We start from the raw sequence: 55957 nt of genomic DNA, 5'->3' as shown, positions 1-55957 counted from the left end.
TCTGCACCAAACCGATTTTCTCCCTTAGTTCCATTTATACTAAAAAATATAATCCAAGCTATGACGCTTAATATTGAAAATTGAAGAAATACTTGCTCTGCCATGGCAATGAAAAAAAAGACAACATAGACTAAAATTAACCACCAGCCAGATAAGTTCATGTCATGCAACCGACGCACCTGAAGAGATAAGCTAGGTATTATTGTTGCCAGAGTCCAAATACAAAAAGTGACCATGTAAATCGTTATGTTACGTAACGAATAAGAAACATACAGACTAATACCGACAAGGAGCCAGAAAAATATGCTGGCAAATAAAGTTGTTCCCCAAAATTCTTTACGTCGGGATCTTCCTTTAAAATTGGCATAATTTTTAGTCATTGAACGAACGAAGTAAGCCCATAGTGATGTGTTTTTAGGCTGATTACTTACAATATTTACGATTTCGTTATTCATAATTTCTCCTTGATAATACTTTTATTTAAAACGGTGTTTTCCAGTGTATCACTACATTAAATAACGTACAATATATGCGATTATTTTGTCGGATATTTGACAAAATAATGGTTTGTCTCTAATATGTAACGATGTATAAGGAGGGGTTATGTTTGCATTATTAAAACGTTTAACTAATTTAGGTGTTGTTTCCAGTACAATGAGAAAACCTCGAGCTTATCCGAATGTTTCACAAGGTTTTGCTCGTGATCGAAGAAATCTTTGTAAAAGTTGCAATGAAGTTGTCGGTGGTTTTAATCGGAATTTGAGAAAATATGGCAAAGAATACGCAAATTAAGGCTAGAAATGCAAGTAGTGAGAATACGTTAGAGAACCGCTTGTATTGAAAAATATAAGCGGTTTTTTCATACCCAAAAGGATCTCCCATGCCAACCCTAAAACTCACCCAATTCGGTGGTATTACCCCAAAACAACGCCCAAATAATCTACATCAAGCCATGGCACAAGTGGCAGAAGATGTAGATCTAAGCCGTGGCACATTACGACCATGGCGAACTGATAAAAAAGTCAGCGACAAAACAGGGCAATCTATCTTCGTGGATAAATGCTGTTACCTCACAAGCTCAAATTGCCAAGCAAGTTTTTCACGCATTGATACCGATTGTTGCTATATTGTCGCCAGTGGCATAAAAGATTATCCTGTAATTCAACACAAAGACAAGGCCTGTGAGGAACGTTGGAATCGATTAGGGTTTCCAGTGGAGATTCCTGCACCTCATGCCCAATTCTTAGGTACATTAAGCCATGATTTTAACCAAGAATTACGCCAATACATTTACACCCTTGTGGATGAATTTGGCTTTGAATCCGCCCCGAGTTTACCAAGTGAACCCATTTATGTTCACAACGACCAGAATGTCGTGATTAGCGGTATTGGTGCAGATTTTCCCACTTATTCCATTGCAAAAGTACGCTTATATTGTGCGGTAACGCCGTTAGATTATGGTGATGCCAAAGCGGATTATGACGCCCATTTCTTGTTTGTGGATGAACTGGATTTCGGCACCACAAGCTACGTTCATCAAGCCCATACCGTTTACGGTGAAGAATGTTTAACCGAAGAATATGAACCGCCCCATAATTGCATGACCGATCTACAATATTGTGGAAACGGTCAATTAGGCGGTTTAGTGGGAACAGAATTATGGTTAAGTGAACCTTTAAAGCCTCATGCGTTCCCAGAAAGTTACCGCTACGGACATTTCAATGGCAAACCGATTCGCTTTTTATGTGGAGAACGCACAGGCTATATTTTAACGGATGAATATCCAGCCGTCATTGAAATGGAAAGTCCTTGCCAGTCACAAGGTTGTCGTCAGGTTTCTATTCTGGAAGAACCATTACCGATTATCTCATATCAGTCCGCTTGTCTGTATAATGGGGCGTGCTTTTATGCGAGCAAAGACGGTTTAGTTATGTTGGTAGGTAGTCAAGCGAAAGTGATTACTACTGCATTATTTACCCAAGACCAATGGCAAGCCCTTGCTCCATGGCAAATGATTGGCACGATACACGACGGCTATTATTTTGGTTTTACCGATAAAATGGGTATTCGTTTTAAAGTGCCAGATTCTATCCATGACGAAGTACAAATTGAACAACTGACCACTTTGTCGATAAAACCCACCGCACTTTTCCGTAGTGACCAAGACAATTTATTCTTTGCCACAAACGACGGTATTTACCAATGGAACGCAGGGGATAATTGGAAAACCTTTACATGGCGTGGTCGATTAAATGCCTTACCAGGTTATACCGCCATGACGGCATATAAATTGGTGCAAGAATATCACCCAACCCACGTGAAACACCTTGCCTACAAACGTCACCGAGATGAAATGGTACAAGAACAAGTCATTTTAGCTGACAAAACCGTTTCAGACAGCCGACCACACCGCTTAAAAGCCGGTTACGCTACCTTGTTTTTTGATGTCGAAATTAGCGGACAAGGGGAAGTGTGGGAATATCATATTGCGACAAGTGTGGCAGAATTGGGAGCAGAATAATGAAATACCAAACCGAACACATCACAGACATAGCCAGTTCACAGCAATTATTAAGCGAACTGTTTACCTATATCGGAGAACATTTTGATCAAACCGCCCAACTGCGGTTAAATTGGCAACACTTTTTCCAAGTCTGGGCAGGACAAACGCCTTACACCCAAATTAAAGTATTCACGGCTCGAGAAGACAATCAGATTAAAGGTTGTGTCATGGCGTTGTTATTGGATAATCCGCTGTTTGTCACCAAGCCTTTTATTCACCGCTTTATTGATTTAACCAATGAAGACAAAGCCTTTGATGACTATGTGGAGACGATTTTAGCGAGTTTGTAATTTGTTTGTTGTTATTATCCCTATTTAGGATTACAATTAATCTAAATATAGGAGTTATGTTATGACAAATGAGATTATGGAAATATTGCAATTCGTAAAGCAACATCCAACAAAAACCGCAGAAGAATTGGCTCAGTTTCTTGGAATTGCACGCCAAAATGCGTCACGAAAATTAAGGGGCTTGGTAGATAATAATTTATTATCTATGAGTGGCAGAGGACGTGCGACTCGATATGATTTAGTTGAGTCAGTTCATTCATTCTGTTTTGATACAGTCAAACCGCTTGATGAATATTTGGTTTTCAGTCAAACGTTGCAACCGTTAATTAAAGGGCTAAATAACAATGTGGTAGAGTCGTTGCAATATGGATTTACTGAAATGTTCAATAACGCCATAGATCATTCAGAAGGCACGGAAATTAGCGTAGAAATTCGCACAACGCCAATTTCAACGTTTGTTTCAATAACGGATAATGGCTTAGGGATTTTTGAAAAAATCCAAAAAGCCTTTGATTTAGTGGATATTAGGCAGTCTATTTTTGAATTATCGAAAGGTAAACTCACCACAGATAGCAAAAATCATACAGGTGAAGGCATTTTCTTTTCATCAAAGATTTTTGATTTCTTTTGTATCAGTTCTAAAGGTTGGGCTTTTGTTCATAATGGTAATCAAATTGATGTGATGTATGAACACGATATTGAAAACATTGATGGCACTAAAGTGATGTTTGAAATTAGCCATTTGACCGAGAAAACTTGTAAAGAAATTTTTGATGAATTTGCGATGCCTGATGAGTTTTCATTTGCAAAAACCATTGTGCCGATTAATTTAGCCAAACATGAGGGTGAGTTTTTAATTTCACGTTCACAGGCTAAGCGGTTAGTTGCACGTTTTGAACATTTCCAAATTGTTATATTGGATTTTGCTGGCGTTTCAAGTATTGGGCAGGCTTTTGCAGATCAGCTTTTTAGAGTATATCAAAATGAATATCCGAATATTGAATTGATTTCTATTAATGCCAATCTTGATGTTCAGGATATGATTAATCGAGCGATATTGGGGAGATAGCGGTGATGAAAAAACTCATCTTACTTTTAAGCCTATTGATTACATTCTCTAGCCAAGCCAATCTAGGCGATATTACCAAGAAACAGCTCAAAGATTATGTGGTGAAAGGAAATAATATGACGGCTTGTTTTTTCCCTGATGTGTGGTATGTCAATTCAGCGAAAGAACGGAAAGCCGTATTACAACGTTGGCGGAATGATCCAAATCAAGAATATTTATTTACCTTATATTATGCAATGCAATATCCATTACTTGCTGACAGTTTTGGTTTGGAAAATGCGACAACCATCTATTATGGTGATGATGTCGTGACTTATCTCTTAGATCAGGAAAACATCAGTCAAAAAGAACGAGACAAAATCACGGTTAAAACGAAAGCGGATTGCAAGAAACTTAAACCGGAGTTTGAACGATTGTTTAAGGAATATCCGAAACAACCTTACGCACAAAAAGATTAATCATTAACAAAACAGACACCCATAACCATTATGTTGTGGGTGTTTTTTATTGGAGAAAATATGAGTACAAACCAATGGAATTTAAGCCAACAAGGTATCAATGCCTTAAAAGGTTATGAAGGATTGCGAACAAAAGCCTATTTAGATGATGCAGGTAAATGGACTATTGGTTACGGGCATACTGGTAAAGTCGGTAATATCCCCGTGGGTAAAGGAATGACCATTACGGATCAACAAGCAGAAGATTTATTTAAATCTCGTTTGCCAGAATTTGAAAATGCAGTGAGAAACAGTATCAATGTGCCACTAACCCAAAATCAGTATGACGCATTAGTTAGTCTTGCCTACAATATTGGACCGACCGCATTTCAAAATTCAACCCTTGTAAAAAAACTCAATGCAGGTGATATGAGTGGTGCAGCAGACCAGTTTATGGCGTGGCGAAAAGCAGGGGGAAAAGACAACCAAGGCTTAATCAATCGGCGAAACCGAGAACGTGAAATGTTTTTAGGCGTAAGCGAAGGGCAAGCACCGAATATTCCGCTACCAATGGACTATAATGACCCTTATGATTCCCCCATAAAGCGTTCTCAACCTTTAGCAGACAACATCTATTCCGCCTTTAGTCCACCGAATAACCAAACACCAAACAACCCCTTTAGTAATTATTTCAATCAACTCAACGGTACACTCGAACCGTTAGGACAAGAACCTGAACAACCTACGCCAAGCAATCGTCAAAAATACCAAGAGCAATTAGCCGCAGCGTTTGGCGTGACACCGGAAACGAAACAGGGACTCCCTGATTATATCGGGGATTTAGTGAAAAGTATTTATGACCAAGCCTAAACCAACCATAGGAGAATATAATGTCAATCGCCGATATTGGAAAAACAATGGCAATGTATGCCCAACCCACCGATTATGACCAAGCCGCGTGGAAAAAAGCCTTTGATATTGCCAACAGCTTTACCACTGCACAAAACAACCGCACCGTCGCCGATGAAAATATGCGGAAATTAGCGGAGAATTACGCCACGCAAACAGGGCGAGTTAATGCGTTAAATGCCCAAAATCAGGATTTAATCAATCAATATGGATGGCAAACCAAAACCCGCGATGCCACACAGCAAGCGGCTATTGATAATAGCTTGTCAACATTCGGATTAAACACCAAACAAAACCAAGTGGCATTAAACGGCATTAATGACCAAGAACAATTAGCCAAAGTGCAACAACAGGCTATTTTAGCAGGTAAAAATCCTGATTATCCGTATTTGCTTAATCCTAATACTGCCAAACAGTTTAGCCCAGCAATGGTAGCTGCATTGTATGGTCAGCAACAACAGGCACAAGCAACACATCAAAACACACTAAATACCGCATTACAGGAATTGTACAAAAATTCATTCGTTGAAAGTTATGACGATAATGGGAATAAAATAACGAAATTTGACCCGACAAGATTTGAGCAAGGCACAAAAGCACTTTATTCATTATATCCAAATGATGTTCAATATATCGGTGATTATTTCTCTCGTTTTAATGGTTATTTTATGCCTCAATCTACAATAAAACCTGCTGACTATCCGCATATTATAGGTTTTAGCCAACTGAATTCGGCATATCCGGCTATTACAGGTTATACACCACCACAGCCAGCGGTTCCTTATGCTGTACCACAAGGGCAAGTAAATCAAGCGATACCAACACCACAAGTACAACCTCAACAAGTGCCACAACCGCAACAAGTTACGCCGCAGATGATACCTACGTCATATGGAGGAAGAATACCAGTAAATAGTGATGAAATATTGAAACAAAGAGTAGATGCGTTTCTTGAAGATGTAAAAAACTCTCGTCCTCGTGGACTACGCCCTTATTAAACGCATAATTCAACAAAAACAAACCCAGAAAGGTGCAAACTTTCTGGGTTTTTTATTCCCATTAAGTCAGATTTAACGGAAACAAATTATGATTAATTATACCCCAAAACATCAAATAAAAATAGGAGGAAATATGAGTAAACAAGGTGCAGACAAAGCAGGTCAAGACATTTCATTTGGCATTAAATTTCTCTTCTGCTGTATTGGAATTGCCACAATATTAGGCGTTTTATTATGGTTATTGCCTGACTTATTAGCATTGTTTTTAAAATAATTGAGGACGTTTTATGAGCCAACTTACCACTGAAGAATTAATCCGCCTTTTCCAAGATCCAAATAATCCGCCAGTACCTAACACACAACAGGCTTTTATTGATTTATATGGCAACCCCAATGTTCTCACGGCACAGCCAGATACTGCTTATGGCTTGGCCTCCCTTTACGCACCACCAGTAGAGCAAGTCGCACCGGTGCCAACTCTGCCACCTAGTGCAGGCTTTTGGGGAAATGTAGGCGATGCAGCGTTAGTCATCCCAAAATCAGCCACAAGATTAGTCAGTTCCGTTGGCGGATTAATCGATCCGCAAGGATCGGTTCGACAATGGGGAGATGAGGCGACAGATTGGCTTGCCAGTTTTGAAAGCGAAGAAAATCGGGCTAACCGAGAAGAAAACGCAAGACGTATAGCATTAGCCAAAGCCAAGGGCGAAAGTGGTTGGGGAGCCAGTTGGGAAAACTTTGTGGATAATCCATTAACTACGATTGGCGATATTGCCGAAAGTGTCTTGCCAAGTGTCGCTGTTGGCGTCGGAGCGGCTGCTCTTGCCCCTGAAACAGCGGGTATGAGTTTAGTCGCTGCTGCCCCAATGATTTTAGGTGGTATCCAAGGGGCCGGGGAAACACGCAAAGACATCAACGACCACATTATGGCCATGTCACAAGCAGAACTGAATAAAAGCCCTGTTTATCTGCAATACATAGCCGAGGGTTTAACCCCTGAACAAGCCCGCATTGCCACAGCAACCAGTTGGACAGAACATGGCGGTGAAGTCCTAGCCAATGGTTTAAGCAGTGCAGCATTAGAACGCCTAGGCGGTTTTATGAAACTAGGTAAAACAGGTGGTGTATTAAATTCTGCAGGCGGACGATTTGCTCGTGAATTAGGCACAGAAACAGCGGATGAAACCTTTCAACAACTCACGACCAACAAAGCGATTCATGATGTGGATAATTCACACCGTTTAACCAGCGATTTAGGCAGTGCGGCCTTTGGTGGTTTATTAGGTGGTGGCTTAGGTGGTGGCGTGGCCTATGCCCAAGAAAGATTGGCACATAATTTTGGTGGCGAGCAAACCGGTTCTGAACAAGCCCAAATGCAATCAGACCAAGTTGTCAATGACATTGTTCATCAAACCCCAACAGATACAACTAACACCGCAGAAACGCAACCAAAAAACACCGCAGTTAATGTAAATAACACAGCATTAGATAACGTGTTAAGCCAAATTGCGGACAAAGACGAACGACAAGCCATTAAACAAGATTTAATCTACGACATTCAAGACGGTGTCATTGAACAAATTGCCACAGAAGATAATGAATACGGCAAATTGGCCCAAGCATATTTGGCAGAAGTGGGGCAACAGATTGCACAACCAACGGTAGAGCAAGCACAAAATCCGTCCGTTGAACAGCAAAATGAACAAATGAACTCGTTCAGTGAACAAAATAATGCGTTCAGTGAACAAATGAACTCGTTCAGTGAACAAAATAATGCGTTCAGTGAACAAATGAACGATACCCAAGACGTGCGTGAAAGCCGTTCTGCAATGAAATCCGTAGAAGCCAATATTGCTCGTGGCAAAGAACGTATGACCCAAGCAATTTTGAATAAAGCGGATGTGAAGCGTGCGATGTATCACCCTGAATGGGGTTGGATTGATTTTGTATGGGGAGATGACGGCACTACTAAACCTTTAGATAAAAATGGCGAGCCTAAAGGACGTGGAATCGCTCATATTTTTGAAGCGAGAGAACGCAAAAATGGAATGTCTGAAGCTGAAACATCAGCAATGCTCGTTGATGAAATTGTAGAAACTATTGCGAAAGGTACTCCAGTAAACCCAAATCCACAGAATAAATTACAGTTGGATTATCGTTCACCAAGAACTGGAAAAGTTTATCGTGCAACTTTGGTTAAAAATAAAGGAAATAACGGCTGGGTATTAACTGCATTTGATAATAGCAATAAATATTTGAGTGAAGGTGCGAACAAGCTGGGTAATGACTCACTTGAACCTACTATTAACAGCCCTACACTCTCCCGTGCTGATAAAGGAGCTTCACTCGTGGCTTCTGATTCGGGACAGTTCGCTAATGAGCGTGGTTTGAATGAACAAGGTTCAGACACCGCTTTTGACTGGCGACCAACAAACAATAGCCAACTGAACGATACGCACCGCCACTTACGAGAAGGCGGGGCAGTGGGTGCAGATAACGATGTCAATGTAACCAATTCTCAGCCAACTGTCAACACCCAAGCCACCAAAGACCAACAAACCCTATCACAAATCTTAGGGAACGATACGGCAAGTCATATCGAAGTGGTGGACAGAAACACCGTTCAACCACCCAAAGGGGAAACCGCAGAAAGTTTATTGGCGGGGAATGTTGAGGGGTGGTATGACCCAACCACGCAAAAAATCTACATTTACAGCGACAATATCACCGCTAACAACGTAATGAGCCGTGAAGAACGGTTGGCGTGGGTAGCGTGGCACGAATTAGCTCACCGTGGCGTGAATGTTAAATTAGGCAACCGTTTCAATGACATTGTCACCCGAATGGGTAAACATCCAGTGGTAGAAAGAATTGCCAACACCATTCAAAAAGAACGAGCAGAATATGGTGACATTCCATTTACCGTCGCTGTGGAAGAGGCCGTAGCAGAAATCAACGCCGCTGTTGAAACCGGTAATTGGTCGGAATTAGAAAGCCGTTATAACGTGCGTATTGGTCAATCATGGAAAAATAGTTTGGGGCAATACCTCCGTCCATTTGCCAATGTATTGCAAAAAGTGGTTAACGCTATTATTGGACGTAACCCAAATTCTACAGCCATGACTACGCAAGAACTGTTTGATGTGTTGGCGGAGATTCGCCAAGGGGGAACGGAAAGTAATACGCAAGCGGAAAATGGTAATGGGGAAGTGCGTTATTCTTTCGCAGGTGAAAGAGCCAGAAATGCCAACCATTCATTATTGCAACAAGCAAAAGACGAATTAGCTCAAGGCGTGGATCCTGAAACCATTCGTCAAAAAACAGGTTGGTTCCAAGGCAAAGATGGGAAATGGCGGTTTGAAATTAATGATGATTCAGCGTTGATTACACCTTATGAAGCTTATGATGATTATCGTTTTGAGCAGTTAGTGAATGGTCAAAATGGCGAAACGCTTGAAGTTCCTTTGTCCGAAGTTTGGAAAGATGAAGCGTTATTTAATGCGTATCCACAATTAGCCAATCTTAAAGTGGAAATTAAACCGTTAGACAATAAACGTGCTGGCGGTTGGTTTTCACCTAACGAGAACAAAATTGTTTTATCTAATGACGCTACCGCAGGTCAAATGAAAAGCTACTTAGTCCACGAAGTTCAACACGTTATTCAAAATGAAGAGAATTTTGCCAATGGTTCTAACCTTAACGAAGAACTTAAAATGTTGCCAGATAACACCTACACAGGCAATGAATCTATTGATAAAAGAATCAGCGAAATCAAAGAACAATTACGCCAACCAATGTTAGCAAAAGAGGCGGATAAACTTTGGGATGAAATTTCTCAACTTCGAGAAATGCAAGCAGAACGAAATTATCGTAATTCAGCTGGAGAAGTGGAAGCTCGTAACGCACAAACTCGTTTAAATATGAGCAAGGAAGAACGCCAAAATCAATCACCTGAAAGCACTGAAGATGTAAAACGGAGCAATCAAAATGTCAGATATTTAAGTGATTTTAGTTATAGTCTAAACGAAGATCCAAATTCGGACTTTGCAAAAGCGGTGGATGCCTTTGTTAATGGTGATGAAGTTAAAACATCTATTTCATTGGGAACAACGCCTGATGTGTTAAAAATGATTGGGTTGCCTGATGTTGAAGTGAAAATCAAACGTAAGGTGTTGAGTAAAGTAATGCGTGGAAAACACGCTATTGAGCCTGAAGTATTGAAACAATTACCACAACAAATCAATGATCCTGTTGCAGTGTTGCAATCATCGGCACATTCATCTAATCCTAATGGTTTTGTTGTTTTGACTGAATTAACTGAGTTTAATTCGGATAAAAACAGAGATGAACCAATTATAGTTGCATTGCATTTAAATCAGAGTGGTGAAGTTCAATTGTTAGATGTGGCAAGTGCTTATGGAAAAGAACACGATAAGCTACAGGAAATGATTGACAATGATCCGATCTATTATTGGAATAAAACAAAAGGCTCACATTTAGCGAACGTACACTGGCTCCAATTGCCACTTAAGCTACGTTCAAATGCGAACCTTTCTGCCAATGATATTAAAACCGAAACCGACTTAAGTCAATACCAATCTGAAAATAAATCTGATAATGGCACTCGTTTTTCTCGCAAAGCCCCCCAAAAAGAAAATTACCAACGTGATTTAATGGTGACGCATAATTTAAGCGAAGAAAATATACTTCATGCAGATAAAATGGGTGGTTTGCCTTATGCTTCTTTGGCGGTAACTAAACAAAATAACCCTTTAGGTGGTTTTGGTGAAGTGACTTTAATTGGTGATCGTAATCATATCGATCCAAAAGGCGAAAACAAAGCGAAAGTTTTTGGTTCAGATATTTATAGTCCACGTTATCCAAGAGTTGAAGCTAGAATAAACAAAGAAGATAAAAGTGCATTATTAAAACGATTTGAACCCTCAATGACATTAGATGATGGCACGCTTGCTTATGGCTTGAATTACAATGTATCCACATTGAATCATAGAACATTATTAAATAATTTGGCGGTGAGAAACCAATTCTTACTTGAAAAGGGTATAAAGATTGAGCCTAGTTATTATAATGATGGACAAATCAAAATATTGGATATACGTAATAAAATTAACCAAGCATTGGAGGGTAAAGAGGATGACCTATCCCAATATATTGATGAGATATTTGACGAGTACGATATAGATGAAAAGATTATTAATCAAAACCCTAATACAGGTAAAACAAGCTATACAGCACACACTCTTGAAAATGTCGTTAAGAAATTGAAAAAGAATGTGCGAGGTGGAGAGAAAAATAACTATGGTTTACCTAACGTACGTGCTAAATTCACACCACAATTTAAATCTATTAGTGATATTCAAAAAAATAAAAATCGTATTGTAACGAAATCTGAATTTGACAAAGCGTTAGCCGATGTAGAGAAACGGCTTGATGAAATTGCCACGGAAATGGATATTGACTCTTATGGTATGCCAGATTTACTGGAAATGGTTGTTGATAATGGTGTTGCCAACGCATTTGATCACAAAAGAATTGAAGATACCATTCAAAACCGCCGTTTAATAACGGAAGCAATTGATTTGCTAAAAGCCATGCCAACGGAATATTTTGAGGCGAAAGCGAAAGATGTAACACAGTTTAGTGATTTTGTAGGAGCGGTTATTCCAAAAGATTTAGGCAAAAAAGCACGATCTATTTTGGAAAAGGCAGGACTGCGTCTTTATGAATATGGTAATAATCGATATGAAGTGATTAAACAAGCGACCAATGAGCTAGATGAAAAAAGCGGTGGGAATGTGTTGTTTTCACGCCGTCCAAAAGCCGAAAGCCTAGACAAATTGCGTCAAAGCAAATCGATTCGGATTTCGGGGAAAGAGATTGAGCCGAGTACAGATTTGCGTGAATACAAACGCAATGCGTTGAATTATGGTAAATCTTTGCGTGGAACTTACGTGAATAAAGATACAGGACAAGAAATTTCGTTAGGGTTGAAAGCCGTGAAAGAAGTTTTAGATCACGACTATAAAAATCCTGATCATCTTCAAAGCGTATCTGCTATTCCGCAAATTATTGAAAATGCTGTTTATATAGATACGTTACCGAACGAAGATACAAATAAACGCCCTGATATTGAAAGCTATGATTACTATGTTGCAGGCTTAAATATTGGCGGTGATGATTATACGGTGAGAGCTGCTATTGCAAATAGTGAGAATGGTGAACGCTATTACGACCACAAATTAAGTGAGATCGAAAAAGGCGAACTACTTTCTACTCTAGGGATAACAACTCCAAATTCCGAAAGCAATTCGCCTTTATCTGAAATTGATGATAAACGCTTATTGCAAATTTTGCAAGTGGATAATCAGCAAAAATCAGATAAATCAGATAATGGTACTCGTTTCTCCCGAGCTCAAACCGTAGAAGATCTTGCCCGAACAGGGAAAGCCCAAGCGGATCCCACTGCCTTTGACGATTTAAAAGCCAAAGATTATGACGGTTTCAAAAAACGTTTTAATCAAGCTGTGGGCAAGGTGGATGAATGGGTAGCGGACGGTTTACGCCCTGTGAATGATTGGATTGACGGCTTGCAAAAAGAGGGATTAAGTGAGTTTGAAACGGAACAATTGAAAGGAAAAATGTACCGTGCCAAAGGGGTACGAGATGCGCACAATTCAGATATTGAACAAAAATTCCTGAAACCGTTGTTGCAAAAAGTTTCCAAGATTGCCAAGAAACATAAACTGGATGAACTCAGTGCCAAACGTCTTGTCGGCTATTGGGCATCCACTCGTTATGCTATTGAGAAAAATAAGGAGATTTTAGAGCGTGAACGTAAGGAGATGATTGTTGCTAAAGGCGAAATGGAATTAGCACGGCGAGAGGCATTAAAAGGTGACCAAGAGGCAACTGACGCCTATGAGCAAGCCAAGAAAGCCTACGCCAAAGCAGAACGCCAATATCGTTATCGTAAGCATGATGTGGAAAGCACGGACTCTAACGAAGAATTTCGAGTAGGCACCGCTGGCGGTTGGTCAAATCCAGAGGCGGAAACTATTATGCGGAATATTGAGCAACATATTCCGAAAGCCGAATTGGAAGACGCCGTACGCCATCTGTATCAATTAAACCGTTACCGTTTAAATCTCGACCATGAGGCAGGACGATACACCGAAGAACAATATAAAGAGTTCAAAAAGAATGTGCATTATGTGCCATTAACAGGGGATCCAAATGCAGAAGAGGATTTTGACGGTATCAGTGGAGCTGGGCAAAATGCCTTAAACACCACTAAAGACCGAGCCTTAAAAGGACGAAAAACCTCAGAGGCAGAAGATGGTATTGATGCCTCATGGCGAGCCATTAATAAATCCACGACTTATGCCGGTTGGGCGGATTTCAAAGAACAAATTGATGACATCTACCAACACAAAGTTGATGAACTGGTTGAGCAAGGACATTCAGAAAAATCCGCTCGTGAGCAAGTGGCAAAAACCTTAGGTATTACTAAATCTAAAATGGGCGGGACTACACGTTCCAATGATGATGTGTTAATTCGCAAAGTCGGTGGCGTCTATTATGAATATGGCTTACCGAAAAAAGTGATGACCGCACTGAAAAATGACAACGTGGAATATGCCAACGGCTTTTTAAAAGCCTTATCCAAACCGACCAGTTGGTATGCTCGAGGGGTGACACAATGGACGGTGACCTTTGCTCCAATGAACATGTTGCGAGATACTTGGGAAAAATCCGAATTTATCCGAGTGCAAAAATTGTTTGATAAAGACGGCAAACAGTTAAGCAGTAAAACCATGGATAAAATAGGACGTGCAGTGGTGAAAAATGCGTTGTTAAATAAAGATGTTTGGAATGCCACAAAACGCTTTGGTTTTAATCAAGACTTACGCACGGATAACCAACACGATGTGGAATCCATGCTAAAAGATTTGTTGACCAATGGGGGTGTTTCCACTTACAGCACCTACCTTGCTAAAACCGAAACCGACTTAGTCAAACAGTTGCAAGCTCAAAATAAACCCATTGCCAGCAAACTGAAAAAAGCCGGTGAAATTTTGGAAAGCTACAACAAAGTCTTTGATACGGTGTCCGCCTTATCGGCTTACAAAGCCATGATTGACAATGGCGTAGACAAAGCACAAGCGGCAAGCATTACCCTTGAACTCACCAACTTCCGTAAAACAGGGGTTGGCATGCGTGGCATTAAGGCCTTATATATGTTTGCTCAACCGACCGCAATGGGGGCCAGAAACCTAATAAAATATCTCTCCACGAAAAAAGGACAACGACGTTTCTTAGGTTATATGGTGGTGATGACCGCCTTGTATTCTGCTTTACGAGCCATGGACGATGACAATGAGGGCGGAAACATAATGGACCAGTTAGGTGACATTACTCGCTATATTCCGTTACCATTAGGCATGGATAAATACTTCAAAATCCCAGTGGGATTTGGTATGCCACAAATGGCGTGGAACTTTGCCACTAATATTGTGAAAGCAGCGAATAAGGATATTTCGGTATCTGAGGCGTTGGTGAATATGTCAACCCAAGTGTTCAAAACCATAGCCCCAATTTCGCCGTCGGAAATTTCCGCAGCGAATTATCCGACACAAAAATTGGCATTAACCTTTACACCGTCTATTTTGCAACCCATTGTACAAAATGCCTTAAATCGTTCTGCCTTTGGGAACACGATTACACCAAGTTTTGTATCAGGTGACAAACTCAAAGCCGAGCAAGCTAAATCGACCACAGCCCAGTTCTGGAAAGATTTAGCCATTGGTATCAGCGATACCTTAGGCATTGACATGCACCCAGAGCAAGTGAAAAACTTAGTGGACGGTTATAGCGGTATCTTTGGTTCATTGAAAGAGTTAAGCACCATTTTCATTGAAAACCCTAATCGTGAGCTATTAGGTCGCAGAACACGCACACCATTCTTAAACCAGTTTATCGGGACAACCAATGAGTTTGCGATTCAAAGCCGTTACTATGAGGCAAGCGAACAAGCCCAAAGTGTGGCGAACGAATACAAATCACGTAAAGAACGAGGCAAATTGGACGGTTGGCTCACGCCAGAAAAAGAACAAATTGTCCTCCACGAAATGAACGCAAGACGTATGGGACAGTTGCGAGCGGTAAAAAGCAAAATGACCAAAGCCTTGCATAAAGGCCAGATGACGGAGGAGGCATATCAAGCCAGACTCAAAACCTACAACACCCAAATGGATAATGTACAACGTGCATTTTTAAAACGTTGGCGTAAAATGCAAGGCTTGAGTACCGTGGAGTAAAATCCACACAAAACCCACCGCACTTTGAATTGGCTCACAAAGTGCGGTGATTTTTTTTGAACTTCAAGGAGGCTTATGGCAAATCAATACACCAAAATCATTGAAGAATTACGGGATAAATCGGATAAAGAAAGTAATAAAAAAGCCCTTTATAACTTTTATCAAGGATTAACATATCCCGCACTACAAGCTCAATTTACCCAAGAATTGATTGAACAATTCGAGGATTTAATTGAGCTTTTTCATTACCGACATTTACACGATTATATTTAAGGAGAGAGTATGGCAGAAACCAGTATGATGGATTCACTGAGTGAAGCCTTTTTTGGTAAGGATGTGGATTGTGACCAAATAAAAAAGGATATTAACAGCGTTCCTGAAAGCTCAAAATTAACTGACGCAAGTGCCAAGGCTCGTGCTTTAGCTATGGCAGATTATGCTTGTAAATATTTTGCAGCTGCTCAACAAAACGCCCGAGCTAATATGATTATCGCATTAATTCAACAAGCTGCCTCCTTTTATTTTGCAGATAAACAGCACGACGTAGCAAAACAAGCACAAAACCGTTTTGATGAAATCTGGAACAACCAAAAAGACAAAAGCGACAAGCTGTTTAATCATTGGTATGACAACAGCCGACCGATTGAAATTGACATGCTCAATGAATCAAGAGCAAGGGAGCAAGCAGGTTATCAAGTAGATTATGAAACCGCCAAGAACCGAGCTGTCGCCATGGCTCGTAGTGAGTTTTCCAGAGCAAGGGATAAAACACGACGAGAAAGTAATATACATTGTGTCGGTGCAACACGCACAGCGTTACGTCAATTACAGCTGGCTGAAGCAAGAGCTGCGGTATTGGCAACCAACCAAGCTATTCGTATGGAAGAAGAACGCAAACATCAACGTGAAAGCCAATATCGAGAAGAAACGTACAAATGGAACGCCTTATTCCAAGGACGAGTAGCCGAAAGCCTTAATGCAATTCGCACCGCACAACAAGCTGCGGCTGCCGCAAGTCAGATTAATCCTTATGAGGGGTGGTCTAATTCAGTGGCTAATTTAAGCCATATTGGTGCAACTATGGGAACAGCAAACATGGTCAGTTTCCAAGGAGCCAACACCTTAACACCGTCTTTATTTGGCAGTGGATTTTACAATAACTAGGAGCAAAAATGAAACCAATTAAAATTGACAGAAAAGTCGCTAAAACCACTTTTCACATTGATAATTGCAGTCAAGCTGACAATGCAACTATTGAGATTACCCGAGTGGGTGGAGGCGATACCATTGTTTATCCGTCATTAGAACTCACGGACTCAACAGTGACGTTTATGTGGGACGATGTCTTATATAAAGCTCGTTCAGGGCGTTATCAAGGGATTATTCGTATAGACGGCTGTAAACCATTTTGCGTACCGATTCATATTGGTTGCAGTTGCAATATGGGCAGTAGCGAAAACGGCTATTTTCATTCACAAGAATGTTTGGGGTGCTAACATGGGTTACAAATGGTTAAACGGCTATTCAACAAGCCTTAATGCAAAATTAAGTTCAACAGATCGCATTCTTCCCATTGATGATGCGAAAATACTTTCACAAACCTTGGATGCAGATCACAGCTACCTTGTCATCAATGACGGCACAGGAGCAGAAATTGTCAAAGTTATTAGTTTTGGTCATCAAGTCAAAATCGAACGAGGACAAGACGGCACAGAGGCCAAAACCTTTCCTTCCGGTAGCTGCGTAAAATGGGAAGTCACTAAACAAGGCATGACGGAAACCGTATGTAATAGCGACTTTAAATGTTGTGATTTGGATGATTGTGGGTGTGGTAATTGATCGTAAAAGACCGCAGAAATGCGGTCTTATTCCTACTCACAAAAAAACGACTTTCCACTCGCCTGACTTTCTACAAAATCGCCCCAATGTTGCATATATTCCACACGCTGTTCTAAATAGCGTGCCTTGTTATATGCTCCCCTGACGGTAGAATATTCAAAATGAGCTAAACAAATCTCAATGATTTCAGGATTAAATTCCTGCTCATTCATATAAGTACTAAACATAGCTCGCAAACCGTGAGCAGTAAGTTTATTCTGGAATCCAATACGTTGTAATGCCTTGTTAGGCGTGTCTCTCGCCATAGGTTCATTTGGCCGTCGATCGCTTGGGAAAATATAGTTTGAGTGACCGCTTAACTTCTGAATAAATCGCAATAAATGGATAGACTGACGAGATAACGGTAAAGTAAAATCCTGAACCTTGCCTGCTCGACCTTTCATTTTGGCTTTTGGAATCTGCCAAAGTTGATTATCCCAATCAATTTCTGACCATTCTGCTTGGGTCACCGTTCCCACTCGAGCAGAAGTCAACAACGTAAATTCAATGGCACATTTCGTTTTTAGTTCAAGATTACTAGATTGAATCTGTTGTAATACAGAAGATAACGCACTAGGTGGAAGTGTGGGGTTATTTTGTGTTACCTGTTTAACAAACACACGCCCAATATCCGCCGTAGGATTGTATTGCAAAATGCAATGATTAACAGCGTGAACCATAATACTATTGAGATAACCAATTAAACGGTGCAAGGTATCTAGTTTGCCGTCTTTTTCTAATTGCTTAAATTTCTCAATCGCCAATGGGGCGGTAATTTCAGTAATGGGTAAATCACCAAATAGCGGGAACAAATGATTTTTAATTCGTCTTACGGTGTCATCATGGGTAATTTTCTTTAATGTCCCCAGTTTGACCGCATTTTCACGCAATCGAAACCAATCTTCCGCCACTTTGCGAAAGGAATTATTTAACGCAATAATTTTATCTTCCGTTATCTTGGCATTGTGTGCCAGCGGATCGATATTTTTCACCAACAAAGCACGATATTCTTCACGCATACGCCTTGCATCAGCCAAAGACAATTCAGGGTATCTACCTAAAGAAATAATCGTTCTTCGTTTGCTAAATGGCTTGTAATACTGAAATCGCCAAAGTTTACTCCCATTGGAACGCACAAACAAAAACAACCCATTCCCATCAGAAAGGGAATAATCCTTGTCTTTCGACTTAGATTTTTCCACTTCCGTATTGGTTAATGGTTTCACTGTAACCGCCATAACAGCTCCTTTTGGTATTACATAATCATCTCACGAGATAATACCATCTTCACCTTTTGGTATTACGCCCATAAAATTTCGGAAAATAGCTTACCAAATATAATACCAAAAATATTGGTCAGTATTGAGCTATTTTGAACTGTTTTGAACGATAAAATAGCTAAATCACTAATAAATCTGGTAATTTGTTTTCTGTTTTGAACTATATTGAACGGTATCGGAAAAGGTGATGGTGCGACTAGCTGGACTCGAACCAGTGACCCCCACCATGTCAAGGTGGTGCTCTAACCAACTGAGCTATAGTCGCATATTTGAAATATGAAAAATGAGATTGTTCTCAAAAGTGCGGTAATAATATAGAAAGATTTTGTGAAAAACAAGTTCTTTTTTCACCGCACTTTTCAATTGCTTAATCTTTCAACGCTTGGATCTTTTGAATGACGTTACTGGTGGAGCAACCGTTTTCAAAATTCAAGACTTGAACGTCGCCGCCATTGGCCCAGACTTCTTTGGCGCCCGCAATATCTTCAGGATTGTAATCTCCACCTTTAACTAATAAATCAGGTAAGATTTCAGCAATTAAACGTTGTGGCGTGTCTTCATCAAAGGCAACGAGCCAGTCCACTGAAGATAAGCCTGCGAGTACAGCCATGCGACTGGCTAAATCGTTGATTGGGCGTGTTTCGCCTTTTAAGCGTTTAACGGAATGATCGGTGTTCACGGCAACGATTAAGCGATCGCCGAGTTTTCGGGCGTTTTCTAAGTAGGAAACATGACCAGGGTGCAAAATGTCGAAACAACCGTTGGTCATCACAATTTTTTCGCCCCGATCTTTGGCTAATTGCACTGCTGTTTTGAGTTCGCTTTCGTTCATAATGCCAAAGCCAGTCGAGGTTCTGCCATGAATCGCATTTTCTAATTCCACCGTTGATACCGTAGAAGTACCGAGTTTTCCCACCACGATACCGGCAGAAATATTGGCTAAATAACAAGATTCTTCAAAAGAACGACCATCTGCGAGAGCGGTAGCAAGCACGCTGATGACGGTATCACCAGCACCGGTGACATCAAACACTTCTTTGGCCACGGTTGGCAAGTGATAGGCCTGTTGGTTTGGGCGTAATAAGGTCATGCCTTTTTCTGAACGAGTGACTAAAAGTGCGGTTAAATTAATATCAGAAATCAGCTTTAAGCCTTTTTCAATAATATCTTCTTCGCTGTGGCATTTTCCCACCACCGCCTCAAATTCGGACATATTCGGCGTTAATAAGGTGGCGCCACGGTAGCGTTCAAAGTCAGTCCCTTTTGGATCGATCAAAACTGGCACATTGGCTTGGCGTGCGATTTGAATCATCTTTTGAACTTCCGCTAGGGTGCCTTTGCCGTAGTCGGAGAGAATTAACGCACCGACATTTTTCACCGCACTTTCTAATTTTTGTAATAAGTCATTGGTCGGGGCTTGATGAAAATCTTCTTCAAAATCAAGACGTAATAGTTGTTGATGACGAGAAAGAATACGTAATTTAGTAATGGTCGGATGGGTGTCTAATTTAACAAAATTACACTCAATTTTTTGTTGTTCTAATAAGTGTGTTAAGGCAACCCCTGTTTCATCATGACCAATTAAGCCGAGCAATTCAACTGGTACGTTCAATGAGGCAATATTCATGGCAACGTTAGCGGCACCGCCTGCACGTTCTTCATTTTCTTGTACGCGAACCACTGGAACCGGAGCCTCGGGAGAAATACGGTTAGTCGCACCAAACCAGTAGCGGTCTAACATCACATCACCAAGAACTAACACTTTTGCATGGGGAAATTGTGCAGAGAATTGATTCATAAAATATGTCCTAATAGTATAGAATAAAAATATTTTTGCTGATTTTACCACAGCATAAAACAGTTTGGCTTAAAATTTCGATGAAATTCGGTTAAACTATGCGGAGTTTATTTATTGAGGGGCATTATGTCGGAAAATCATCATCCTTATCCAAGGTTTCAAAAAGCGTTTCTGCATCCTAAATACTGGGGATTTTGGTTAGGCTTGGGATTATATTGGTTACTATTATGTTTGCCTTATCCTTGTTTGGTGAAAATCGGTAGCGGATTAAGTGGGATCTTTAAGCGGTTAAAAGTCGGCAAGCGTCGTGCCAAAATTGCACAGCGTAACCTTGAATTGGCTTTTCCTGACTGGTCGGCACAACAACGAGAGGAAGTCTTACAAGCCCATTTAAATAATGTGGGCATGGCCATTATTGAAACTGGAATGGCGTGGTTTTGGTCGGATCAACGGATTAAAAAATGGTCGAAAATTGATGGCGTGGAATATCTAAAAGAAAATGCCAAAGACGGGATTATTTTAGTGGGCGTGCATTTCTTAACCTTAGAATTAGGGGCGAGAATTGTCGGGCTGTATCACCCAGGGATTGGGGTGTATCGCCCTAATGATAAGCCGATTATGGACTGGTTACAGGCTTGGGGAAGAATGCGTTCCAATAAGCATTTATTGGATCGGAAAAATTTGCGAGCCATGGTAAAAGCACTCCGCCAAGGGGATACGATTTGGTATGCCCCCGATCATGATTATGGGCGAAAAAGTGCGGTGTTTATTCCGTTTTTTGCGGTGCAAGATGCGGCCACAACCACAGGATCTTATTATTTACTGAAAGCCTCCCCCACCAGTAAGGTCATTCCTTTTGCACCGTTACGCAATAAGGATAATTCAGGTTATACCGTCACCATTTCTCCGCCGGTGGATTTCACGGATGTGAGTTCAGAAAAAGAGATTGCGATTCGGATGAATCAGGTGGTGGAAAGTGAAATTATGAAAGGGGTGGATCAGTATATGTGGTTACACCGCCGTTTTAAAACCGAACAAGACGGCGATGACGGCAAAAAATATCGTTAAGGATAGATGAATTTTACCGCAATTTATGGTAAAACTCGTTAAATTATTTTATATCGACAAATAGGAAAGAAAATTTATGTCAAATTTACAAACAATCATTGAAAATGCCTTTGAAAAACGTGCAGAGATTACCCCAAAAACCGTTGACGCTGAAACACGTTCAGCTATTGAACAGGTTATTGAGGGATTAGACAAAGGCACTTATCGTGTGGCAGAAAAAATTAATGGCGAATGGGTCACCCATCAATGGTTGAAAAAAGCTGTGTTACTTTCATTTCGTATCAACGATAACCAAGTGATTGACGGTGCAGAAACCAAATATTATGACAAAGTGGCGTTGAAATTTGCTGATTACACTGAACAACGTTTTGCTGAAGAAGGTTTTCGTGTCGTGCCGTCAGCCACCGTGCGTAAAGGGGCCTATATTGCAAAAAATTGCGTGTTAATGCCGTCTTATGTGAATATCGGGGCTTATGTGGGCGAGGGTACCATGGTGGATACCTGGGCGACCGTGGGATCTTGTGCTCAAATTGGTAAAAACGTGCATTTATCAGGTGGCGTAGGCATTGGTGGGGTATTAGAACCGTTGCAAGCCAATCCAACCATTATTGGTGATAACTGTTTTATCGGTGCTCGTTCTGAGGTGGTCGAGGGCGTCATTGTGGAAGATGGTTGCGTGATTTCCATGGGCGTATTTATTGGTCAATCGACACGTATTTATGATCGTGAAACCGGTGAAATTCATTATGGTCGAGTGCCTGCCGGTTCTGTGGTAGTGTCTGGTAGTTTGCCGTCTAAATGCGGAAAATATAGCCTTTATTGTGCCGTGATTGTGAAAAAAGTAGATGCTAAAACCCTTGGTAAAGTCGGTATCAATGAATTATTGCGTACCATTGATGAATAAGGCGATTGATAAAAATTAAGCAATTAACAGGGCAAAGGGAACTTTGCTCTGTTTTTTTAGTCGAACGTGAAACCATTTGATTTAATCAAATGACTTGAATTGTAAAGAGAGTGTAAAATTTTTTGCATTTTACAATAAAATTGTTCACAATATGCAACCATCGGCAAGACCGATATTATTAAACAAACATTTATTTAGGGAAAAAAACAATGAAAAAATCAGTATTAGCAACATTCGTATTAAGTTCAGTATTCGCATTAGCCGCTTGTGATCAAGCATCAAAAGATCAAATGTCATCTAAAGTCGAAGAGGCAAAAGCAAGCGTAGTTGAAGCCAAAGATGCGACTGTTGAAGCAGCAAAAGAGATGAAAGATGTTGCCGTAGAAAAAGCCACCGAAGCTAAAGACGCTGTTGTTGAGAAAGCAACTGAAGCCAAAGATGCCATGGTAGAAAAAGCCGGCGAAGCTAAAGACAAAATGGTAGAAATGAAAGATGCGGCAGCAGATAAAATGACTGAGATGAAAGATTCAGCGTCAGAAAAAATGACCGAGATGAAAGATTCAGCGTCAGAAAAAATGACCGAGATGAAAGATTCAGCGTCAGAAAAAATGACTGAAATGAAAGACGCAGCGTCAGACAAAATGACTGAGATGAAAGACGCAGCCTCAGACAAAATGACAGAAATGAAAGATGCCGCAAAAGAAAAAGCGGCTGCCGCAGCAGACGCTGTTTCAGAGAAAGCAGCAGAAGTAAAAGAGGCTGTCACTCAATAATTCATTTTGAATTTCACTGAAAGGAAACCAAATTGGTTTCCTTTTTTTATTATCAATTATGTGCTAGAATCAGCGGTCAATCAGTGTTTATTTATAAGGAAACAAAATGCAAGTATTAGAAGGCGTATTAGCCGCACCCAATGCAAAAATTGCCGTCGTAGTGGCTCGTTTTAATCATTTTATTAATGACAGTTTAGTAGATGGAGCGATTGATGCGTTAAAACGTGTTGGTCAAGTGAAAGATGAAAATATTACCTTGGTGAAAGTGCCGGGGGCTTATGAATTGCCATTAGCCGTTCGCCGTTTAGCGGATAGCAAAAAATATGACGGTATCGTTGCTTTGGGTACGGTTATTCGTGGTGGTACAGCACATTTTGAATATGTGGCTGGCGAAGCGAGCAGTGGAATTGGTCATGTTTCTCTTGATGCGGACATTCCAGTGGCATTTGGTGTATTAACCACCGAAAATATTGAACAAGCCATTGAGCGTGCGGGCACCAAAGCAGGCAATAAAGGGGCTGAGGCTGCATTAGTCGTGTTAGAAATGATCAACTTACTTGATCAAATTAAATAACAATGGGCAATCCTATGACTGAACCAGTGAAGAAACCCTCAGCACGTCGTCGTGCCAGAGAATGTGCTGTACAAGCCTTATATTCTTGGGCTGTTTCGCAGAATGAGGCGGCAGAAGTGGAATTGGCTTTTGTGTCTGAACAAGATTTAAAAGGCGTAGATGTGGCCTATTTCCGTCAATTATTCCGTCAAACTGTGGATAATTTAGCGGCGGTAGATAGCACATTAGCACCTTTTTTAGACCGCACGTCGGAAGAATTAACTCCGATTGAAAAAGCCATTTTGCGTTTAGCGACCTATGAATTGAAATATGTGCTTGATGTGCCTTATAAAGTGGTGATCAATGAGGCTATTGAAGTGGCTAAAACCTTTGGGGCAGACGATAGCCATAAATATGTCAATGGCGTATTAGATAAAGTGGCACCGTCTTTAGGGCGTCGATAGTCCCCCTCACCCCAGCCCTCTCCCAAAAGGAGAGGGAGCTTATACAATGTGTGGTAATTTAGTATGGCAAAAAGCGAATTTGATCTCATTGATACCTTTTTCACACAGCAAACTGTACAACGTGCGGATGTACAACTCCATATTGGCGACGATTGTGCATTAACCACCATTCCAATGGGCAAATCCTTGGCCATTACCACCGATACCATGGTGGAAAATTCGCATTTTTATCCGAATATTGCTCCCCGAGATTTAGGTTATAAAGCCGTGGTCACCAATTTAAGCGATTTGGCCGCCATGGGGGCTGAACCAGCATGGATTTCATTAGCTTTAACCTTGCCGAAAGCAGATGAAAATTGGTTACGAGCTTTTAGTCAGGGCATGTTTGAAATCTTGAATGAGCATCATGTTGCCTTAATTGGTGGTGATACCACCAGTGGAAGCGTGCCGTCTATTACCATTACTGCCCAAGGATTTGTGGAAAAAAACACCGCACTTCGCCGTGATCAAGCGAAAGTGGGGGATTGGATTTATGTCTCTGGAACACTAGGAGATGGGTTAGCCGGTTTTTATTTGCTTTCCGATTTGTATCAAGGCAAGAAAAGTGCGGTGAATTTAGAAGAAAGCTATTTAATTCAACGCAATCTCAGACCCACACCCAGAATTTCCCTTGGATTAGCCTTAACGCAACATCAATTATCCTGTTGTGCCTTAGATCTTTCTGACGGCTTAGTCGGCGATCTCGGGCATATTTTAGATCGAAGTGGGGTAAGTGCGGTGATAAATTTAGAAGATTTACCTTGTTCTTCAGCTTTGCTTAATTTATATGGACGAGAACAAGCGGAGCAATTTGCTTTGCAAGGGGGCGAAGATTATGAACTCTGCTTTACGGTTCCCGATCATCAAAAAGCCTTATTGGAGCAACATTTAGCCCCATTAAAGGTGCCTTATACCTGTATAGGCCGTATCGTGGAAAAAAATCCACAGCAAAATATGACTTACCAACGACAGGGAAAAATGGTAGATTTACATATCTCTAGCTTTGAACATTTTAAATCATGACAGACAACATAAAAACCCCATTACAACGACTTCGTCTAACCAACCCTGTGCATTTGCTTGCAGTGGGCTTGGGTTCAGGTTTAATTCATCCCGCCCCAGGTACTTGGGGCAGTTTGGCTGGATTATTACTCGGCATATTATTCATGCAAATGATGCCATTAAAAATATTCATTATTTTCACCGCAGTTTGCTTTTTATTAGGCTGTTATTTATGCCAAAAAACCTCTGATGATATGGGTATCCATGATCATGGTGCCATTGTTTGGGATGAATTTGTCGGCATTTGGATCGTTCAAATTGGCTTGGTTGGGTTGTTCGCCGAACATTGGATTATCGGCAATGTATTAGCATTTGTACTCTTTCGTTTATTTGATATTTGGAAACCCTTTCCGATTAAATATTTTGATCAAAAATTAGAAAGCGGTTTTGGGATTATGGTTGATGATGTGTTGGCTGCAGGCTATGCCGTGTTGGCTTATTTTTTGATGTCATTTGTGGTGTAACATGCTGAATTTAATTATTGTGCATTTTTTCGGTTTATTAAGCCCCGGCCCTGATTTTTTATATGTGAGTCGCATGGCGGCCAGTAATTCAAGACGCAATACAATTTGTGGTATTTTAGGTATCACCTTTGGTGTCGCCATTTGGGCAGCCGCAGCCATTTTAGGCTTGGCGATTTTATTTAAAACCTTACCGATTTTACATGGCGTCATTATGTTACTCGGTGGCAGTTATTTGGCTTATCTTGGCGTAAAAATGGCCAAAAGTCGGCAAAATACCGTGTTTGCTGAACTTACGGAACAGGATTTTAACCAGAAAACGACCATTAAAGCCGAAATCATGAAAGGCTTATGGGTCAACCTTTCCAATGCTAAAGTGGTGATTTATTTCAGCAGCGTGATGTCTTTGGTGTTGGTCAATATGCAAGAAATCTGGCAAATGGCTACCGCATTTATCATTATTCTGATTGAAACCTTTTTGTATTTTTACACCGTTTCTTTGTTATTTTCTCGTCCCTTTGCAAAACGTTTTTATAGTCAATATAGTCGTTATATTGATAATGTGGCGGGGGTTATCTTTTTAGCGTTTGGGGGGTATTTGGTTTATAGTGGGGTACAAGAAATTTTATCTTAAATAGACACAATAGTAGCCAAAATAGCAGAATATGTTATAATTTAGCCATTATTGTATCCATTTTAAGATTATGCTATTACCTTTTTATTCTGCCAACGAAACCCAACAAGCCTTTGCGGATTATTTGCGTAAAAAACGCAAAAGCAAAGGTTTTTCAAGAGAGCAACTGGCTAACGTCAGCCTTGTGCCAGCCTCAACCATTAAGAAATTTGAAACCACAGGACAAATTTCTTTTCGTCAATTATTGCAACTTTGGCAAATTTTAGATGATTTAACCGCATTACATGAACTCACTAAACGTTCAACAGAACCTATGCCAAAAACCATTGAACAAGTGCTAGCCATGAATAAGGGGAAAAGATGAAAACCAATGATCTATCAAACGTATAAAAATTCTCCGTTTTAGTGATTAAATTCCCTTGTTGCTACCCAACAATCTGATCACTTAAAAAATTTCCCCTACGCAAACCTTTGCGGTTTTGTGTTATTTCCCATTCCTTGTTAGACTAATGCGTCATAATCAGAACAGAAAGGAAATAACGCATGGATTATATTGAAATATTGGGCTATGTCGCCATGATTTTGGTATCAGGATCGTTTTTATTAAAAGATATTGTGAAATTACGTTTAGTCAATTTGATTGGGGCAATCTGCTTTATTATTTATGGCTTGCTGATTAGTTCATGGCCAGTGGCGGGGTTGAATATCTTTGTGGCTTGTGTGAATGGCTATTATATCTCTCAAAGCATGAAAGCCAAGTAATTTCTTAGACCGACGAAAGGCGAGTATTAAGCTCGCCTTTATTTTAGCAAATCCTTTAAACTGGCTTTCATCACTGACATTTTCTTTTCATATTGGGCTTTGTTTTCTCGTTCATCAATCATATACATAATGGTTTGTGACAACGTCATGCCCATTTTGCGAGAATATTTAGATAGGCGTTGCCAGACCACATATTCTAAATCAATGGATTTCTTTTTAGTATGTTGTTTTTCCGCATTGAAAAAGCGTTTACGTCTGGCTCGAATGGCTTGATCTAATTTAATGACTAAGTGTTCAGATAAATGATCGGCAATCCAAGCCTCAATTTGTTCGGGCTGATTTTTGCAAGCAATCAAGGCGATTACCTTATCTTCCGCTAAACTTTTTTCTTGATAGCGAGTAATATTTTCGCCATCTCGGTGTTTCTTGGTGAGATAAAGCCATTTCCATTGGGTTTCTTGATTTTCAAGTTTTTGATATTTCATTGCTTTCTCATTATTAGTGACGTGGTAACTGAAAATAATATACCTTTATTTTGTTTTTTTTTCTAGTAGATTTTTTGAATTTTGATGAAATGTGAGATAATGCGTGATTATTTGATTTGATAAGAGAAAGAAACGTGGCGTTATCCGAACAAAAATTAGCGTGGACCGCATTACAACCGCATTTAACGGCATTGGCAACAGAGGCAGGGGAACAACATCTGCGAGATTTTTTCGCCTTACAACCACGAGCCTGTTCGGCTTTAACCCAATTCTTGCAAAATTCGCACCGCAGTTTGTTGGTGTTAAAAGCGGACGATCAAAGCGAATATGCAAGTGCGGTGGAAAAATGGGTCAAATCACAACAAGCACCGTTACAGGTATCGGGGGTTCAGTATGAAGTGGCACAAGGAGATAGTTTTTCCTTTGCCCAAGTGAACGTTCAACCGGCCCAATCCGTGCAAGATAATTTTGCTAGCAAAAAAACCGTCGCCACGGCACTGTATTTTGATCATGCAAGTTTGTTCGGTGCAATTCGGATTCATCCGACTTCCCATGATATTCAGCTTAACGCCGGTTTGGTACATCAACTGAATCATGGCGTGTTAATTTTAAGCGTGAGCCAGTTGTTAAACCATTTTGATTGTTGGGAACGCTTAAAACATATTTTGGCCACCAAGCAATTTGATTGGTATTCGGCCCATCCGTTTAAAGCCTTGCCGTGCGAGATTCCCAGTTATCCATTAAATTTAAAGGTGATTTTACTCGGCAATAGAGAAGAATTAGCGACCTTGAATGACCTCGTGCCAGATCTTTATCATCTTGCAGAGTATAGCGAAATTGAAAGTTATATCAGTGTGGAAAAAGCGCCACAGCAACAGGCATGGCAACAATATGTGTTGTCTTTTGCCGAACAACAATTTTCGCCTTTAACCCCTGACGGTTTGGATAAATTATATCAATGGCTCGTCAGGGAAAGTGAAAGTCGAGTGTTGATCAATACTTCTCCTTTGAAACTCACACAAATTCTCAGTGGTGCCAGTCAGTTAAGCACAAATCACCATGCGTTAAGTGCGGTGGATATTGAACAATATTTTCAACAGCAATCTCAACAACAAGGTTTTCTGCGTCAACAAGCCTATGCGGATATTTTTTATCATCAAGTCTATATTGAAACGGAAAATGAGGCGGTTGGGCAAATTAACGGATTATCGGTGGTGGAATTTAGCGGCACGCCAATGTCCTTTGGCGAACCCTCTCGAATCAGTTGTATCGTACAATTTGGTGATGGGGAAGTAGTTGATATCGAAAGAAAAAGTGAACTGGCTGGCAATGTACATGGCAAAGGCATGATGATCGCAGAAAACTGCCTAGCCAATATTTTGGACATGCCGTCCCAACTGCCTTTTTCTGCCTCGCTAGTGTTTGAACAATCTTATGGCGAAATTGACGGCGACAGTGCGTCTTTAGCGGCTTTTTTAGTGCTAGCCAGTGCGTTATCGGATTTACCGATTCCACAATCCATTGCGGTGACGGGATCCATTGATCAGTTTGGTTTGGTGCATTCCGTGGGCGGTGTGAACGATAAAATTGAAGGCTTTTTTGCTATTTGTCAGGGCCGAGGATTAAACGGAAAACAGGGCGTAATTATTCCTGAATCCTGTTTGTATCAGCTTTCGTTGACAGATGACGTAGTAACTGCGGTGAAAAATAATCAATTTTCTATTTGGGTAGTGAATGATGTGTTCGAGGCTTGTGAAATTTTGTTTGATCGTCCATTAATTGCCGAGCAGCCAGTGCAAGAAAAAAGCACCATTGCTCAACTGATCACAAAACGTATTGAGCAATATGCTGAACAACATCATGCACCGCCATTTTGGTTAAAATGGTTTAATAAAAAATAACTGCTCGGAACTGTTTAGCGAACACGTGTTAGCTATATCTTTTTAAATCAAAGTCTGTTAATATGGCGTTAATTCAGTGAAATCACTGAAAAACACCATATTATTTAATTTAAAAGAGAAAAAAATGACTAACACCTGTACACCAAATGCAATGCCAGAACGAAAAAATGCTTACAATTATGAAGATTTATTAGCCTCTGGACGTGGTGAATTATTCGGCGAAAAAGGCCCACAACTTCCGGCACCTACCATGTTAATGATGGATAGAGTCGTGGAAATGAACGAAACGGGCGGTTTATTCGGTAAAGGCTATGTCGAGGCTGAATTAGATATTAAACCAGATTTATTCTTCTTCGATTGTCATTTTATCGGCGATCCAGTTATGCCAGGTTGTTTAGGTTTAGACGCTATGTGGCAGTTGGTTGGTTTCTATCTCGGTTGGATCGGTGGCGAGGGCAAAGGCCGTGCGTTAGGGGTTGGCGAAGTGAAATTCACTGGTCAAGTGTTGCCGACCAATAAAAAAGTGACCTATAAAATTCATTTCAAACGCGTGATCAACCGTAAATTAATTATGGGCGTAGCAGATGGCGAAGTGTTGGTTGATGGGCGTGTGATTTACACGGCGACGGATTTAAAAGTGGGATTGTTTCAGGATACTTCAACCTTCTAATTTAATTGTAAATTGGTTTTGATAAGCTCAAGGGTTGCCTTGAGCTTTTTGTTTTAATTTTTTCGTAAAGGCGGAGCGATATATCCACCTGTTGAAATACCTAAACATTAACTAAATCCGGCTCACATCAAACTTCGCCAAATCAATCCGATCTTCCGTACCATAAAATGCACACAAGGCTTTGCGTAAGGTTTCTGCTCGTTTTGGCAGGCCTTTTTCAGCGTAGATTTTAACTTGTTCATACACCGCTAATTTAAACGGCATGGTATCCCCGACTTCACCATTTAAATTATCTGAACTGGCAAAATAACGGAAATTGGCCGCAGTAGATAAAATCCATTCTAGCGCTTGAGGTTTGACTTCGGCTTGTTCAAAATCCCGTTGACGTTGTTCGGTTCGTCCATCAGGTTCATACCAATAACCAAAATCTTCCAGTTTACGGCGTTCTTTGCCCGCCACTAACCAATGTGCAATTTCGTGCAAAGCGCTACTGTAAAACCCTCGGGCAAAATGGATCGCATGGTAAGGCACTTGATCATTCGCCGGTAAATAAATCGGTTCATCACCGCCTTTGATTAATTTGGTGTTGAATTCGCTATAAAAACATTGATTAAAAATGGCAATAATATCGTCTAATTGATGGATCTCTGAATCTGGTTGCATAAGATTGTTCCTTACCTATTTTAAAACGTATAAATATTGTTATTTAACTCGGAAATGAATTTATCACGTTGTTGGTATTGGGTTTCATTTAACAGAAAAAAAGGCAAACAAAGCCAACTTGGCTGTTTTATTAGATAGCTTAATAAACGTAATACTGGAATAGAAATTTCGCTATCATATTCATCCAATAAGATCATGATACCAAAGATAAATAAAACAATCTCCATCATGAAAGCTAACCATGTCGCAAATATAAAATTACTGCCCAAAGAAACCGGCACCCATAAATTGATAAGGCTGACGATCAGGATCAAAATAAGATACATATCAAGTCGTAGTTTGCGAAAACGTGGGATAAGGCGAATAAGAATAAAAATACTCACAACGAAAGAATTAATCATGGTTTTTCCTTGATAAAATTAATGCGATTATGCTTAGGGAGAGGGGAGAATTTGGGTTGGATTATAGCATAATTTAGGGCAAATTTCCATGTAAAAATAATCGTCGTAAACCCTCTTGATGAGGAACCAACAAATGCCGATATAAAGTATGTTTATCTTGATATTCGCGCTGTTTCTGTTCACAAAAACAAAATAACAAGGTAATATCTTGTGTATCACCACGCCGCCATTTTTGTACAAGGAAAATTATGCTCGAAGGCTTACTTATTGTGTTAATTCCCATGTTATTGGGCTATTTGATTAAATCAAAAAATCACGCATTTTTAACCGCAGTTAATCGCATTGTGATGTTACTGCTCTACGTGATTTTATTTGTCATGGGCGTTTCCCTTGGGCAACTTGAGGATGTGGCGCATAAATTACCGGTCATCGGTTTTTCAGCGTTTACTTTTAGTGCTTGTATTATTACTTGTAATATCATTGGGTTAGTCAGCTTTGATAAACTTAACCCAAAACCACTCAAACATTTGGGACATAATATTCCGCCCCGTTGGAAATTACTGTTAGACAGTGCCAAATTATGTTCTATGGTGATCATTGGCTTTTTTGTAGGCTTATTCACCAAAGGTACCATTCATTTACCTTTCGGCACTAGCACCTATGTCTTAATTGCTTTAATTTTCTTTGTCGGTATTCAACTACGCAATAACGGCATTTCGCTACGTGACGTCTTATTCAATAAACGAGGTATTTATACTGGACTGATTATGATCATCACCTCCTTAATCGGCGGTCTAATTTCCGCTTGGCTGCTCAATTTACCGATGACACAAGGGCTAGCGATTTCCTCAGGTTTGGGGTGGTATTCCTTATCCAGCGTGGTAATCAATAACGCTTGGGGCGCTGAATTTGGCAGTATTGCCTTTTTTAACGATCTATCCAGAGAAATTATCAGCCTCTTTGTAATTCCCTTTTTTATGTTTAACTATCGCTCCACCGCCGTAGGCCTTGCGGGTGCCACGGCGTTAGACTGTACATTGCCGATTATTCAGCGTTCTGGTGGCATGGAGGTTGTCCCTCTTGCGATTAGTTTTGGTTTTGTAACGAATATTGCCCCGCCGATTTTGTTGGTATTTTTCTCCTCCATTCCCTTATAAAAATTGGTAAAAATTGACCGCACTTTAAGCAACTGGAACATAATCCAAAAAGTGCGGTGCATTTCACTTTAATTTTTTCCTCATCTCTGTTACACTGATCAAACTTTTGGGGCTGATTTTGGATTCGACGGGATTGGCAAAGTCCAAAGTGCACGTCAAGGTGCGGTAGGCCTTGTAAATAAACCGCAAAATAATAGTCGCAAACGACGAACAATACGCTTTAGCAGCTTAATAACCTGCATTTAGCCTTCGCTCCCTAGCTTCCGCTCGTAAGACGGGGATCAAGCGGAGTCAAACCAAAACGAGATCGTGTGGACGCTTCGGCTTGGAGATCGAAACACTAAATTAAATCAAGCTAGTTTATTCTTCGCGTGTCTGTCCGCAGGGGGTAAGCGAAATTAAAGACTGACTAAACGTGTAGTACTGAAGATAGAGTAATTTCGGACGCGGGTTCAACTCCCGCCAGCTCCACCACTAACACATCTCACAAAGTATCAGAGAGTATCAAAGGCCTTGAGTTTTCAAGGCCTTTCTGTTTTGCCAAAGAATATTAGCAATAATTTAAAATACATCAAAAAAAGTCCATTATTCTTAGAGAAAATCTAATTAATGGTTAGTTCTATTATATGTCCACAATAAAATACTAGACATCATTATAAATAACTGCAAATATAAGCTGCATTTTATTATTGATAGGTAACAATTATGTTAAAAGAATTTTTTGATCTGATTGAATCAGGTATTAACTGGTTTAACCAAACACTTAGTACCCCATTGTGGGATATTACCATCGTATTATTATTAGGGGCTGGATTGTTTTTTACGATTACAACTGGCTTAGTTCAGCTACGTTTATTGCCGCAAAGTTTACGTGAAATGTGGTCTGGACGTGTTTCGGACGGCGATTCCTTAAGTCCATTTCAGGCGTTTACAACCGGATTGGCCAGTCGTGTGGGCGTCGGTAATATCAGCGGTGTGGCCACAGCCATTGCCATTGGTGGAGCGGGTGCTGTATTTTGGATGTGGATGACGGCATTGTTGGGCATGTCCAGTGCTTTCGCTGAATCCAGTTTGGCGCAGTTGTTTAAGGTACAAGATAAAGACGGGACTTTCCGAGGTGGGCCAGCGTATTACATCACTCAAGGTCTGAAAGCACCTTGGCTGGCGGTTATTTTTGCTTTATCGTTAATTTTTACTTTTGGTTTTGCATTTAATGCTGTACAAGCCAACTCAATTGTGGAGGCCACGCATAACGCTTGGCATTGGGATGCGCATTATGTCGGTATTGCGTTAGTCGTGTTAAGCGGATTAATTATTTTTGGTGGAATTAAACGGATCGGTGGATTCTCAGCTAAAGTGGTGCCGACCATGGCATTATTTTATTTAATTATTGCGGTGATTATTTTGGGCATGAATATCCAAAAAGTGCCTACGATTTTATCCGACATCATCACCAGTGCCTTTGATTTCTCTGCGATGGCTGGAGGATTCTTTGGCGCAGTGTTATCAAAATCTATGCTGATGGGGATAAAACGGGGTTTATTCTCCAATGAGGCTGGTATGGGTTCGGCACCGAATGCAGCGGCCACTGCAGACGTTAAGCATCCGGCTAGCCAAGGGTTGATCCAAATGCTTGGTGTATTTGTAGATACCATCGTGGTGTGTAGTTGTACTGCAATTATCATTTTATTATCCGATGATTACGCTTCTTCCGGCCTACAAAGCATTTCACTTACTCAACATGCTTTGCAGTTCCACGTAGGTGATTTTGGTTTGCATTTCTTGGCATTTATTTTATTCCTGTTTGCCTTTTCCTCGATTATCGGCAACTATGCCTATGCAGAAAGTAACATTCGTTTTATTAAAAACCGCCCTTGGTTAGTCTTGGTTTTCCGTCTTGTGGTATTATTCTTTGTGTATTTTGGTGCCGTGAATTCTGCCACGATTGTGTGGGATTTTGCCGATTCAGTAATGGCAATTATGGCCATGGTGAATTTGGTAGCGATTGTTTTACTGTCACCAGTGGTATGGATTATTTTGAAAGACTATCAACGTCAATTAAAAGCCAAACAAGAACCTGTGTTTTATGTAGATGAACATCCAAGTTTGAAAAAATATCAGCTTGATCCAAGACTATGGAAAAAATAATTCTGTTGAGTTCATGCTATTAATAGAAACATTTTAGGTTAATAGAAAATAAGGAATCATGGGCTAAGCCTTATAATAGGTTTTAGCTCATTTTTTAATGAATAAAGAGCTTATAATAAAATTCATATAAATACTTATTTCTGAAATCATATTCAAAACTAGCATAAAATAAACAAAAAAATTGCAAGCCTTTCGACTTGCAATTTCTGTATAAAACGAAAAATAAAAAATTAACGTTTTGAGTATTGTGGACGACGACGTGCTTTGTGTAAACCCACTTTTTTACGTTCAACACGACGAGCATCACGGGTAACAAAGCCCGCAGCACGTAATGCCGGACGTAAAGATTCGTCGTATGCCATCAATGCACGAGTGATACCGTGACGGATTGCACCCGCTTGACCAGAAATACCACCACCAGTAACAGTGATGTAGAGGTCTAATTTATCTGTCAACTCAACGAGTTCTAATGGCTGACGTACGATCATACGTGATGTTTCACGACCGAAATATACGTCTAAAGAACGTTGGTTAATGGTGATGTTACCATTGCCCGGTTTGATAAATACACGAGCTGAAGAGCTTTTGCGGCGACCTGTGCCGTAGTTTTGATTTGCTGCTGTCATTTTTCTGCTCCGTGATTAAATATCTAAAACTTGTGGTTGTTGTGCAGCGTGTTCATGTTGTGAACCTGCGTACACTTTCAATTTGCGGAACATTGCACGGCCTAATGGACCTTTTGGCAACATACCTTTCACCGCAATCTCAATCACTGCTTCTGGACGGCGAGCAATCATTTCTTTAAAAGTCGCTTGTTTGATACCGCCTACATAGCCAGTGTGCCAGTAGTAAATTTTGTCGTCTGCTTTACGACCTGTTACGGCTACTTTCTCCGCATTGATCACAACGATATAATCGCCAGTATCAACGTGTGGCGTGTATTCCGCTTTATGTTTACCACGAAGGCGACGAGCTAATTCAGTGGCTAAACGACCTAACGTTTTACCTGTCGCATCTACTACATACCAGTCACGTTTTACTGTTTCTGGTTTTGCTACAAAAGTTTTCATTAATTAAATTACCAATATTAAATATTAATACCCAGTGTTTGAACCAATTCCAAACACAACCATTGATCTCAATCATCACCCCTTCGAGTGCGATCTCGACAAATAATGAGTGATGGGAAAATCATCTCATTTACAGGGTCGTGCGATTATACAAGGTTTATCAGAGAAAAGCCAGCCATGTATGAAAAAATAAACAAAAAATAACCGCATTTTTCTCTCAAAAAACGAAAATCATACAAGACAAACGCAAAATTTAACGCTATGATAAGACAATAGTTTTATATCTTGCATTAACGATAATATTAAGGGGGCATTATGCAAAATATTCAGAACTGGTCAAATGAAATGTGGTTAGTGGCAGGCATTGGTTTCTTTGTCGGGTTTATTTTAGCTTACGTGTTAATTAGCCTAACCAAGGGTTCCGTCAAAAAACAAACAGAAACAGCCAAAGAGTTGTCACAAACCAAACAAGAATTAGACACGCAAAAACAATTATTAGAAAAACATTTTGCTGAAAGTGCCGATTTATTTAAAACCTTGGCGCAAGATTATCAGAAAATTTACCGTCATCTTGCCAAATCTTCTGAACAACTTTTACCAGACGCAAACAACAAAAGTTTGTTTTTGCAAAGTTTTATGAATTCAGAAAAATCCACGGCAGTTGAACCTGAAGCACCACCAAAGGATTATAAAGAAGGTTCTTCTGGGTTGTTAAAGAATTGATCTATTAGGGCGAATTTAACATGAATTCGCCCTTATTTTTTTAGTTAAACAAATAAATGATGATACTGTTCCAATTCCGCTTTCGTCAGAGAAAACACTCCTAATCCCCCATTTTTAAACTCAATCCAATGAAACGGCACATCAGGGAAACGAGATTCCAAATGAATCATGGAATTGCCTACTTCACAAATTAACACGCCATTATTTTTGAGATATTTCGGCGATTCGGCGAGAATTTTAACCACCAAATCTAAACCATCTTCCCCCGCTGCCAAGGCCAATTCTGGCTCGTGAGAAAATTCCTCTGGCATACAATCTAAATCTTCTTGATCCACATAAGGCGGATTGGTGACAATCAAATCATATTGATCTGGTGGTAATTGCACAAATAAATCCGATTGAATCGGAATCACTCGCTCAGTTAAACCGTGCCGTTCAATATTATATTCCGCCACATCCAAGGCATCACGGCTTAAATCCACTGCGTCCACTTCCGCTTCAGGAAAACGATCTGCACAAGCAATCGCAATGCAACCACTACCGGTACACATGTCTAAAATTCGGCTCGGTGCTTGCTCCACAAAATCCACAAAGCCATTTTGTATTAACTCACCAATCGGCGAACGAGGAATCAACACCCGTTCATCCACATAAAACGGCAAGCCACAAAACCAAGAGGTATTCACTAAATACGGTGTTGGAATACGATTTTCTACCCGTTGCGTCACCAATTCAATGAGCTGGGCTTTTTCTGTCTGCGTTAAACGGCTATCATACAAATCCGTCGGCACATCCAAGGGTAAATTCAGACTGCTCAACACCAATAAAGAGGCCTCGTCCCACGCATTATCCATACCTTGCCCATAAAATAAGGGTTCGCCGTTAAAGGTACTGTATGCCCAACGTAAATAATCTTTTATCGTATGTAAATCTTGTGACAACGTTTGTTCAGAAAAAGCCATTTTTGTTATTCCTATTTGGTAAAATAATGATTTTCCGTTAGTATATAGAAATTCTCGAAATTTGTCGTTATTAGGATAAAAAGAATGTCGGATATTGACGAACGCTCACTTTTTTTACAAGAAATCAAAGGTATTAAACCGTTAAAGCAAGACACTTATGTACCACCACAAAAGCTAAATAAATTCAAACTTCAGCAAAAAGCAGCGATTAAAAATGCTCGAGAAAAGCAAGACACCTTGTTTTATTTTTCAGATGAATACGAACCCCTATTAAATGAAGAAAGTGCGGTGAAATATTTGCGAGAAAATGAAAACAGCTATTTGTTAAAACAACTTCGCCGTGGTGATTTTGCTCCTGAAATTTTTTTGGATTTGCATGGACTAACCCGAGAACAAGCTAAATTAGAACTGGCAAGCCTAATTCAAGTCTGCGAAAACGACAATCTTTTTTGTGCCAGTATTATGACAGGCTACGGCACCTTTACCTTAAAAAAGCAAATTCCACGTTGGCTGGTGCAACATCCTAAAGTACGAGCATTACATCAAGCCCCGAGAGAATGGGGCGGTGATGCAGCGATTTTGGTGTTGGTGGGGAATTGATTAAATATTTTAAAATTAATATATCAGGAAAATTAAGACATTTCAGCCACAACATCCCAAAATTCCGCCCTCAGCACCCTGGCTAAATCTTGCGGAGCCAGTTCCACACTTAATCCCCGTTTTCCCCCTGATACAAAAATGTGCTCAAAATTCACCGCACTTTGGTGGATCACGGTTTTGAGCCGTTTCTTTTGTCCTAACGGGCTGATTCCCCCGACCAAATAACCGCTACTTTTCTGCGCAAATTCTTTGTCTGCCATATCGACTTTTTTCACACCAATAGCTTTAGCGGCTTTTTTCAGGTTAAGCATATTGGCGGTGGGCAACACAAAACAGGCTAATTTTTTCTGGTCCCCATTTTCTGCCACCAGTAAGGTTTTAAAAGATTGATTCGGATTTAAGCCTAATTTTTCCGCTGCCTCGTCGCCAAAATGGGGATTATGCGGATCGTGATCGTAGGTGTGTAACGTAAAGGCAATTTTTTGTTTTTTTAGTAAATCTATGGCGGGTGTCATTTTCTTTTCTCCCTGAAAAAGTATAGAATGTAGCGTTATTTTATTACGATGAGAGCAAAAAATGAATAAATTAAATCTCGCCATTGCGGCGGAATTTGAGCTTTGTGAAAAAATTACCGAATTTTTACAGCAAAGTCGCCTTGAAATTAGCCAATTAACGGTGGTAGAAATTTACCCCTTTAATGAAGAACAAGGCGTACGTTTTAACAATAAATCGGTGGCGCAAATTCCAGTCGCTGAGGTGGACTGGTCAGCATTTGATTATGTATTATTTGCCGGTAAAACAGAGCAAGCACCGCATATTGCCAATGCCGCAGAACAGGGTTGTGTGGTGATCGATATGTTGGGGCTGTGTGCCAGTATTTCTGCGGTTCCCGTGATTGTGCCGACGGTCAATGATGAACTAATTACAGAGTTGCGACAACGTAACGCCTTGCATAATATTATTGCCTTGCCGAATCCACAAATCACCCAAACTGTATTGGCCTTGTCGGCATTCATGGCACAATATCCTATTAACCAAGCAATCGTTAGTTCGCTTGTGCCGGCCTCTTATCACAACGGTGAAACCGTGAGCAAACTGGTCGGACAAACTGCTCGATTACTGAATGGCATTCCGTTAGATGAAAATGAGCCACGTTTTGCCTTTGATGTCGCACCCTTGGAAAGCAGTTACGCCACCCAAATCAACAAAATTTTTCCGACCTTATCGGTGGTTTATCATAGCATTCAAGTGCCTGTTTTTTATGGTTTAGCCCAAAAAATTACCGCACTTTCGGATTATCAAATCGACCTTGAGCAAATTAAATCCACATGGCAACAACAGGATTTGATTCAACTTGAGGAAAAAATCACGCCGGTTCTCAACGGTGAACAAGAAAATAATGAAGAAACCGTAAAATTACATATTAGTGATTTAAAAATAAGCGAAAATGGCGTAGAATTTTGGACGGTCGCAGATGAGCAACGTTTTAATTTAGCGTGCTTGGCGGTTCAATTATTGGAAAGACTTTTTAATCAACAACCTTAACTTAGGAAATCAATATGCTAGAAAAACTTTTTCAGCTAAAACAAAAGGGTAGCAACACCAAAACGGAAATCGTAGCGGGGATTACCACCTTTTTCACCATGGTCTATATCGTGTTTGTTAACCCTGCGGTATTGGGTGCAGCCGGCATGGACACTCAAGTGGTGTTCGTCACCACCTGTTTAATTGCTGCCTTTGGTACCATTGCCATGGGCTTGTTTAGTAACTTGCCGATTGCGTTGGCGCCAGCAATGGGATTAAACGCCTTTTTTGCTTATGGCGTGGTGATTAAAATGGGCTATTCTTGGCAAGTGGGCATGGGGGCTATTTTCTTAGGTTCTGTTGGCTTATTTTTGCTTACCGTGTTACAAATTCGCTACTGGTTTATGTCCGCCATTCCCAAAGGCTTACGAGTAGGGATTGGGGCAGGGATTGGCTTGTTAATTGCTTTAATTGGCTTTAAAAACATGGGCTTAATTATCCCGAACGAGGCCACACTGGTAGCGTTGGGTGACTTGCACGATCCAAAAATTCTGATGGGCATTTTAGGCTTTTTCATTATCGTGGTGTTGTCAGCGAAAGGCGTGCATTCTGGCGTATTAGCCTCTATCGTGGTGATTACCGCCTTAGCGTTAATCTTCGATCCGGCGGTACAATTCCATGGCATTATGTCTATGCCGCCGAGTTTAGATGCGGTAGTGGGCCAAGTGGATATTGCGGGAGCCTTTGATTTAGGCTTATTGGGTATTATTTTCTCATTCCTGTTGGTTAACTTATTTGACTCATCAGGCACCTTAATTGCAGTCACCACCAAAGCGGGTTTTGCTGATGAACAAGGTCGTTTCCCGAAAATGAAACAAGCGTTGTTAGTAGACAGTACTTCCGCCATGGTAGGCTCATTTATGGGAACATCTGCCATCAGTACTTACATTGAAAGTGGTTCAGGTGTTTCGGTAGGCGGTCGTACGGGATTAACCGCTGTTGTGGTCGGTATCTTATTCTTATTAACCATTTTCTTCTCACCATTAGCCGGTTTAGTGCCAGCCTATGCCACTGCGGGGGCGTTAGTTTTCGTTGGAATCTTAATGGCATCTAGCTTAATTGAAGTGGAATGGAGCGATTTAACCGAGGCCACCCCTGCCTTTATTACCACCGCATTAATGCCTTTCACGTATTCCATTACCGAGGGGATTGCCTTTGGGTTTATCACCTACTGCGTGATGAAAGCCTGTACTGGCCGTTGGAAAGAAATTAATGCGTCCGTTTGGGTGGTATCGATTTTATTTTTAATTAAATTTATTTGGATTGGCTAACAACAAGGGCATGTTATGCAAAAATTATTATTTATTTTTAACGAATCGCCTTACGGCACAGAGAAAACCTTTAACGGTTTGCGTTTTGCGGTGAATTTATTGGAAGAAAACGGTAAAGACGTTGAAATCAAAGCCTTTTTCTTTTCTGATTCGGTGTTGTCTGGTTTAGCCGGCCAAAATCCAAATGACGGTTACAATGTACAACAAACCCTTGAGGTATTAACGGGTTTAGGGGCAGAGGCCAAACTTTGCACCAGTTGCACCAAAGCGCGAGGCATTACACATTTGCCGTTAGTGCAAGGTGTGAGTGTCGGGACATTAGATGATGTTTCCGCTTGGACCTTGTGGGCGGATAAGGTGATTAATTTCTAATTTAATCAGATTTTGCTCGAAATGCGGTGAAAAATTTTGTTGTTTTTCACCGCATTTTTATTCTGCTATCTCGCCCGAAAATTTTTACCTAATGACTCACTTAATCCGTGATAGTGGCGAAAATTATAAATCAACGGTTGCCAAGATTCTGGGCGAATATGCCCTTGTTCATTCACTAAATGCTGTTGTGCGTGCAGTTGAACAATTTTAAATTCTATAATGGCATAACCATCTCGCTGGCTAATTTGTTGCAACCGCATTTCGGCTTGAATGGGGCATTCCGCAATACGAGTCGGGCGAACTTGTATTGATGTTTGAGCGGTTAATTTTCCCTGAGCAAATTTATCCGAACAATAAGCATAAATACCTTGTTTATGTTTAGGAATCTCAGCTTTACCCGTGAAAGGTGCTATGCTTTCGACTCGTTGAAACATTGTGTTATCAGGTAAATTCAAAACAGCTTCAGGGCAAACTTGTAGATTTTCAAAGGCTTTGCCGCAAGTTCCTAAACCAATCACGATATTATCACCTAAACACCAACTGGATGAAATTGGTGAAATATTGCTATGTCCTTGTTCATCGCAAGTGGTCAGTAGAACCACGGGAAAACCATAATAAAAAGTTTGCATTGGAATGGTCTGGTGCATAGTGTTTATCCTTAATGATGGAGTTTGCTGTTCTTTGATATTTTGATTGTAGCCATTTTAGAGGGAGAGATCAAAAATCAGCTATTTCTTACCGCACTTTTTAAATCTATTTACATAAATAAGTTTTGCATCACAAAATTCACCACAAATCCCCCAATCACCAACCATAAAAACACCAAAAAACCTAAAATCAACGGCTTAATGCCTGCTTGTTTAATGGCGCTGATATGAGTGGTTAGACCGAGAGCGGTCATTGCCATCATTAATAAAATGCCGTCTAGTTGAATTAAAAATTGGACCAGTTGAGCCGGTAATAATTGGAAAGAATTAAACACCGCTACCAAAATAAAATACAAGGCAAACCACGGCATATTAAATGGGCTTTTCTCACCCGTTTGAGCTTGTTGTTTGTGTAAATAATAAGACAACACAATTAAAAATGGGGCGAGCATCATGACTCGGAGCATTTTGGTGATGACGGCAATATTGGCAACTTCGGGGTTAATATTTTTCCCGGCCGCATAAACCTGTGCGACTTCATGTACTGATGAGCCGATATAAATGCCGAATTGATTGTCACTTAATCCCTGAATATATTGGTAGAGAATCGGGTAGAGAAACATGGAAATGGTGCCGAAAATCACGATTAAAGCAACGGCAACGGATACTTTATGTGAATCAGCTTTCACCACAGGTTCAGTCGCCAAAATAGCAGCTGCACCACAAATACTGCAACCAGATGCGGTGAGATAGACAATTTGTTTGTCTATTTTTAACAGATAAATGCCCAATGTACAGGTGATGAAAAAGGTGCAAATCAACATAATCGCATCGCTAATAATGGCGTTTGCCCCTACTTGGGCGATGTCTTGAAAGGTGATTTGGAAACCGTATAACACAATCCCTATGCGTAATAACCGCCCTTTAGCAAAGGTGACTCCCGCATGGGCTTGTTGTTGCCATTTGGGATATAGCGTGTTACCGACGAGTAACCCCAATAAAATAGCAAGGGTTAAGGCGCCAAGATGTAATTGATTGGCGAGCGTTGAGAAAGATAAGGCTTTAGCGATTAGCGTTATTACCCCGACAATAGCCAAACCTAACAATGATTTTTTCATTGCTGTACCCCTAAATAGTGGTTAAAAATAAAAAAGTAGATAAACGATTTATTCAAAAAAGGGAATAAATACGTTGCATTACAACATTAACAAGGTAATTTCAATTCACGAAAGGTCATGGAAAATCCATCAATCATGAGTAATCGCCCTGCTAAAATATTGCCGATTTTTAACCGCACTTTGATTGCCTCCATGGCTTGAATTGAACCGACAATTCCCACAATCGGGGAGAGAACGCCAGCCTCTACGCAACTTAACGCATTGTCACCGAATAATTGGCTTAAATGGTGATAAGTTGGCGTATTGGGTTCATAGCTAAACACCGAAACTTGCCCTTCCATGCGAATCGCGGAACCTGAAATTAATGGCACAAATGCCGATTGACAAGCCCGATCAAGTTGGTTACGGCTTTCTACATTATCGGTACAATCTAACACCACGTCAAATTGCTGTATCAGTTCAGCTAATTTTTTTTCGTCCAGTTTTTCAATTATGGTGTGAATTTCAATGTGTGGATTAAGGGCTTGCAAGGCGATTTTGGCGGATGTGACCTTCGGCATATCAATGCGTTCATCTGTATGCAAGACTTGGCGTTGTAAGTTGGAAAGGGAAACCGTATCAAAATCCAACAAGGTCAAATGTCCCACACCCGCAGCAGCCAAATATTGGCTTGCTGCACAGCCCAAACCACCTAACCCGACAATCAGCATGCGACTGTCTTTGAGTTTTTCTTGCCCATCAAAATCCACCGATTTTAAAATAATTTGGCGGTTGTAACGGAGTTCTTCTGCGTAGTTCAATTCAGACATGGTTTATCTCAATAAATCACTAAAAGGTTCAATGGTGACAGTTTCCCCCACAGCCACATTACCACGTTCTTTCTCAATACGAATAAAGCAATTACTCTTTACAAAGGCACTGAATAAATGGGAGCCTTGAAAGCCCACGGATTGCACTTCAATTTGTCCTTGTGGATTGACTTGATAAAAGCCACGTTGAAAATCCATGCGTCCGACGGCTTTTTTCATTGGGGCAATGGCTATCGCTTGAAGTAGGGTAGCAGGTTGATAATCGGCGCCTGATAAGCGAGCAATCACCGGTTGAACAAGCTGATAAAACGTGACTAACGCCGAAACAGGATTACCCGGTAAACCACAGAACCACGCATTTGGCAATTTACCAAAGGCAAACGGCTTACCCGGTTTCATGGCAATTTTCCAGAAATTGACTTCTCCCACTTTTTCTAATACGGTTTTAGTGAAATCCGCCTCGCCAACCGATACACCGCCACTGGTAATGACCAAATCTGCTTGAGCCTGAGCGTTTAAAAAGGCTTGTTCAAATTGTTGCTCATTATCTGGCAAAATACCAAAATCTAGCACCTCACAGCCGAGTTTTTCTAACATCAGTTTTACCGTAAAACGATTGGTATCGTAAATTTGTCCCGCTTGCAACGGTTGCCCAACAGGCACCAGTTCATCTCCGGTGGAAAGTACGGCGACTTTTAAACGTGGGTAAACGTCAACCGTTGAAATTCCTAAAGAGGCCAATAATGGCAAAGAAACTGCGGTGAGTTTTTGGCCTTTTTTTAACACTACATCACCAATTTTTACATCTTCGCCAATACGACGAATATTTTGGTTATTTTTTGGTACAGTGGAAAGGGTAATGGTGCCGTCATCATTGACGATAACCTCTTCTTGGATCACCACGGTATCCGCCCCCACTGGCAACATGGCTCCGGTCATAATTCGCACCGCACTTTGGGCTGGCCATTCGCCTGTAAATGGACTGCCGGCGAAAGATTTTCCTGCAACGGAAAGGGTTAACGATTTTTCCATATCCGCTAAACGAACCGCATAGCCGTCCATGGCCGAATTATCAAAAGACGGCACATTAATCGGCGAAATCACATCTTCCGCACAGACTAAATTGACCGCTTGATCAAGGGAAACTTGCTGATGTTTAGTGGGCGTGGGTAAGGTATTGAGAATGTTATCTAGGGCTTGTTGTAGTGTGAGCATGGTAATCCTTTTGGTAAAGATGAATCTTCTGATTATTTTATACCAAAACTTTTCATCTGGTTAATGATATTCTCATTTTATTCTTCGCTGAATGTTTGCTAGAATAGCCCATTATTTTATTGGAGTTGTAAATGAGCAATATTTCAGCAGAAGCCATTAAGGTGCGTGATGCCTTAGTGGCAAAAGGGATTGAAACCCCAATGGTTAATTTGACCAAGAGTAAAGATCAACGCCGTGATGAAATTGAAAGTAAAATGCGTGATGTGTTGGCGTTGATCGGCTTAGATCTAACGGACGATAGTATTGAAGAAACGCCGCACCGTTTGGCAAAAATGTTTGTGGATGAAATTTTTAGCGGACTGGATTACGCCAATTTCCCGAAAATTACCAACATTGAAAATCGTATGAAAGTGAGCGAAATGGTGTTGGTCAATGACGTGACGTTGACCAGTACCTGCGAACATCATTTTGTTACTATTGATGGCACCGTGTCTGTGGCATATTACCCGAAAAAATGGGTGATAGGGCTATCTAAAATTAATCGAGTGGTGGCCTTTTTTGCGCAACGTCCGCAAGTACAAGAGCGTTTGACTGAGCAAGTGTTATTGGCGTTTCAAACTATTTTAGAAACCGAAGATGTGGCGGTTTATGTAAAAGCCACGCATTTTTGTGTAAAATGTCGAGGGATTAAAGACAGCAATAGTTACACAGTCACGTCAGCTTTTGGTGGCGTTTTCTTAGAAGATCGGGAAACCCGAAAAGAGTTTTTGAGTTTGATTAATAAGTAATAATTTTTCACGAGGGCGTCTTATGACGCCCTTTGTTTTACTGCATTGTTCTTAATATTTCTACCTTATCACCAACCCGAATCATACCTGAATTTAACGGCACTAAATTAATGCCAAAAATCGGTTGTCCGTCCTGATCTTTGCTGACTTTTTTCAATTGACAAAAAAGTGCGGTAAAAATTCTTTCAATATTTTTACCGCACTTCCGTTACGTTGTACAGATTATTGCACTAATAAATAGAAATTATTATGTCCACGTTTAACGTTTAATGCTACGGCAGATGGTTTTTCATCAATGGCATCACGTAATTCTTTTAGCGTTTTGACCGGTTGACGGTTAACCCCGACAATGACATCACCGACTTTCAAGCCAACTTGTGCCGCAGGTGAATTTTTCTCGATTTTTTCAATCTCAATACCGTCTTTACCATTGGTTAATGCGGCGCCCTCAAGTGCTGGAAGAATGCCGTCAGTGCTGGTTTCGCCAGATTTCGCAAAATCATCTGCTTGTAATGTCACTTCGGCTTTTTCTGTTTTTCCGTCACGTAAGTAGGTTAATTCAAATTTCTTACCAGCACCAGAGGTGGCAATTTTGGCTCGTAATTCGGCAAAACTTTTGATTTTTTGACCGTTTAATGCCGTGATCACATCACCTGCTTTTAAGCCCGCTTTGGCTGCTGCAGAGTTAGGCAAGACTTCGCTCACAAATGCACCTTGTTGTGCATCAATATTAAAGGCTTTGGCTAAATCCGCATTGAGTTCACCGCCTTTGATGCCTAATACGCCACGGCGAACTTCACCAAATTCGATAATTTGTTGCACTAAATTATTCGCCATATTGGATGGAATGGCAAAGGCAATCCCGGCATTGCCACCGCTTGGAGAAATAATGGCCGTGTTGATCCCAATTAATTCCCCTTTTAAGTTGATTAATGGGCCTCCTGAATTACCGCGGTTTACCGCCGCATCCGTTTGAATATAGTTTTCATAGGTGCCACTGTCGGAACCCGTAGAACGACCTAATGCAGAAACAATACCCGAAGTCACAGTTTGACCTAAACCAAAAGGATTACCGATCGCCACGGTGAAATCACCAACACGTAATTTATCACTGTCGGCAATGCTAATTTGAGTGAGGTTTTTCGGTTTTTCTAATTGCACTAATGCGACGTCAGATTGTTTGTCAGCTCCTAACACTTTACCTTTAAATTCACGTCCATCTTGTAGTGTCACCGTGATTTTATCGGCTTTGTCGATCACATGATTATTGGTTAAGACATAACCTTTTTCAGCGTTAATAATCACGCCTGACCCCAGTCCTTTAAATTGGCGAGGCGTGCGACTGCCACGATTACCAAAGAAATCATCACCAAAGAAAAAACGAAATTCTTCAGGAATTTGTTGATCGTTTACCGTACTTTTTTCTTTGCCTTCGACATCAATGGAGACCACCGCAGGCAATACTTTTTCTAACATCGGTGCAAGGCTTGGCACGGCAACGCCTGCGACATCACTTGGCAATTCAGCCATACTGGTCATTGGGGTGCTTAATACGCTTAATCCTAATGCGATAGCCGTTAAAGCCAAACTGGTTTTTTTCATTTTCATAACATTTCCTTTTTAAAAATTAAATGAATAGCTTGTGTATGAATATGACAAGAAAATGGGGTAAATGTTCAGAAATTCAAGGGGGAATTTGATGAAGATAGGAAAATAACATGGTACATAAATTTTGTGTATCAGCTCTTGGTAAGAATAGATAAAAAAGATATTCATCAGTATCCTTTTTTCTTATAATGGAGAAAATATCGTTAAGGAGAAATTTCATGAAACTTTGGTATAACACCACTAGCCCCTTTGTGCGTAAAGTCTTAGCCGTGATTCAACATCATCAGTTGCAAGATAAAATTGAGATGTTGCCGATTCAATCCTCTTTTGATCCTCATTCTTCCCATAATCAAGATAATCCGCTTGGGCGTGTACCGGCGTTGCAACGTAATTGTGGGCGTTGGTTATTTGGTAGTTTGTTGATTGCGGAATATTTGGATAATAAAGGCAAAAATACGACCTTATTTCCGAAAGAGGGCAAAGCTCGTTGGAATGTATTGGCGTTGCATAATTTAGCCGATGGCATTATGGAAAATACGTTGCCGATTATTTCGGAAAAAATGCTACGACCAGAGGCCGAATGGTGGACAAGTCGTCATCAGCAATTAATGGATCGGAATTTACGCAGTTTCGCTCAGTTGGCGCAAAATTTAGCGGAATTTGGCACCGAATTAAATATCGGCACGATTTGTGCGGTCTGTGTGATTGATTGGTGGGCATTTCGTGCGGAAAAATTAGGCATAGATTTTGGCAAAAGTTTTCCAAATCTAGTAAAATGGTCGGACGAGATGAATGCCATCCATAAGGTGTTAGCGGAAACAACACCCAAATAGGACAAAGGAAGAATAAAATAATCATGGGAAAACCGACTTTACTTGCACTGGATACCTCAACCGAGGCCTGTTCCGTGGCGTTGTTACATCAGGGCGAAATCACTTATTTAGATGAAGTGGCACAGCGCACCCATACCAAACGCATTTTGCCCATGGTGGATGAAATTTTAGGTCTATCTGGCTTGACATTAAATCAGTTGGACGCCTTGGTGTTTGGTCGTGGGCCGGGCAGTTTTACCGGCGTGCGAGTGGGGGCGAGCGTGGCACAAGGGTTGGCCTTTGGGGCCGATTTGCCGGTGATTGCGGTGTCCAATTTAACTGCTATGGCACAAGCGGCTTATGAACAATATCAAGCGGAGCAAGTGCTTTGTGCCATTGACGCTCGTATGAATGAAGTGTATTTTTCAGCCTTAAAAGCGGAAAAAATGCGGGGCGAATTTGGCGAGTTTTTGCATTGGCAAGAAATGTTGCGTGAGCAGGTTTGTTCGCCAGAGCATTTGCTGGCGCAATGCCAAACCTTAACAGGATCGTGGGCGACCGTTGGCACGGGGTGGCAGGCCTATCCTTTATTGAGTGAGTTAGGAAAAGGCAGTGAAATTACCTTGCCATCTGCAAAATATATGCTATCTGTCGCTATGCCCATGTGGTTTAATCAAGAGATGATTTCCGCCACGGACATTGAACCGATTTATTTACGTAATGAAGTAACTTGGCAGAAATTACCAGGTAGAGAATAGCGTTCCAACCAGAAAGGAGGAGTTATGATAAAAAGAGGCTTTTTTTTCACCGCACTTTTATTGACGGTGAGTGGGTTAGTGGGTTGTGTCAATCCCCCGCAAGGGTTGGAAAAAGATGAATTTACCATTCAAAATCTAAAAGATATTGAGGCGGATCATTATGCTTGCCAATGTAAACAGGTGCGTTTGGGCGGCAAAGTGTTGGCGGTAAATGCGTTGAAAGATAAAACCAAAATTGAAGTGTTGAGTTTGCAAGTGTCCTCTTATTCAGCTAAACCGGTGATAGACGGGAGCAGTAATGGACGTTTTATTGCCTATGTGGCCGGCTTTGTGGATCCTGTCAGTTTGAAAGATCAATATATTACGGTGAAAGGCAAATTAACTGGCAAAGAAACCGGCAAAATTGATCAGGCGGATTATCATTATCCCGTGGTCGCTGTGGATACGTTGAAACAATGGCGTTTAGTGCAAGAATATTATTATGATCCTGATGATTGGGACGATTACCGCTTTGGTTTTGGTATGCGTTGGGGACGTTTTGGCGGGCTTTGGTTAGCGCAACCTAAAGTGCGTTATGTCTTACAGTAACATTAAATAAGAATAAAAAGGATTGGTATGGAAAAGTTATGGCTTGATAATTATCCGCAAGGGGCAGAAAAAGAGATTGATATTCAGAAATATCATCATTTATTGGATATGTTTGAACGTGCGGTGCAAAAACACCCTGATCGTCCCGCTTATATTAATATGGGACAGGTGCTAACCTTTCGTAAACTGGAAGAACGCAGCCGAGCTTTTGCGGCCTATCTACAAAATGAATTACAGCTTAAACGTGGCGACCCTGTGGCCTTAATGATGCCAAATTTATTGCAATATCCGATAGCTTTGTTTGGCGTGTTGCGTGCGGGTTTAGTGGTGGTGAATGTCAATCCGCTTTATACGCCACGAGAATTAGAACATCAGTTACAAGATAGCGGTGCGGTGGCCATTGTGGTGGTGTCTAACTTTGCCTCCACCTTGGAAAAAGTGGTGTTTAACACCGCCGTTAAGCATGTGATTTTGACCCGTATGGGCGATCAGCTTTCTTTTGGTAAGCGGACGTTGGTCAATTTTGTGGTGAAATATGTGAAAAAATTGGTGCCAAAATACAAATTGCCCAATGCGGTGACCTTTCGTGAAGTGTTGAGCGTGGGAAAAAATCGTCAATATGTGCGCCCTGAATTGGAACCCTCGGATCTCGCCTTTTTGCAATATACCGGTGGCACCACCGGCGTGGCGAAAGGCGCCATGTTGTCCCATGGCAATATGACCGCTAACGTTATGCAAGCCCGTTGGATTGCCGAGCCTTTTGTGGGAGGTAATCAACGTGAGCGTACCGCCATTTTGCCGTTGCCGTTGTATCATGTGTTTGCCTTGTGTGCAAACTGTTTATTATTTATTGAGCTTGGCATTACGGCCGTATTGATTACCAATCCACGTGATATTGAGGGTTTTATTAAAGAATTGAAAAAACACCGTTTTGTGGCCTTAACGGGGGTGAATACATTATTTAATGCGTTGTTAAATAATGAAAATTTCAAAGAAGTGGATTTCTCGGCGTTAAAATTAACGGTGGGGGGCGGTATGCCGGTACAGCAAGCCATTGCCACACGTTGGCATGAGTTGACCGGTTGTAATATTATTGAGGGCTATGGCTTAACCGAATGCTCGCCTTTGGTTGCGGCCTCAACGGTGGATTGTTTGGTTCATGATGGCAGTATCGGGTTGCCAGTGCCGAATACGGATATTAAAATTTTAAAAGAAGAGGGTAGTGAGGCTGCATTAGGTGAGGCCGGTGAACTTTGGGTCAAAGGCGCACAAGTGATGCAAGGCTATTGGCAACGTCCAGAGGCCACCAGCGAAGTGTTAAAAGACGGTTGGCTCGCCACAGGTGACATTGTCACAATAAATGAAAAAGGCATTTTACGCATTGTGGATCGCAAAAAAGACATGATTTTAGTCTCAGGTTTTAATGTGTACCCAAATGAAATTGAAGATGTGGTCATGCTCAATAACAAAGTGGCAGAAGTGGTCGCCATTGGTGTGCCTCACGAGGTGTCGGGTGAAACGATAAAAGTTTTTGTGGTGAAAAAAGACGATAGCCTAACGCGTGATGAACTGCGTCAACATTGTCGTCAGCATTTAACCGGTTATAAAATTCCAAAAGAAATTGAATTCCGTGATGAATTGCCGAAAAGTAATATTGGTAAAATTTTACGCCGAGTATTGCGTGATGAAGAATTGGCCAAACGTCCGAATAATGAATGATGATAAAAGAAATCCAAAATACACCGCACTTTCAGGTAATCACGGATAATCAGGGGCTTGCTCAAATTTGTGAGCAAGCTCAACAGCATTCGGTTGTCGCCTTAGATACCGAATTTATTCGTGTACGCAGTTATTACCCCAAATTAGGCTTAATTCAACTGTATGACGGTGAGCAAGTGAGCTTGATTGATCCGAATGATATCAGTGATTTTGCCCCTTTTATTGCCTTATTAGCGAACCAGAATGTGCTGAAAGTGTTACACGCTTGCTCGGAAGATTTGGAAGTCTTTCAATATTATTTTCAACAGTTGCCCACGCCATTACTGGATACGCAAATGATGGCGAATTTTTTGGCGTTTCCCAACTCCACAGGGTTTGCTAGCTTGATTCAGCATTATTTTGACCTTGCCTTGGATAAAGGGGCATCACGTACGGATTGGCTTGCTCGTCCATTATCCGCAAAACAATTAGCATATGCGGCCGCTGACGTGTGGTATTTATTGCCCTTGTATCACAAAATGGCGGAACAACTGGCGCAAATGCCATGGCAAGGGGAGAGCAGCATACAAAGTGCGGTGCAATTTGATTGCCATTTATTACTGGAAAAAGCTCAAAAAAGCAAAGACCCCGATAAGGCTTATGTGAATATTCCCAACGCTTATAAACTCAATGCAGAGCAATTAATGCGATTAAAACTGTTGGCAAGTTGGCGACAAGGTGAGGCGATAAAACGTGATCTTGCATTAAATTTCGTCGTTCGTGCAGAAAGTTTATTTTTAGTGGCCATGCACAATCCGAAAAATACCTCAGCATTATTACAACTTGGCATTAATCCGCAAGAAGTCCGTATTCATGGGAAAAAAATGCTACAACTTATTGAGCAATTAAAACGCCTTGATCCTGCGGATTATCCCTCACCCATGGTGAGATTTTCCGAAGATCCTCGTTATAAAAAAGCGATCAAAGCCTTACGTGAAAAACTCCAAGAAATGACACCGCACAATTTCGCCAGTGAACTGATTGCAAGCCGTAAAAGTTTAGATAAATTAATGAAATGGGTTTGGTTAAAACAAAAAGATCCCAATAAATTGCCCGATTTAATGCGAGATTGGCGTGAACCTTTTGGTCGAAAATTGTGTGCGCTATTGGAAAATCATTAACGGTGAAATTTTTATGTACAAAAAGCATTCTTTTATTGCATAAATTCAAAAAATCTCGTAGAATTTCGCCTGTTTTGCTCATGTTAACGGAGCAAGGAAAGAAATCATATCTTCTGTGATGAACGGAAAAATATGAGGTAAAATAAATTGACGAGAGGAATAGGACTATCAAACCTGTAAAACGTGTTCAGACCAACCGAGCTCATCGCCTTAATGATGAAATTCGTGTGAAAGAAGTTCGCTTAACTGACCAAGACGGCGAACAAGTAGGTATCGTATCAATTCAAGAAGCATTAGCAAAAGCTGAAGAAGCTGAGTTAGACTTAGTTGAGATTAGCCCAAATGCTGAACCGCCAGTTTGTCGTATTATGAACTACGGTAAATTTATTTACGAGAAAGAAAAAGCGGCTAAAGAACAGAAGAAAAAGCAAAAAGTCGTTCAAATAAAAGAAATTAAATTCCGTCCCGGTACCGATATCGGCGATTACCAAGTTAAATTGCGTAACATTATTCGATTCTTAGAAGATGGCGACAAAGTAAAAATTACTGTACGTTTCCGTGGTCGTGAAATGGCTCACCAAGACATTGGTTTAGATGTGTTGGCCCGAGTGAAAGAAGATACCGCAGACATTGCGGTGGTGGAATCGGCGCCAGGGAAATTAGAAGGTCGCCAAGCTATTATGGTGATTGCACCGAAGAAGAAATAATTTTTTATTGAATTGAGCAATCATTCGATAAAAAATCTAAAGCCACGTAGGCACACTCAGCAGCCTGCGGGTTTTTATGAAAACAGAAATGAACATTTCTGTCAATAGCGTGATAAATCAGTGCCTTACAAGTAATATCCTCGGATATTCGCCTGTTTATCTTTTTTAAACAAAACAATGCGGAGTTATTAAACAATGCCTAAAATTAAAACAGTACGTGGTGCTGCGAAGCGTTTCAAGAAAACAGCTTCTGGCGGTTTCAAGCGTAAACAATCTCACTTACGTCATATTTTGACTAAGAAAACCACTAAACGTAAACGTCATCTACGTCATAAATCCATGGTTGCGAAAGCAGACCAAGTTTTAGTTGTAGCGTGCTTGCCATACGCATAAGCACAAGCGTTCATTAGTAAATTTTAGTTAAACATATACATTAGGAGATTAAATAATGGCTCGTGTAAAACGTGGTGTTATTGCAAGAGCACGCCATAAGAAAGTTCTTAAGGCTGCTAAAGGTTATTATGGTGCACGTTCACGTGTGTATCGCGTTGCTTTCCAAGCAGTGATTAAAGCTGGTCAATATGCTTACCGTGACCGCCGTCAACGTAAACGTCAATTCCGTCAATTATGGATTGCTCGTATCAACGCTGCCGCTCGTCAAAATGGTTTATCTTACAGCAAATTCATCAATGGCTTGAAAAAAGCCTCTGTTGAAATCGACCGTAAGATTTTAGCTGACATCGCTGTATTCGATAAAGTGGCTTTCGCTGCTTTAGTTGAAAAAGCAAAATCTGCGCTTTAATATTTAAAGCATAGGAAATTAGGACGCTGTTTAGCGTCCTTTTTTGTTTATATGCTGTGGTTATTTACCCCAAATGCCCCACATCATTCACTTTTTCCACAATAAATCGTCCTTGCGCATTTTCCTCTTGCACATAACGAACCACGCTAATCGAGGTATTGGCTAGCGTTTCACTTTTCCCATTTTCACGGTGATTTTGCCACGTGGCACCGTTCAATAAGGCGATCAATAAACGTAGTGTATGACCGTGCGAAACAATTAGAATATTGCCTTTATCATGAATTTTAATGATGTCTTGAATGGCTTTGGTGGCACGTTCTGCTAACTGTTGCCATGTTTCACCGTTATTACAGCGGGCTTGATAATTCGCAGGATCATTGACCATCTGTTGAAATTCGGGATGTTGACGAATATTGTCCACTAAGGTTCCCTCCCAACTGCCAAAATGATGTTCATTTAACCCATTATGCTGAAAAAGAGGGACATCACGCTCACCTAAAATATGATGCGCTGTGTCGATAGTCCGTTGTAAACAGCTAGAATAGGCAGCGACAAAAGGAATAGTTTGCAAAACTTCCCCCGTTTTCACCGCACCTTGTACCCCTTGTTCGGTGAGATTGGAGTTACCTGAGCCTTGCATTAAACCTTGTTCATTCCAAATGGTGCGACCGTGACGGACGAAATAAAAGCGGAGATCTTTATTCATGCTGTATTTTCCTTTAAGATAGGGTAATGAGGTTATTATGCTAGAAATTATATATCAACATCAAGATTTTATCATCATCAATAAACCTTGTGGATTAAGTGTTCACAAAGATGATAATGAGAGAGGCTTAACGCAAATCGTGGCAAATCAACTTGGCGTGGCGCAAGTTTGGTTGGTTCATCGTTTAGATAAAGTGACGTCGGGCTTGCTGATGTTAGCCTTAAACCAACCGGCGGCTGTTCGCTTGTCGGGTTTGTTTGCGGCACATCAAATTCAGAAAACCTATTTAGCGTTGTCAGCGCATAAACCGAAAAAGAAACAAGGCCTGATTGTGGGGAATATGGAAAAGGCACGGCGTGGTGCGTGGAAATTGCTGAAAAGTAAAGAAAATCCAGCAATTACTCGTTTTTATTCCATCAGTTGTGAGCCAAATTTACGCTTGTTTGTATTAACACCGCAAACAGGCAAAACCCATCAGTTGCGAGTTGCCATGAAAAGTTTAGGTAGCCCGATTTTAGGGGATGAACTGTATGGCGATAAAACGGAAAATATTGACCGCACTTATTTGCATGCCTACGGTTTAGATTTTGTTTATCAAAATCAGCCCATTCATGTGAAATACTTGCCAAACTGCGGTGAATTTTTTCAGCGAAATTCTGTATTAAACCAACTGAATTTAGTTAACTAAATTTTGTAAAAAACAGTTGAAAAAATCAGTAAATAGCCTATGATTGATCTTGAACATTATTTCTATTAACAAGGAGTTTACAATGGCATTAGGTTGGTATGAATTAAAATTAGCGAGCGATGGACAGTTTATGTTCAATTTAAAAGCCGCAAATAGTCAGGTTATTTTAACCAGTGAATTATATAAAACCCGAGCAGCAGCTGAAAATGGTATTGCGTCTGTGCAAAAAAATGGGGAAGATGAAAGTCTATTTGAATATCGAGTAGCAAAAAATGACAAGCCTTATTTTGTGTTAAAAGCCAAAAATCATCAAGAAATTGGCCGTAGCCAATATTATTCCTCACAAGAATCAGCTAAAAATGGCGTGAAATCTGTGATGAATAATGCGGCAACCACCACGGTTAAGGATTTAACCAAAGCCTAATCACGACATAAGCCATTCAATAGAATGGCTTTTTTATCTTAACGCCACGAGCATATCGTTAATCGCTGAACAAAGTAAATCACGGTCATGACGATAGGTGACATCATCTGCGTTTAGTTTA

The 55957-nt window shown here is 40.7% G+C and carries 60 protein-coding genes, 1 tRNA gene and 1 other RNA gene (2 of these 62 only partly in view); 44 read left to right on the top strand and 18 right to left on the bottom strand.

The window, feature by feature from the left end; genetic code table 11:
- Nucleotides 1-455: the 5' portion of a DUF805 domain-containing protein gene (locus ACTG7L_RS04595; RefSeq protein ID WP_439327593.1), read on the bottom strand. It extends 16 nt beyond the left edge of the window; the window shows 455 of its 471 coding nt (coding positions 1-455); its start codon is at nucleotides 453-455; its stop codon lies beyond the left edge, outside the window.
- 148 nt (nucleotides 456-603) lie between these two features.
- Here ACTG7L_RS04595 and ACTG7L_RS04590 point away from each other — a divergent pair, with 148 nt between their 5' ends.
- The 13 genes from ACTG7L_RS04590 (at nucleotide 604) to ACTG7L_RS04530 (ending at nucleotide 17443) form a co-directional block, all read left to right on the top strand.
- The gene (locus ACTG7L_RS04590; protein ID WP_439327592.1) at nucleotides 604-792 is read left to right on the top strand and encodes a hypothetical protein; all 189 of its coding nucleotides are present in this window, start codon (nucleotides 604-606) and stop codon (nucleotides 790-792) included.
- An 88-nt stretch (nucleotides 793-880) separates the two neighbouring features.
- On the top strand, nucleotides 881-2521 hold the full coding sequence (locus ACTG7L_RS04585; protein WP_439327591.1) for a hypothetical protein: 1641 nt from the start codon (nucleotides 881-883) through the stop codon (nucleotides 2519-2521).
- On the top strand, nucleotides 2521-2853 hold the full coding sequence (locus ACTG7L_RS04580; protein ID WP_439327590.1) for a hypothetical protein: 333 nt from the start codon (nucleotides 2521-2523) through the stop codon (nucleotides 2851-2853). The genes ACTG7L_RS04585 and ACTG7L_RS04580 overlap by 1 nt, the downstream gene beginning before the upstream one ends.
- 61 nt (nucleotides 2854-2914) lie before the next feature.
- Nucleotides 2915-3922: an STAS-like domain-containing protein gene (locus tag ACTG7L_RS04575; RefSeq protein WP_439327589.1), complete on the top strand. Its 1008-nt coding sequence runs from the start codon at nucleotides 2915-2917 to the stop codon at nucleotides 3920-3922.
- A gap of 5 nt (nucleotides 3923-3927) precedes the next feature.
- Entirely contained in the window at nucleotides 3928-4380 is a 453-nt protein-coding gene (locus ACTG7L_RS04570; RefSeq protein ID WP_439327588.1) for a hypothetical protein, read from the top strand.
- 60 nt (nucleotides 4381-4440) lie between these two features.
- Nucleotides 4441-5229 carry a lysozyme gene (locus ACTG7L_RS04565; protein WP_439327587.1) on the top strand — a complete coding sequence of 263 codons (789 nt, stop codon included), beginning with the start codon at nucleotides 4441-4443 and terminating at the stop codon, nucleotides 5227-5229.
- 20 nt (nucleotides 5230-5249) lie between these two features.
- Nucleotides 5250-6266 carry a hypothetical protein gene (locus ACTG7L_RS04560; RefSeq protein WP_439327586.1) on the top strand — a complete coding sequence of 339 codons (1017 nt, stop codon included), beginning with the start codon at nucleotides 5250-5252 and terminating at the stop codon, nucleotides 6264-6266.
- Nucleotides 6267-6354: 88 nt separating this feature from the next.
- Complete coding sequence (locus ACTG7L_RS04555) at nucleotides 6355-6540, top strand: hypothetical protein (protein WP_439327585.1); 186 nt, start codon at nucleotides 6355-6357, stop codon at nucleotides 6538-6540.
- Between the two features lie 13 nt (nucleotides 6541-6553).
- A complete protein-coding gene (locus tag ACTG7L_RS04550) occupies nucleotides 6554-15604 on the top strand; it encodes a MuF-C-terminal domain-containing protein (RefSeq protein WP_439327584.1) in 9051 nt (3016 codons plus the stop codon).
- A gap of 75 nt (nucleotides 15605-15679) precedes the next feature.
- On the top strand, nucleotides 15680-15877 hold the full coding sequence (locus ACTG7L_RS04545) for a hypothetical protein (protein WP_439242498.1): 198 nt from the start codon (nucleotides 15680-15682) through the stop codon (nucleotides 15875-15877).
- A 9-nt stretch (nucleotides 15878-15886) separates the two neighbouring features.
- Nucleotides 15887-16768, top strand: coding sequence for a hypothetical protein (locus ACTG7L_RS04540; RefSeq protein ID WP_439327583.1), 882 nt, complete (start codon nucleotides 15887-15889; stop codon nucleotides 16766-16768).
- A gap of 8 nt (nucleotides 16769-16776) precedes the next feature.
- Nucleotides 16777-17100, top strand: coding sequence for a hypothetical protein (locus tag ACTG7L_RS04535; RefSeq protein ID WP_439327582.1), 324 nt, complete (start codon nucleotides 16777-16779; stop codon nucleotides 17098-17100).
- 1 nt (nucleotide 17101) lies between these two features.
- The gene (locus ACTG7L_RS04530) at nucleotides 17102-17443 is read left to right on the top strand and encodes a hypothetical protein (RefSeq protein ID WP_439327581.1); all 342 of its coding nucleotides are present in this window, start codon (nucleotides 17102-17104) and stop codon (nucleotides 17441-17443) included.
- A gap of 32 nt (nucleotides 17444-17475) precedes the next feature.
- Here the strand turns inward: ACTG7L_RS04530 and ACTG7L_RS04525 are convergent, their stop codons facing one another.
- The 3 genes from ACTG7L_RS04525 to hldE all read right to left on the bottom strand — a co-directional run bounded on the left by ACTG7L_RS04525 (nucleotide 17476) and on the right by hldE (nucleotide 20560).
- Entirely contained in the window at nucleotides 17476-18720 is a 1245-nt protein-coding gene (locus ACTG7L_RS04525; RefSeq protein WP_439327580.1) for a tyrosine-type recombinase/integrase, read from the bottom strand.
- Nucleotides 18721-18950: 230 nt separating this feature from the next.
- Nucleotides 18951-19027, bottom strand: a tRNA-Val gene (locus tag ACTG7L_RS04520).
- 102 nt (nucleotides 19028-19129) lie between these two features.
- The gene (hldE, locus tag ACTG7L_RS04515) at nucleotides 19130-20560 is read right to left on the bottom strand and encodes a bifunctional D-glycero-beta-D-manno-heptose-7-phosphate kinase/D-glycero-beta-D-manno-heptose 1-phosphate adenylyltransferase HldE (protein ID WP_439327579.1); all 1431 of its coding nucleotides are present in this window, start codon (nucleotides 20558-20560) and stop codon (nucleotides 19130-19132) included.
- Between the two features lie 126 nt (nucleotides 20561-20686).
- Here hldE and lpxL point away from each other — a divergent pair, with 126 nt between their 5' ends.
- From lpxL to ACTG7L_RS04465, 10 genes are all read left to right on the top strand, one after another.
- Nucleotides 20687-21628 (top strand): LpxL/LpxP family Kdo(2)-lipid IV(A) lauroyl/palmitoleoyl acyltransferase, encoded by a 942-nt coding sequence (gene lpxL, locus ACTG7L_RS04510; protein WP_439327578.1) that lies wholly within the window; start codon nucleotides 20687-20689, stop codon nucleotides 21626-21628.
- A 76-nt stretch (nucleotides 21629-21704) separates the two neighbouring features.
- Nucleotides 21705-22532 carry a 2,3,4,5-tetrahydropyridine-2,6-dicarboxylate N-succinyltransferase gene (gene dapD / locus ACTG7L_RS04505; protein ID WP_439327577.1) on the top strand — a complete coding sequence of 276 codons (828 nt, stop codon included), beginning with the start codon at nucleotides 21705-21707 and terminating at the stop codon, nucleotides 22530-22532.
- 209 nt (nucleotides 22533-22741) lie between these two features.
- A complete protein-coding gene (locus ACTG7L_RS04500) occupies nucleotides 22742-23305 on the top strand; it encodes a hypothetical protein (protein WP_439327576.1) in 564 nt (187 codons plus the stop codon).
- A gap of 106 nt (nucleotides 23306-23411) precedes the next feature.
- The gene (ribH, locus tag ACTG7L_RS04495; RefSeq protein WP_439241824.1) at nucleotides 23412-23879 is read left to right on the top strand and encodes a 6,7-dimethyl-8-ribityllumazine synthase; all 468 of its coding nucleotides are present in this window, start codon (nucleotides 23412-23414) and stop codon (nucleotides 23877-23879) included.
- 14 nt (nucleotides 23880-23893) lie between these two features.
- Nucleotides 23894-24322: a transcription antitermination factor NusB gene (nusB, locus tag ACTG7L_RS04490; RefSeq protein ID WP_439241822.1), complete on the top strand. Its 429-nt coding sequence runs from the start codon at nucleotides 23894-23896 to the stop codon at nucleotides 24320-24322.
- A 63-nt stretch (nucleotides 24323-24385) separates the two neighbouring features.
- Nucleotides 24386-25384 carry a thiamine-phosphate kinase gene (gene thiL, locus ACTG7L_RS04485; protein WP_439327575.1) on the top strand — a complete coding sequence of 333 codons (999 nt, stop codon included), beginning with the start codon at nucleotides 24386-24388 and terminating at the stop codon, nucleotides 25382-25384.
- Complete coding sequence (locus ACTG7L_RS04480) at nucleotides 25381-25887, top strand: phosphatidylglycerophosphatase A family protein (protein ID WP_439327574.1); 507 nt, start codon at nucleotides 25381-25383, stop codon at nucleotides 25885-25887. Before thiL ends, ACTG7L_RS04480 begins: the two co-directional genes overlap by 4 nt.
- Before the next feature lies 1 nt (nucleotide 25888).
- Entirely contained in the window at nucleotides 25889-26518 is a 630-nt protein-coding gene (locus ACTG7L_RS04475) for a homoserine/threonine efflux transporter (RefSeq protein ID WP_439327573.1), read from the top strand.
- A gap of 70 nt (nucleotides 26519-26588) precedes the next feature.
- Nucleotides 26589-26882, top strand: coding sequence for a helix-turn-helix domain-containing protein (locus tag ACTG7L_RS04470; RefSeq protein WP_386685942.1), 294 nt, complete (start codon nucleotides 26589-26591; stop codon nucleotides 26880-26882).
- A gap of 179 nt (nucleotides 26883-27061) precedes the next feature.
- Nucleotides 27062-27280, top strand: coding sequence for a YgjV family protein (locus ACTG7L_RS04465; RefSeq protein WP_439327572.1), 219 nt, complete (start codon nucleotides 27062-27064; stop codon nucleotides 27278-27280).
- A 38-nt stretch (nucleotides 27281-27318) separates the two neighbouring features.
- Here the strand turns inward: ACTG7L_RS04465 and matP are convergent, their stop codons facing one another.
- Entirely contained in the window at nucleotides 27319-27765 is a 447-nt protein-coding gene (matP, locus tag ACTG7L_RS04460; protein ID WP_439327571.1) for a macrodomain Ter protein MatP, read from the bottom strand.
- 134 nt (nucleotides 27766-27899) lie between these two features.
- Between matP and ACTG7L_RS04455 the strand changes: the two genes are divergently transcribed.
- Nucleotides 27900-29666 carry an AAA family ATPase gene (locus tag ACTG7L_RS04455; RefSeq protein ID WP_439327570.1) on the top strand — a complete coding sequence of 589 codons (1767 nt, stop codon included), beginning with the start codon at nucleotides 27900-27902 and terminating at the stop codon, nucleotides 29664-29666.
- Nucleotides 29667-29790: 124 nt separating this feature from the next.
- Nucleotides 29791-30336 carry a 3-hydroxyacyl-[acyl-carrier-protein] dehydratase FabA gene (fabA, locus tag ACTG7L_RS04450; protein WP_439242338.1) on the top strand — a complete coding sequence of 182 codons (546 nt, stop codon included), beginning with the start codon at nucleotides 29791-29793 and terminating at the stop codon, nucleotides 30334-30336.
- A gap of 111 nt (nucleotides 30337-30447) precedes the next feature.
- On the opposite strand, the gene ACTG7L_RS04445 is transcribed toward fabA, so the two are convergent.
- Nucleotides 30448-30999 (bottom strand): elongation factor P hydroxylase, encoded by a 552-nt coding sequence (locus ACTG7L_RS04445; RefSeq protein WP_439327569.1) that lies wholly within the window; start codon nucleotides 30997-30999, stop codon nucleotides 30448-30450.
- A 20-nt stretch (nucleotides 31000-31019) separates the two neighbouring features.
- The gene (locus tag ACTG7L_RS04440) at nucleotides 31020-31400 is read right to left on the bottom strand and encodes a hypothetical protein (RefSeq protein WP_439327568.1); all 381 of its coding nucleotides are present in this window, start codon (nucleotides 31398-31400) and stop codon (nucleotides 31020-31022) included.
- A gap of 248 nt (nucleotides 31401-31648) precedes the next feature.
- Here ACTG7L_RS04440 and ACTG7L_RS04435 point away from each other — a divergent pair, with 248 nt between their 5' ends.
- From ACTG7L_RS04435 to ACTG7L_RS04425, 3 genes are all read left to right on the top strand, one after another.
- Nucleotides 31649-32557, top strand: a complete 909-nt coding sequence (locus ACTG7L_RS04435) for a lysine exporter LysO family protein (protein ID WP_439327567.1) — start codon at nucleotides 31649-31651, stop codon at nucleotides 32555-32557.
- Nucleotides 32558-32665: 108 nt separating this feature from the next.
- Nucleotides 32666-33031, top strand: a transfer-messenger RNA (tmRNA) gene (gene ssrA / locus ACTG7L_RS04430).
- A gap of 231 nt (nucleotides 33032-33262) precedes the next feature.
- Nucleotides 33263-34705 carry an alanine/glycine:cation symporter family protein gene (locus ACTG7L_RS04425; RefSeq protein ID WP_439327566.1) on the top strand — a complete coding sequence of 481 codons (1443 nt, stop codon included), beginning with the start codon at nucleotides 33263-33265 and terminating at the stop codon, nucleotides 34703-34705.
- A 230-nt stretch (nucleotides 34706-34935) separates the two neighbouring features.
- On the opposite strand, the gene rpsI is transcribed toward ACTG7L_RS04425, so the two are convergent.
- Both rpsI and rplM read right to left on the bottom strand, forming a co-directional pair.
- A complete protein-coding gene (rpsI, locus tag ACTG7L_RS04420; RefSeq protein ID WP_439242510.1) occupies nucleotides 34936-35331 on the bottom strand; it encodes a 30S ribosomal protein S9 in 396 nt (131 codons plus the stop codon).
- A gap of 15 nt (nucleotides 35332-35346) precedes the next feature.
- A complete protein-coding gene (gene rplM / locus ACTG7L_RS04415) occupies nucleotides 35347-35775 on the bottom strand; it encodes a 50S ribosomal protein L13 (RefSeq protein ID WP_439242508.1) in 429 nt (142 codons plus the stop codon).
- Between the two features lie 324 nt (nucleotides 35776-36099).
- Here rplM and ACTG7L_RS04410 point away from each other — a divergent pair, with 324 nt between their 5' ends.
- Nucleotides 36100-36498 carry a YhcB family protein gene (locus tag ACTG7L_RS04410; protein ID WP_439257650.1) on the top strand — a complete coding sequence of 133 codons (399 nt, stop codon included), beginning with the start codon at nucleotides 36100-36102 and terminating at the stop codon, nucleotides 36496-36498.
- Nucleotides 36499-36542: 44 nt separating this feature from the next.
- Here the strand turns inward: ACTG7L_RS04410 and prmB are convergent, their stop codons facing one another.
- Entirely contained in the window at nucleotides 36543-37460 is a 918-nt protein-coding gene (gene prmB / locus ACTG7L_RS04405) for a 50S ribosomal protein L3 N(5)-glutamine methyltransferase (protein WP_439327565.1), read from the bottom strand.
- Between the two features lie 84 nt (nucleotides 37461-37544).
- Between prmB and smrB the strand changes: the two genes are divergently transcribed.
- Nucleotides 37545-38060 carry an endonuclease SmrB gene (gene smrB, locus ACTG7L_RS04400; RefSeq protein WP_439327564.1) on the top strand — a complete coding sequence of 172 codons (516 nt, stop codon included), beginning with the start codon at nucleotides 37545-37547 and terminating at the stop codon, nucleotides 38058-38060.
- Nucleotides 38061-38092: 32 nt separating this feature from the next.
- On the opposite strand, the gene ybaK is transcribed toward smrB, so the two are convergent.
- Entirely contained in the window at nucleotides 38093-38575 is a 483-nt protein-coding gene (gene ybaK / locus ACTG7L_RS04395; protein ID WP_439327563.1) for a Cys-tRNA(Pro) deacylase, read from the bottom strand.
- 61 nt (nucleotides 38576-38636) lie between these two features.
- On the opposite strand from ybaK, the gene ACTG7L_RS04390 reads away from it, so the two are divergent.
- Genes ACTG7L_RS04390 through ACTG7L_RS04380 form a run of 3 tightly spaced genes read left to right on the top strand, consistent with a single transcriptional unit; the run spans nucleotide 38637 to nucleotide 41287 of the window.
- Nucleotides 38637-39605, top strand: coding sequence for an oxidoreductase (locus ACTG7L_RS04390; protein ID WP_439327562.1), 969 nt, complete (start codon nucleotides 38637-38639; stop codon nucleotides 39603-39605).
- Between the two features lie 14 nt (nucleotides 39606-39619).
- Nucleotides 39620-40915, top strand: coding sequence for an NCS2 family permease (locus tag ACTG7L_RS04385; protein WP_439241678.1), 1296 nt, complete (start codon nucleotides 39620-39622; stop codon nucleotides 40913-40915).
- A gap of 15 nt (nucleotides 40916-40930) precedes the next feature.
- On the top strand, nucleotides 40931-41287 hold the full coding sequence (locus ACTG7L_RS04380) for a DsrE/DsrF/TusD sulfur relay family protein (protein ID WP_439241676.1): 357 nt from the start codon (nucleotides 40931-40933) through the stop codon (nucleotides 41285-41287).
- A 65-nt stretch (nucleotides 41288-41352) separates the two neighbouring features.
- Here ACTG7L_RS04380 and ACTG7L_RS04375 read toward each other — a convergent pair whose 3' ends face one another.
- The 4 genes from ACTG7L_RS04375 to moeA form a co-directional block, all read right to left on the bottom strand.
- On the bottom strand, nucleotides 41353-41934 hold the full coding sequence (locus tag ACTG7L_RS04375; RefSeq protein WP_439241674.1) for a flavin reductase family protein: 582 nt from the start codon (nucleotides 41932-41934) through the stop codon (nucleotides 41353-41355).
- Between the two features lie 110 nt (nucleotides 41935-42044).
- A complete protein-coding gene (locus ACTG7L_RS04370; protein ID WP_439327561.1) occupies nucleotides 42045-43052 on the bottom strand; it encodes a YeiH family putative sulfate export transporter in 1008 nt (335 codons plus the stop codon).
- 86 nt (nucleotides 43053-43138) lie between these two features.
- The gene (gene moeB, locus ACTG7L_RS04365; protein ID WP_439327560.1) at nucleotides 43139-43861 is read right to left on the bottom strand and encodes a molybdopterin-synthase adenylyltransferase MoeB; all 723 of its coding nucleotides are present in this window, start codon (nucleotides 43859-43861) and stop codon (nucleotides 43139-43141) included.
- 3 nt (nucleotides 43862-43864) lie between these two features.
- Entirely contained in the window at nucleotides 43865-45076 is a 1212-nt protein-coding gene (gene moeA / locus ACTG7L_RS04360; RefSeq protein WP_439327559.1) for a molybdopterin molybdotransferase MoeA, read from the bottom strand.
- Nucleotides 45077-45207: 131 nt separating this feature from the next.
- Here moeA and folE point away from each other — a divergent pair, with 131 nt between their 5' ends.
- Nucleotides 45208-45864: a GTP cyclohydrolase I FolE gene (folE, locus tag ACTG7L_RS04355; protein ID WP_439241666.1), complete on the top strand. Its 657-nt coding sequence runs from the start codon at nucleotides 45208-45210 to the stop codon at nucleotides 45862-45864.
- Between the two features lie 222 nt (nucleotides 45865-46086).
- Here the strand turns inward: folE and ACTG7L_RS04350 are convergent, their stop codons facing one another.
- Nucleotides 46087-47466, bottom strand: a complete 1380-nt coding sequence (locus ACTG7L_RS04350) for a Do family serine endopeptidase (protein WP_439327654.1) — start codon at nucleotides 47464-47466, stop codon at nucleotides 46087-46089.
- Nucleotides 47467-47690: 224 nt separating this feature from the next.
- Here ACTG7L_RS04350 and ACTG7L_RS04345 point away from each other — a divergent pair, with 224 nt between their 5' ends.
- The 8 genes from ACTG7L_RS04345 (at nucleotide 47691) to rplT (ending at nucleotide 54018) form a co-directional block, all read left to right on the top strand.
- A complete protein-coding gene (locus tag ACTG7L_RS04345) occupies nucleotides 47691-48305 on the top strand; it encodes a glutathione S-transferase (RefSeq protein WP_439327558.1) in 615 nt (204 codons plus the stop codon).
- A gap of 23 nt (nucleotides 48306-48328) precedes the next feature.
- Nucleotides 48329-49042, top strand: coding sequence for a tRNA (adenosine(37)-N6)-threonylcarbamoyltransferase complex dimerization subunit type 1 TsaB (tsaB, locus tag ACTG7L_RS04340; protein WP_439327557.1), 714 nt, complete (start codon nucleotides 48329-48331; stop codon nucleotides 49040-49042).
- A 24-nt stretch (nucleotides 49043-49066) separates the two neighbouring features.
- Complete coding sequence (locus tag ACTG7L_RS04335) at nucleotides 49067-49630, top strand: Slp family lipoprotein (protein WP_439327556.1); 564 nt, start codon at nucleotides 49067-49069, stop codon at nucleotides 49628-49630.
- A gap of 27 nt (nucleotides 49631-49657) precedes the next feature.
- Nucleotides 49658-51349 (top strand): long-chain-fatty-acid--CoA ligase FadD, encoded by a 1692-nt coding sequence (gene fadD / locus ACTG7L_RS04330; RefSeq protein WP_439327555.1) that lies wholly within the window; start codon nucleotides 49658-49660, stop codon nucleotides 51347-51349.
- Complete coding sequence (gene rnd, locus ACTG7L_RS04325; RefSeq protein ID WP_439327653.1) at nucleotides 51349-52509, top strand: ribonuclease D; 1161 nt, start codon at nucleotides 51349-51351, stop codon at nucleotides 52507-52509. Before fadD ends, rnd begins: the two co-directional genes overlap by 1 nt.
- 146 nt (nucleotides 52510-52655) lie before the next feature.
- Nucleotides 52656-53216 carry a translation initiation factor IF-3 gene (gene infC, locus ACTG7L_RS04320; protein WP_439241941.1) on the top strand — a complete coding sequence of 187 codons (561 nt, stop codon included), beginning with the start codon at nucleotides 52656-52658 and terminating at the stop codon, nucleotides 53214-53216.
- Between the two features lie 195 nt (nucleotides 53217-53411).
- Nucleotides 53412-53609, top strand: a complete 198-nt coding sequence (gene rpmI, locus ACTG7L_RS04315; protein ID WP_005596065.1) for a 50S ribosomal protein L35 — start codon at nucleotides 53412-53414, stop codon at nucleotides 53607-53609.
- 55 nt (nucleotides 53610-53664) lie between these two features.
- On the top strand, nucleotides 53665-54018 hold the full coding sequence (gene rplT, locus ACTG7L_RS04310) for a 50S ribosomal protein L20 (protein ID WP_005596075.1): 354 nt from the start codon (nucleotides 53665-53667) through the stop codon (nucleotides 54016-54018).
- A gap of 64 nt (nucleotides 54019-54082) precedes the next feature.
- On the opposite strand, the gene ACTG7L_RS04305 is transcribed toward rplT, so the two are convergent.
- Nucleotides 54083-54724, bottom strand: a complete 642-nt coding sequence (locus tag ACTG7L_RS04305; RefSeq protein WP_439327554.1) for a histidine phosphatase family protein — start codon at nucleotides 54722-54724, stop codon at nucleotides 54083-54085.
- Nucleotides 54725-54761: 37 nt separating this feature from the next.
- On the opposite strand from ACTG7L_RS04305, the gene ACTG7L_RS04300 reads away from it, so the two are divergent.
- A complete protein-coding gene (locus ACTG7L_RS04300; RefSeq protein WP_439327553.1) occupies nucleotides 54762-55412 on the top strand; it encodes a TIGR01621 family pseudouridine synthase in 651 nt (216 codons plus the stop codon).
- An 82-nt stretch (nucleotides 55413-55494) separates the two neighbouring features.
- Entirely contained in the window at nucleotides 55495-55836 is a 342-nt protein-coding gene (locus tag ACTG7L_RS04295) for a YegP family protein (RefSeq protein ID WP_439327552.1), read from the top strand.
- 33 nt (nucleotides 55837-55869) lie between these two features.
- On the opposite strand, the gene ACTG7L_RS04290 is transcribed toward ACTG7L_RS04295, so the two are convergent.
- Nucleotides 55870-55957, bottom strand: partial view of a gluconeogenesis factor YvcK family protein gene (locus tag ACTG7L_RS04290; RefSeq protein WP_439327551.1) — the 3' portion only. The gene runs 818 nt beyond the window's last position; the window shows 88 of its 906 coding nt (coding positions 819-906); its start codon lies beyond the right edge, outside the window; its stop codon occupies nucleotides 55870-55872.

Source organism: Lonepinella sp. BR2357, from assembly GCF_051851525.1.
Classification (GTDB): Bacteria; Pseudomonadota; Gammaproteobacteria; order Enterobacterales; family Pasteurellaceae; genus Lonepinella.
The sequence above is the reverse complement of the archived record's forward strand: the minus strand, read 5'-3'. Positions and strand labels throughout refer to the sequence as shown.

Coding starts and splice junctions, on each gene's coding strand:
- ACTG7L_RS04535 (WP_439327582.1), top strand. CDS start 16,777: ATGAAACCAATTAAAATTGACAGAAAAGTCGCTAAAACCACTTTTCAC.
- ACTG7L_RS04480 (WP_439327574.1), top strand. CDS start 25,381: ATGACAGACAACATAAAAACCCCATTACAACGACTTCGTCTAACCAAC.
- ACTG7L_RS04545 (WP_439242498.1), top strand. CDS start 15,680: ATGGCAAATCAATACACCAAAATCATTGAAGAATTACGGGATAAATCG.
- fabA (WP_439242338.1), top strand. CDS start 29,791: ATGACTAACACCTGTACACCAAATGCAATGCCAGAACGAAAAAATGCT.
- ACTG7L_RS04335 (WP_439327556.1), top strand. CDS start 49,067: ATGATAAAAAGAGGCTTTTTTTTCACCGCACTTTTATTGACGGTGAGT.
- ACTG7L_RS04300 (WP_439327553.1), top strand. CDS start 54,762: ATGCTAGAAATTATATATCAACATCAAGATTTTATCATCATCAATAAA.
- nusB (WP_439241822.1), top strand. CDS start 23,894: ATGACTGAACCAGTGAAGAAACCCTCAGCACGTCGTCGTGCCAGAGAA.
- ACTG7L_RS04295 (WP_439327552.1), top strand. CDS start 55,495: ATGGCATTAGGTTGGTATGAATTAAAATTAGCGAGCGATGGACAGTTT.
- ACTG7L_RS04380 (WP_439241676.1), top strand. CDS start 40,931: ATGCAAAAATTATTATTTATTTTTAACGAATCGCCTTACGGCACAGAG.
- ACTG7L_RS04530 (WP_439327581.1), top strand. CDS start 17,102: ATGGGTTACAAATGGTTAAACGGCTATTCAACAAGCCTTAATGCAAAA.
- ACTG7L_RS04570 (WP_439327588.1), top strand. CDS start 3,928: ATGAAAAAACTCATCTTACTTTTAAGCCTATTGATTACATTCTCTAGC.
- ACTG7L_RS04580 (WP_439327590.1), top strand. CDS start 2,521: ATGAAATACCAAACCGAACACATCACAGACATAGCCAGTTCACAGCAA.
- ACTG7L_RS04540 (WP_439327583.1), top strand. CDS start 15,887: ATGGCAGAAACCAGTATGATGGATTCACTGAGTGAAGCCTTTTTTGGT.
- moeB (WP_439327560.1), bottom strand. CDS start 43,861: ATGTCTGAATTGAACTACGCAGAAGAACTCCGTTACAACCGCCAAATT.
- ACTG7L_RS04585 (WP_439327591.1), top strand. CDS start 881: ATGCCAACCCTAAAACTCACCCAATTCGGTGGTATTACCCCAAAACAA.
- ACTG7L_RS04565 (WP_439327587.1), top strand. CDS start 4,441: ATGAGTACAAACCAATGGAATTTAAGCCAACAAGGTATCAATGCCTTA.
- hldE (WP_439327579.1), bottom strand. CDS start 20,560: ATGAATCAATTCTCTGCACAATTTCCCCATGCAAAAGTGTTAGTTCTT.
- thiL (WP_439327575.1), top strand. CDS start 24,386: ATGGCAAAAAGCGAATTTGATCTCATTGATACCTTTTTCACACAGCAA.
- ACTG7L_RS04445 (WP_439327569.1), bottom strand. CDS start 30,999: ATGCAACCAGATTCAGAGATCCATCAATTAGACGATATTATTGCCATT.
- ACTG7L_RS04470 (WP_386685942.1), top strand. CDS start 26,589: ATGCTATTACCTTTTTATTCTGCCAACGAAACCCAACAAGCCTTTGCG.
- ACTG7L_RS04345 (WP_439327558.1), top strand. CDS start 47,691: ATGAAACTTTGGTATAACACCACTAGCCCCTTTGTGCGTAAAGTCTTA.
- moeA (WP_439327559.1), bottom strand. CDS start 45,076: ATGCTCACACTACAACAAGCCCTAGATAACATTCTCAATACCTTACCC.
- ACTG7L_RS04425 (WP_439327566.1), top strand. CDS start 33,263: ATGTTAAAAGAATTTTTTGATCTGATTGAATCAGGTATTAACTGGTTT.
- rplT (WP_005596075.1), top strand. CDS start 53,665: ATGGCTCGTGTAAAACGTGGTGTTATTGCAAGAGCACGCCATAAGAAA.
- ACTG7L_RS04305 (WP_439327554.1), bottom strand. CDS start 54,724: ATGAATAAAGATCTCCGCTTTTATTTCGTCCGTCACGGTCGCACCATT.
- ACTG7L_RS04350 (WP_439327654.1), bottom strand. CDS start 47,466: ATGAAAAAAACCAGTTTGGCTTTAACGGCTATCGCATTAGGATTAAGC.
- ACTG7L_RS04385 (WP_439241678.1), top strand. CDS start 39,620: ATGCTAGAAAAACTTTTTCAGCTAAAACAAAAGGGTAGCAACACCAAA.
- ribH (WP_439241824.1), top strand. CDS start 23,412: ATGCAAGTATTAGAAGGCGTATTAGCCGCACCCAATGCAAAAATTGCC.
- ACTG7L_RS04375 (WP_439241674.1), bottom strand. CDS start 41,934: ATGCACCAGACCATTCCAATGCAAACTTTTTATTATGGTTTTCCCGTG.
- ACTG7L_RS04435 (WP_439327567.1), top strand. CDS start 31,649: ATGCTCGAAGGCTTACTTATTGTGTTAATTCCCATGTTATTGGGCTAT.
- ybaK (WP_439327563.1), bottom strand. CDS start 38,575: ATGACACCCGCCATAGATTTACTAAAAAAACAAAAAATTGCCTTTACG.
- lpxL (WP_439327578.1), top strand. CDS start 20,687: ATGTCGGAAAATCATCATCCTTATCCAAGGTTTCAAAAAGCGTTTCTG.
- fadD (WP_439327555.1), top strand. CDS start 49,658: ATGGAAAAGTTATGGCTTGATAATTATCCGCAAGGGGCAGAAAAAGAG.
- ACTG7L_RS04465 (WP_439327572.1), top strand. CDS start 27,062: ATGGATTATATTGAAATATTGGGCTATGTCGCCATGATTTTGGTATCA.
- rpmI (WP_005596065.1), top strand. CDS start 53,412: ATGCCTAAAATTAAAACAGTACGTGGTGCTGCGAAGCGTTTCAAGAAA.
- smrB (WP_439327564.1), top strand. CDS start 37,545: ATGTCGGATATTGACGAACGCTCACTTTTTTTACAAGAAATCAAAGGT.
- rplM (WP_439242508.1), bottom strand. CDS start 35,775: ATGAAAACTTTTGTAGCAAAACCAGAAACAGTAAAACGTGACTGGTAT.
- rnd (WP_439327653.1), top strand. CDS start 51,349: ATGATAAAAGAAATCCAAAATACACCGCACTTTCAGGTAATCACGGAT.
- prmB (WP_439327565.1), bottom strand. CDS start 37,460: ATGGCTTTTTCTGAACAAACGTTGTCACAAGATTTACATACGATAAAA.
- rpsI (WP_439242510.1), bottom strand. CDS start 35,331: ATGACAGCAGCAAATCAAAACTACGGCACAGGTCGCCGCAAAAGCTCT.
- tsaB (WP_439327557.1), top strand. CDS start 48,329: ATGGGAAAACCGACTTTACTTGCACTGGATACCTCAACCGAGGCCTGT.
- ACTG7L_RS04560 (WP_439327586.1), top strand. CDS start 5,250: ATGTCAATCGCCGATATTGGAAAAACAATGGCAATGTATGCCCAACCC.
- ACTG7L_RS04440 (WP_439327568.1), bottom strand. CDS start 31,400: ATGATTAATTCTTTCGTTGTGAGTATTTTTATTCTTATTCGCCTTATC.
- folE (WP_439241666.1), top strand. CDS start 45,208: ATGAGCAATATTTCAGCAGAAGCCATTAAGGTGCGTGATGCCTTAGTG.
- ACTG7L_RS04370 (WP_439327561.1), bottom strand. CDS start 43,052: ATGAAAAAATCATTGTTAGGTTTGGCTATTGTCGGGGTAATAACGCTA.
- dapD (WP_439327577.1), top strand. CDS start 21,705: ATGTCAAATTTACAAACAATCATTGAAAATGCCTTTGAAAAACGTGCA.
- ACTG7L_RS04575 (WP_439327589.1), top strand. CDS start 2,915: ATGACAAATGAGATTATGGAAATATTGCAATTCGTAAAGCAACATCCA.
- ACTG7L_RS04550 (WP_439327584.1), top strand. CDS start 6,554: ATGAGCCAACTTACCACTGAAGAATTAATCCGCCTTTTCCAAGATCCA.
- ACTG7L_RS04590 (WP_439327592.1), top strand. CDS start 604: ATGTTTGCATTATTAAAACGTTTAACTAATTTAGGTGTTGTTTCCAGT.
- ACTG7L_RS04525 (WP_439327580.1), bottom strand. CDS start 18,720: ATGGCGGTTACAGTGAAACCATTAACCAATACGGAAGTGGAAAAATCT.
- ACTG7L_RS04390 (WP_439327562.1), top strand. CDS start 38,637: ATGAATAAATTAAATCTCGCCATTGCGGCGGAATTTGAGCTTTGTGAA.
- ACTG7L_RS04500 (WP_439327576.1), top strand. CDS start 22,742: ATGAAAAAATCAGTATTAGCAACATTCGTATTAAGTTCAGTATTCGCA.
- ACTG7L_RS04475 (WP_439327573.1), top strand. CDS start 25,889: ATGCTGAATTTAATTATTGTGCATTTTTTCGGTTTATTAAGCCCCGGC.
- matP (WP_439327571.1), bottom strand. CDS start 27,765: ATGAAATATCAAAAACTTGAAAATCAAGAAACCCAATGGAAATGGCTT.
- ACTG7L_RS04555 (WP_439327585.1), top strand. CDS start 6,355: ATGATTAATTATACCCCAAAACATCAAATAAAAATAGGAGGAAATATG.